Origin of the sequence: Methylomarinum vadi, from assembly GCF_000733935.1 — a bacterium.
Classification (GTDB): domain Bacteria; phylum Pseudomonadota; class Gammaproteobacteria; order Methylococcales; family Methylomonadaceae; genus Methylomarinum; species Methylomarinum vadi.
Genome location: NZ_JPON01000001.1, coordinates 1,839,630 through 1,897,300, shown reverse-complemented (window position 1 = coordinate 1,897,300; position 57,671 = coordinate 1,839,630). Strand labels below are relative to the sequence as shown.

General features: G+C 51.7%; 46 protein-coding genes, 1 pseudogene and 1 CRISPR repeat array (2 of these 48 cut by a window edge). Of the genes and pseudogenes, 35 read left to right on the top strand and 12 right to left on the bottom strand.

The genetic code is table 11. From position 1 onward, the window contains the following. The 5 genes from EP25_RS0109585 to EP25_RS0109565 form a co-directional block, all read left to right on the top strand. On the top strand, positions 1-350 hold the 3' portion of the coding sequence (locus tag EP25_RS0109585) for a TIGR00341 family protein (RefSeq protein ID WP_160172717.1). The gene continues 1,591 nt to the left of window position 1, outside the view; the window shows 350 of its 1,941 coding nt (coding positions 1,592-1,941); the start codon falls outside the window, past its left edge; it ends in the stop codon at positions 348-350. A gap of 204 nt (positions 351-554) precedes the next feature. Continuing rightward, positions 555-1,397: a PhnD/SsuA/transferrin family substrate-binding protein gene (locus EP25_RS21900; protein WP_036300417.1), complete on the top strand. Its 843-nt coding sequence runs from the start codon at positions 555-557 to the stop codon at positions 1,395-1,397. Beyond that, the gene (locus tag EP25_RS0109575) at positions 1,394-2,359 is read left to right on the top strand and encodes an ABC transporter substrate-binding protein (protein WP_051906518.1); all 966 of its coding nucleotides are present in this window, start codon (positions 1,394-1,396) and stop codon (positions 2,357-2,359) included. The genes EP25_RS21900 and EP25_RS0109575 overlap by 4 nt, the downstream gene beginning before the upstream one ends. Before the next feature lie 5 nt (positions 2,360-2,364). Beyond that, entirely contained in the window at positions 2,365-6,237 is a 3,873-nt protein-coding gene (locus EP25_RS22450) for a response regulator (protein ID WP_051906515.1), read from the top strand. 114 nt (positions 6,238-6,351) lie between these two features. After that, positions 6,352-8,301, top strand: a complete 1,950-nt coding sequence (locus tag EP25_RS0109565) for a TonB-dependent receptor plug domain-containing protein (protein ID WP_031433660.1) — start codon at positions 6,352-6,354, stop codon at positions 8,299-8,301. A gap of 40 nt (positions 8,302-8,341) precedes the next feature. Here EP25_RS0109565 and EP25_RS0109560 read toward each other — a convergent pair whose 3' ends face one another. The 3 genes from EP25_RS0109560 to EP25_RS0109550 form a co-directional block, all read right to left on the bottom strand. After that, complete coding sequence (locus EP25_RS0109560) at positions 8,342-9,001, bottom strand: DUF6989 domain-containing protein (RefSeq protein ID WP_031433659.1); 660 nt, start codon at positions 8,999-9,001, stop codon at positions 8,342-8,344. Positions 9,002-9,025: 24 nt separating this feature from the next. Beyond that, the gene (locus tag EP25_RS0109555; protein ID WP_051906513.1) at positions 9,026-9,991 is read right to left on the bottom strand and encodes a hypothetical protein; all 966 of its coding nucleotides are present in this window, start codon (positions 9,989-9,991) and stop codon (positions 9,026-9,028) included. Positions 9,992-10,406: 415 nt separating this feature from the next. Then, positions 10,407-10,841, bottom strand: a complete 435-nt coding sequence (locus tag EP25_RS0109550) for a hypothetical protein (RefSeq protein ID WP_051906511.1) — start codon at positions 10,839-10,841, stop codon at positions 10,407-10,409. 308 nt (positions 10,842-11,149) lie between these two features. Here EP25_RS0109550 and EP25_RS0109545 point away from each other — a divergent pair, with 308 nt between their 5' ends. Continuing rightward, on the top strand, positions 11,150-12,088 hold the full coding sequence (locus EP25_RS0109545; RefSeq protein ID WP_036300414.1) for a MerR family transcriptional regulator: 939 nt from the start codon (positions 11,150-11,152) through the stop codon (positions 12,086-12,088). 56 nt (positions 12,089-12,144) lie between these two features. Here EP25_RS0109545 and EP25_RS0109540 read toward each other — a convergent pair whose 3' ends face one another. Then, positions 12,145-13,434, bottom strand: coding sequence for a hypothetical protein (locus EP25_RS0109540; RefSeq protein WP_031433655.1), 1,290 nt, complete (start codon positions 13,432-13,434; stop codon positions 12,145-12,147). Between the two features lie 255 nt (positions 13,435-13,689). After that, on the bottom strand, positions 13,690-14,094 hold the full coding sequence (locus tag EP25_RS0109535) for a DUF2513 domain-containing protein (RefSeq protein WP_031433654.1): 405 nt from the start codon (positions 14,092-14,094) through the stop codon (positions 13,690-13,692). A 285-nt stretch (positions 14,095-14,379) separates the two neighbouring features. Between EP25_RS0109535 and EP25_RS0109530 the strand changes: the two genes are divergently transcribed. From EP25_RS0109530 to EP25_RS0109520, 3 genes are all read left to right on the top strand, one after another. Further along, positions 14,380-16,314 (top strand): Clp1/GlmU family protein, encoded by a 1,935-nt coding sequence (locus EP25_RS0109530; protein ID WP_031433653.1) that lies wholly within the window; start codon positions 14,380-14,382, stop codon positions 16,312-16,314. A gap of 395 nt (positions 16,315-16,709) precedes the next feature. Then, positions 16,710-17,429, top strand: a complete 720-nt coding sequence (locus tag EP25_RS0109525) for a carbonic anhydrase (protein ID WP_051906998.1) — start codon at positions 16,710-16,712, stop codon at positions 17,427-17,429. Further along, entirely contained in the window at positions 17,426-18,973 is a 1,548-nt protein-coding gene (locus EP25_RS0109520; protein WP_084191001.1) for a SulP family inorganic anion transporter, read from the top strand. Before EP25_RS0109525 ends, EP25_RS0109520 begins: the two co-directional genes overlap by 4 nt. A 275-nt stretch (positions 18,974-19,248) precedes the next feature. Here EP25_RS0109520 and EP25_RS0109510 read toward each other — a convergent pair whose 3' ends face one another. Further along, positions 19,249-19,530, bottom strand: coding sequence for a hypothetical protein (locus tag EP25_RS0109510; RefSeq protein WP_031433649.1), 282 nt, complete (start codon positions 19,528-19,530; stop codon positions 19,249-19,251). A gap of 341 nt (positions 19,531-19,871) precedes the next feature. Here EP25_RS0109510 and cas6 point away from each other — a divergent pair, with 341 nt between their 5' ends. The 22 genes and pseudogenes from cas6 to cas2 (EP25_RS0109395) all read left to right on the top strand — a co-directional run bounded on the left by cas6 (position 19,872) and on the right by cas2 (EP25_RS0109395) (position 46,116). Next, positions 19,872-20,840: a CRISPR system precrRNA processing endoribonuclease RAMP protein Cas6 gene (cas6, locus tag EP25_RS0109505; protein WP_031433648.1), complete on the top strand. Its 969-nt coding sequence runs from the start codon at positions 19,872-19,874 to the stop codon at positions 20,838-20,840. 14 nt (positions 20,841-20,854) lie between these two features. Then, positions 20,855-21,955 carry a CRISPR-associated ring nuclease Csm6 gene (gene csm6 / locus EP25_RS0109500; RefSeq protein ID WP_031433647.1) on the top strand — a complete coding sequence of 367 codons (1,101 nt, stop codon included), beginning with the start codon at positions 20,855-20,857 and terminating at the stop codon, positions 21,953-21,955. A 105-nt stretch (positions 21,956-22,060) separates the two neighbouring features. Next, positions 22,061-23,086 carry a hypothetical protein gene (locus EP25_RS0109495; protein ID WP_152555628.1) on the top strand — a complete coding sequence of 342 codons (1,026 nt, stop codon included), beginning with the start codon at positions 22,061-22,063 and terminating at the stop codon, positions 23,084-23,086. Between the two features lies 1 nt (position 23,087). Then, entirely contained in the window at positions 23,088-25,991 is a 2,904-nt protein-coding gene (gene cas10 / locus EP25_RS0109490; protein ID WP_031433645.1) for a type III-B CRISPR-associated protein Cas10/Cmr2, read from the top strand. Further along, positions 25,988-27,151 carry a type III-B CRISPR module-associated Cmr3 family protein gene (locus EP25_RS0109485; protein WP_031433644.1) on the top strand — a complete coding sequence of 388 codons (1,164 nt, stop codon included), beginning with the start codon at positions 25,988-25,990 and terminating at the stop codon, positions 27,149-27,151. Before cas10 ends, EP25_RS0109485 begins: the two co-directional genes overlap by 4 nt. Beyond that, on the top strand, positions 27,139-28,107 hold the full coding sequence (gene cmr4 / locus EP25_RS0109480; protein WP_327036924.1) for a type III-B CRISPR module RAMP protein Cmr4: 969 nt from the start codon (positions 27,139-27,141) through the stop codon (positions 28,105-28,107). Before EP25_RS0109485 ends, cmr4 begins: the two co-directional genes overlap by 13 nt. Then, positions 28,100-28,474, top strand: coding sequence for a type III-B CRISPR module-associated protein Cmr5 (gene cmr5, locus EP25_RS0109475; protein ID WP_036300411.1), 375 nt, complete (start codon positions 28,100-28,102; stop codon positions 28,472-28,474). Before cmr4 ends, cmr5 begins: the two co-directional genes overlap by 8 nt. A gap of 12 nt (positions 28,475-28,486) precedes the next feature. Continuing rightward, a complete protein-coding gene (gene cmr6, locus EP25_RS0109470) occupies positions 28,487-29,845 on the top strand; it encodes a type III-B CRISPR module RAMP protein Cmr6 (RefSeq protein WP_031433641.1) in 1,359 nt (452 codons plus the stop codon). A gap of 7 nt (positions 29,846-29,852) precedes the next feature. Continuing rightward, on the top strand, positions 29,853-30,149 hold the full coding sequence (gene csx16 / locus EP25_RS0109465; protein ID WP_031433640.1) for a CRISPR-associated protein Csx16: 297 nt from the start codon (positions 29,853-29,855) through the stop codon (positions 30,147-30,149). A gap of 189 nt (positions 30,150-30,338) precedes the next feature. Continuing rightward, positions 30,339-30,947: a PDDEXK family nuclease gene (locus EP25_RS0109460; protein ID WP_031433639.1), complete on the top strand. Its 609-nt coding sequence runs from the start codon at positions 30,339-30,341 to the stop codon at positions 30,945-30,947. An 88-nt stretch (positions 30,948-31,035) separates the two neighbouring features. Continuing rightward, a pseudogene (tnpA, locus tag EP25_RS0109455) lies at positions 31,036-31,467 on the top strand (IS200/IS605 family transposase). 206 nt (positions 31,468-31,673) lie between these two features. Further along, positions 31,674-34,902: direct repeats of the CRISPR family, unit length 37 nt; unit sequence ATTTGAATAACAGACCTTATTAAGAAGGGATTAAGAC. Positions 34,903-35,842: 940 nt separating this feature from the next. Beyond that, positions 35,843-36,094: a DUF1778 domain-containing protein gene (locus EP25_RS0109445; RefSeq protein ID WP_031433638.1), complete on the top strand. Its 252-nt coding sequence runs from the start codon at positions 35,843-35,845 to the stop codon at positions 36,092-36,094. A gap of 4 nt (positions 36,095-36,098) precedes the next feature. Continuing rightward, complete coding sequence (locus tag EP25_RS0109440) at positions 36,099-36,407, top strand: type II toxin-antitoxin system RelE/ParE family toxin (RefSeq protein ID WP_031433637.1); 309 nt, start codon at positions 36,099-36,101, stop codon at positions 36,405-36,407. A gap of 592 nt (positions 36,408-36,999) precedes the next feature. After that, on the top strand, positions 37,000-37,770 hold the full coding sequence (locus tag EP25_RS0109435; RefSeq protein WP_036300408.1) for a hypothetical protein: 771 nt from the start codon (positions 37,000-37,002) through the stop codon (positions 37,768-37,770). A gap of 184 nt (positions 37,771-37,954) precedes the next feature. Continuing rightward, positions 37,955-40,054 carry a CRISPR-associated ring nuclease gene (locus tag EP25_RS0109430; protein ID WP_031433635.1) on the top strand — a complete coding sequence of 700 codons (2,100 nt, stop codon included), beginning with the start codon at positions 37,955-37,957 and terminating at the stop codon, positions 40,052-40,054. A 180-nt stretch (positions 40,055-40,234) separates the two neighbouring features. After that, a complete protein-coding gene (locus EP25_RS0109425) occupies positions 40,235-41,386 on the top strand; it encodes a Card1-like endonuclease domain-containing protein (protein ID WP_031433634.1) in 1,152 nt (383 codons plus the stop codon). Positions 41,387-42,344: 958 nt separating this feature from the next. Next, positions 42,345-42,614, top strand: a complete 270-nt coding sequence (locus EP25_RS0109420; RefSeq protein WP_031433633.1) for a CopG family ribbon-helix-helix protein — start codon at positions 42,345-42,347, stop codon at positions 42,612-42,614. After that, a complete protein-coding gene (locus tag EP25_RS0109415; protein WP_031433632.1) occupies positions 42,614-42,889 on the top strand; it encodes a type II toxin-antitoxin system RelE/ParE family toxin in 276 nt (91 codons plus the stop codon). The genes EP25_RS0109420 and EP25_RS0109415 overlap by 1 nt, the downstream gene beginning before the upstream one ends. Before the next feature lie 916 nt (positions 42,890-43,805). Further along, positions 43,806-44,090 (top strand): CRISPR-associated endonuclease Cas2, encoded by a 285-nt coding sequence (gene cas2, locus EP25_RS0109410; RefSeq protein WP_031433631.1) that lies wholly within the window; start codon positions 43,806-43,808, stop codon positions 44,088-44,090. Positions 44,091-44,096: 6 nt separating this feature from the next. Continuing rightward, entirely contained in the window at positions 44,097-45,056 is a 960-nt protein-coding gene (cas1, locus tag EP25_RS0109405) for a CRISPR-associated endonuclease Cas1 (protein WP_031433630.1), read from the top strand. Next, positions 45,053-45,802, top strand: a complete 750-nt coding sequence (locus EP25_RS0109400) for a CRISPR-associated endonuclease Cas1 (protein WP_036300405.1) — start codon at positions 45,053-45,055, stop codon at positions 45,800-45,802. The genes cas1 and EP25_RS0109400 overlap by 4 nt, the downstream gene beginning before the upstream one ends. Further along, positions 45,802-46,116 carry a CRISPR-associated endonuclease Cas2 gene (gene cas2 / locus EP25_RS0109395; protein WP_031433628.1) on the top strand — a complete coding sequence of 105 codons (315 nt, stop codon included), beginning with the start codon at positions 45,802-45,804 and terminating at the stop codon, positions 46,114-46,116. Before EP25_RS0109400 ends, cas2 (EP25_RS0109395) begins: the two co-directional genes overlap by 1 nt. Positions 46,117-46,332: 216 nt before the next feature. Here the strand turns inward: cas2 (EP25_RS0109395) and EP25_RS0109390 are convergent, their stop codons facing one another. From EP25_RS0109390 to EP25_RS0109365, 6 genes are all read right to left on the bottom strand, one after another. Further along, positions 46,333-46,842 carry a DUF2380 domain-containing protein gene (locus EP25_RS0109390; RefSeq protein ID WP_031433627.1) on the bottom strand — a complete coding sequence of 170 codons (510 nt, stop codon included), beginning with the start codon at positions 46,840-46,842 and terminating at the stop codon, positions 46,333-46,335. Positions 46,843-47,220: 378 nt separating this feature from the next. Then, complete coding sequence (locus EP25_RS0109385; RefSeq protein WP_051906509.1) at positions 47,221-47,808, bottom strand: hypothetical protein; 588 nt, start codon at positions 47,806-47,808, stop codon at positions 47,221-47,223. A gap of 168 nt (positions 47,809-47,976) precedes the next feature. After that, a complete protein-coding gene (ntrC, locus tag EP25_RS0109380; RefSeq protein WP_031433625.1) occupies positions 47,977-49,395 on the bottom strand; it encodes a nitrogen regulation protein NR(I) in 1,419 nt (472 codons plus the stop codon). Next, positions 49,382-50,470 carry a nitrogen regulation protein NR(II) gene (glnL, locus tag EP25_RS0109375; protein ID WP_031433624.1) on the bottom strand — a complete coding sequence of 363 codons (1,089 nt, stop codon included), beginning with the start codon at positions 50,468-50,470 and terminating at the stop codon, positions 49,382-49,384. The genes ntrC and glnL overlap by 14 nt, the downstream gene beginning before the upstream one ends. Positions 50,471-50,667: 197 nt before the next feature. Beyond that, complete coding sequence (glnA, locus tag EP25_RS0109370) at positions 50,668-52,077, bottom strand: glutamate--ammonia ligase (RefSeq protein WP_031433623.1); 1,410 nt, start codon at positions 52,075-52,077, stop codon at positions 50,668-50,670. 182 nt (positions 52,078-52,259) lie between these two features. Then, positions 52,260-53,444 carry a porin gene (locus tag EP25_RS0109365; protein WP_031433622.1) on the bottom strand — a complete coding sequence of 395 codons (1,185 nt, stop codon included), beginning with the start codon at positions 53,442-53,444 and terminating at the stop codon, positions 52,260-52,262. Positions 53,445-54,509: 1,065 nt separating this feature from the next. Between EP25_RS0109365 and glnK the strand changes: the two genes are divergently transcribed. The 4 genes from glnK to EP25_RS0109345 form a co-directional block, all read left to right on the top strand. After that, positions 54,510-54,848, top strand: a complete 339-nt coding sequence (gene glnK, locus EP25_RS0109360) for a P-II family nitrogen regulator (RefSeq protein WP_031433621.1) — start codon at positions 54,510-54,512, stop codon at positions 54,846-54,848. Positions 54,849-54,877: 29 nt separating this feature from the next. Next, complete coding sequence (locus EP25_RS0109355; RefSeq protein ID WP_031433620.1) at positions 54,878-56,140, top strand: ammonium transporter; 1,263 nt, start codon at positions 54,878-54,880, stop codon at positions 56,138-56,140. Between the two features lie 323 nt (positions 56,141-56,463). Further along, positions 56,464-56,802, top strand: a complete 339-nt coding sequence (locus tag EP25_RS0109350; RefSeq protein WP_031433619.1) for a P-II family nitrogen regulator — start codon at positions 56,464-56,466, stop codon at positions 56,800-56,802. Between the two features lie 256 nt (positions 56,803-57,058). After that, positions 57,059-57,671, top strand: partial view of an ammonium transporter gene (locus tag EP25_RS0109345; RefSeq protein ID WP_031433618.1) — the 5' end (the start) only. It continues 677 nt past the right edge of the window; the window shows 613 of its 1,290 coding nt (coding positions 1-613); the start codon lies at positions 57,059-57,061; its stop codon lies beyond the right edge, outside the window.

Below are 57,671 nucleotides of genomic sequence, written 5' to 3'. Positions count from 1 at the left end.
CGCGGGCGAAAAAAGGGATTATGCTCGCGCTAGTGCTGGTTGCCGCCGTTTCGGTGCCGCTGTCCTTGTCCTTCGTCAATATGCAAAAGGTTGCTAGAATCAGGCAGCAACTGGTCAGTCATGAATACCAGTTGGGCGGGCAGCGGCAACGATTGCGAAACATCAAGGTCAGGTTGGGCGAGCCTTTCAAGATCAGCGCCGATCTGGTCACGGCGCAAATACCCGGTCCTGCTATGTTGACGTTGTTCGAGCAGCATTTGGCCGAGCAATTGGGACATGCGGTGTCGGTGGATTTTTCCGTCAGGTTGGTGAGCGAAGATTATTTCTTGCCTGATCGGTCCGAGCATTAGCGGTATGGATAAACGCTAGGCATAAAAACCGGTGATGACAGTTTTTATGCGGTCATACTTAATTAACCACGGTCGATAGCGAAAAAAGGCGGGGGGATGTTGCGCGTTATTTTCTACAAGATTGCTAATCTTTCACTGACTGAGAGTGGAAAAACTGGTCTATACTGGTTTATTTAAACGCATTAGGAATTAGTAGCGAACAATATGAAAGTTAAGGTAAGTCGGGCTCTCTTGCTTTTCGTATTGTCTTTGTTTCCGTCTTTGTTGCTTGGCGTCGAAGCGGAAGGTACGGCGAATTATCAAACGATTTATTTCTATAATCCCGAAACGAATATTAATAATTTCGCCTCATTAAAGATTTCATTCGATACTTATCTTGCTAAATTCGGTCATTACCGGTTTCAACCCTTCAATGAAAAAGAGCTGTTTGAAACGTCCTTGTTGGAAGGCAAACAGAATGTTTATCTGCTTTCCAGTTGGCATTATCAACTGCTGAGCGGCCGACTGGCGTTGCAACCCTTGATGGTAGGTGTTTATAAAGGGCGATCGATGCAAAAGAAAATTCTGGCTGTCAGGCACGATATTAGCGATGTTTCTCAGTTATCCGGTAAAACCGTCGCCTGTTCCGGAAGTAAACAATATACGGAAAATCTGCTCGCTGAAATGTTCGGAACAAAGGGCGAAGAAATTCTGAAAACCATTAAGCTGATTTTGGTGCCAAAAGATATCGATGCATTAATGGCGGTTAGCTTTGGCATGGCAACGGCCGCGTTGTCCGCCGAAAGAAGTTTCGAAAATTTAGAGAAAATCAATCAAAAACAATTCCAATTGCTAAAACCCCTGTTAACGAGCCAGCAGCATTTTCTCACGCTAGTGGCTTTGCCGGCAGGGTCGAGGGCTGATACCCAATTATTGGATGTATTGGCGAAAATGGGTATCAATCCGGAAGGCGAAACGCGTTTACGAATGCTGGGGTTGGACGGGTGGCGTAAATTATCGGAGCAAGAAAAACTGTTGTTACAGCAACAAGGGTATAAAGGAAGATGAACGATTGTAGCCGAGTGATGTTCGCCCCATGTTTGCGCTGGATCAGCAAAATCGTTTATCGGTTCGCGGGCCCGCTTGTCGTTTTATTATGGTGTTTTTCTGAAACGCCGCATGCCGGGGACAACGATAAGCTGTTGATCGTGAATTCCGATTTGTCGGTGCAAAAATACGCGTTAATGCAAGAGGTGTTTCAAGCGCATAACCATTATTCCGCAACCGTCATCAATCTTGCCGACGACTCTCCCGATAAAGCTTCCGCGCTGATCCAGGACCGTCGCTATCAGATCATCTATACGATCGGCACAAAAGCCTATTTACTAGCGCGCGAGGCCGCAGCCGATAAGAACATCGTGTTTTCTTCGGTAATGAATTGGCGGCGTCTGCCTTTGACCGAGAAGAGCTACGGTATTGCGCAAGAATTGCCCGCCATGATGCAGTTGATGATGTTTCGCTATCTGTTTCCCGATTTGAGCAAAATCGGTGTGCTCTATAGTAAACAGTTCAACGAGGAATGGATGTCCCATGCCGAAAACGAGGGCCGGGAGATGGGCGTCGAAGTGATCGGAAAAGATATCGCGAGCAGCGATGAGTTGATTCCGAGATTAAACGAATTGTTGGGCGAAGTGGAAGCTTTGTGGTTGATAGCCGACCCCATGGTATTGGCGAATAAGGACAGTGTGGCGCAAATATTCTCGTCGTCGGAAAGTCAAAAGAAACCCGTTTTCGCGTATAGCGAGATTTTTATCGATTTTGGCGCCGTCCTGGTGATCTCCGCCGACATTCCGACGATGAGCAGGCAAGCATCCGTTTTGGTCGATTCCTTAGTCCACGATTCGCCGCCTCCTAGAAAGGTCGATTACCCGGCCGGCTCCCATGTCATATTGAACCTTAAAAAGCAAAAACGCTATCCGCTAAGATTGAACAAGGAAGCTTTGGGTTCTGTAAACCAAATAATTGAGTGAAGCCGATGAAAAAGCCTACCGTGAGCTTTAGCCTGCGTTGGAAGCTGATTGCAGTCATAACCTTGCTGGTTGTTGCTTTGACGACCGGCCTCACTTATTTTTACATTAACAGCCAGCAAAAAATACTCGATAGCGAATTACAACTGCGCATCAATTTAAACGAAGAAAAATTAATTTCGCGCGGCAGGGCGATTGCCAATAATTTATCCAACCAGGTTCAAAACGGCCTGGCTACCGTCAATCTGTCGCATATCTCCGAAATTCTGGCCGAATCGGTGCGCAAAGACCCGGAGCTTTATTACGCTATTTTGGCGGACAGTTCCGGCAGGGCCTATATCCATACCTTGAAGCCGGAATTGGAACTCGACATTTTACAACAGCCGGAAGACCAATTCGCGCTAGAGAAAAATCAGCCTTTTTCTTATCAGCATGACCAGTTTGGCGCGACGGTAATCGAGTTTATCGCGCCGATACGCATTAGCGCGGAACCCTGGGGTGTCTTGCGGCTCGGTTTTTCCAAAGACGGGCTAAACCGGGAAATTACCGAATTTCAGAAAGATCACGATCTGCGATTGCAAACCCTGATCAAGCGTTCGATCTATATTGCATGCGCATTTCTATCGATTTCCACCGCGATACTGCTGATTATGGCGGACCGGTTATCGCGTCCGATCAGAAAGCTGACCCTGACGGTCGATAACATCGCGGCCGGTGATTTCAATGCGGCAGAAAACCTGAAAATCAAATCCCGCGATGAAATCGGTGTGTTGGCTTCGGCTTTCGTGCATATGTCCAGGCAATTGCAACTCTCTTATAAAAGGTTGCAAAACCACAACCAAATTCTGGAGGAGAAAGTTAACGAACGAACCCTCGAACTGGCTGCGGCCCGAGACGAGGCCATCAAGGCCAATCACAGCAAATCGGACTTTTTATCCATGATCAGCCATGAAATTCGTACCCCGATGAATGCGATCATGGGATTGACCGAGCTTGTCCTTAAAACGGAGCTGAATACCAAGCAACGGGATTTCCTGTCCAAAGTGAAGTTTTCCGCCGATGCCTTGTTGGTCATCATCAATGACCTTTTGGATATGTCCAAAATCGAAGCCGGCCAGCTGAACATCGAAAACGTCGATTTCGACCTGGAAGAGGTGCTCAGCTATCTAAACACCATGGTGGGAATCAAGGCCGAGGAAAAGAACCTCGAATTGCATTTTTTGTTGGCGAACGAGGTGCCTATTCAGTTACGAGGCGATCCGTTGCGATTAGGGCAGGTATTATTGAACTTGGTCGGTAATGCGGTGAAATTTACCGAAGCGGGCGATATCGTCGTGAAAGTGGCGTTAGCCGAAGGGCAAGCCGCCGACCCATCCGATCTGATGCTTAGGTTTTCGGTAAAAGACACCGGTATCGGCATGTCCAGGGAGCAGATCAAACACCTGTTCAAACCGTTTACGCAAGTAGACAGTTCGATCACCCGCTTGTACGGCGGAACGGGCCTGGGATTATCGATTTGCAAGCAGTTGGTCGAGTTGATGGGCGGATCGATTCATGTCGAGAGCGAACCGGGGGCGGGCGCCGAATTTATTTTTACTGTGCGGGTAAAACGAGCGGGTGAGGAAACGGCCGCCCGGCCTATGAATCCCGTATTGAATACGAAGGGCTTGAAGGTGTTGGTCGTCGACGATAATGCCGCGGCTCGCGACATATTGGCGACCTATTTGACATCGTTCAACGTCGAGCTGTGCATGGCCGGTTCCGGCGAGGAAGCCGTCCGGATATTGGAACGCAACGAAGGGCAACCAATCTCTCTGGTGCTGATGGATTGGAAAATGCCTTACATGACCGGTATAGAGGCGGCCCGCCAAATCAAGGAGAGTAAAAAAATCAAGAGGGTTCCGACCATTCTGATGGTCACGGCGCATGCCAAGGAAGAAATCATGTCCGAGGTGCAACAGCTCGGTCTGGACGATGTGCTGGTCAAACCGGTCAATCCATCGTGTTTGTATAACGCCGTTATCGGCACATTGCAAAAAAATCCACCCATCGCCGCGGAAAACGGCAATAAAGAGCAAGCGCCAGGCAATTCCCCCCGGGATGAAGATGCGAGACCAAAGATACTCGTCGTCGATGATTTTGAGATCAATCGGCAGGTTGCCAAAGCCATGTTGGAAGGAGGCGGCTACCAGGTGTCGTTGGCCGATAATGGCGAGCAGGCGGTGCAAATGGTCAAAACGAACCGTTTCGATGCCGTGTTGATGGATTTACAAATGCCGGTGATGGACGGTTACGAAGCGACCCGGCAGATACGTTCCGAGCAAAGTTTTACCGCTCTACCGATCATCGCGCTGACGGCCCATGCGACCGAAGAGGAAAAAAATAAATGTCTGGAACGGGGCATGCAAGACTGCATCGGCAAACCGATCGATTTAAAGCAACTATTAACCAGCTTGAGACAAGCCGTCGAACCGGAAATGCTGCAACCTTCCGTTGCGGGTGAGTCGGCCAAGGAGTTAGCGGATTCAAGGCGGTCCGGCCACTCCGCTCTCGACGTGAACGCCGGTATCGGCAATGTTTCCGGGAAACGTCGGCTATATTTAAAGTTGTTAAAAAATTTCCAACATCAGTTTAACGATTTTGCTCGGCAAATCCGCGCCAGTTTGCGGGCGAATGATCGCGATGGCTCGCAACAACTGATCCATGGGTTAAAAGGCGTCGCCGGCAATATTGCTGCGTTCGATTTAAGCGATAAAACAGCGCTTTTGGAACGGGCGATCGCCGAAGGTCAAGACCTGGAAATGCCTTTGCTGGATTTGGAACGCGCATTGCAAGCGGTATTTGCGGATATAGACGCGTTAACCCGCTCGGAACAGTTCCGGGATGGAGATAGTGCCGCCGGCCAGGACGAGATTAAGGTTCACGAAGTCGATCGCCGTGCATCGTCGATGCCCAGCCAATGTAGGGATGACCGGCCAAGAATATTGATTGTCGATGATATACCTATCAATACCGAAATATTGGAAGGGGCGTTGACCGACCAATACACGGTTCTTATCGCCAACAATGGCGACGACGCCATGTTAAAAGCCATCTCCGTGCCGCCGCCGGACCTGATTTTGCTGGATATCAATATGCCCGGTATGAACGGTTATGACATTTTAAGAAAATTACAAGGCAATGAATTGACGCAAAAAATTCCGGTGATTTTTATTACCGCCAGAACCGATACGGAAGACGAGGAAATCGGCTTCAAGCTGGGGGCCGTCGATTACATTGCCAAGCCGTTTAAGATCCCCGTGATTCAAGCCCGTGTCAACAACCAGATCAAGATAAAACAGCAAAGCGAAAGGCTGGAACAGTTGGCTAATTTGGACGGCTTAACGGGGATACCCAACCGCCGTCAGTTCGAAAAGGTGTTGCAAAAGGAATGGCACAGAGCGCGGCGATCGCAAAAACCGCTTTCCGTAATATTTATCGATATCGATTTTTTCAAGAAATTCAACGATACCTATGGCCATGCCGTGGGGGACGAGTGCCTCATCGCGGTGGCCAAGACGTTAAAAAAAGAGCTTAAACGATGCGCCGACTTTATTGCCCGTTATGGCGGCGAAGAGTTTGTCGCGATTCTGCCGGAAACCGATGGAAAGGCGGCCTTTGCGCTTGCCGAGGCCATGCGGATCAGCGCGGCAAAAATCCAGTTGTCCGATCTCGTCTTGCCGCAGCCATCGATTACGTTGAGTCTCGGCGTATCAACGGCCATTCCCGGAAACGGAATGAAGCCCGAAGACCTTATTAATGCCGCCGACCGGGCGCTTTACCAGGCCAAACACAATGGCCGAAACCAAGTGAAAGAAAAGTCGGTCACCGTTGCGGTATAGGTCGTATAATAGCGCTATTTGTACTACATTACTTACTTTGAAGAACCTTTATTGTTGAGACCATAGCCACCCCGGATGAATAATAGGATTCCACTTACACTTTCGGCGGCAGTCATGTTGCCATTGCCCGCATTCTCTTCCGCCTTGGAGGAAGAGTTAAGCTGGGTGCAAGCGGAATCCATCGTTTTTTCCGCATCCCGGCGCGAGCAGCGTGTGTCGGATACCGCGGCGGCGGTGTATGTTCTGGGCAATGAGGAAATCAAACGTTCCGGTGCGACATCGGTTCCCGAAGCCTTAAGACTGGTGCCGGGGCTGCAAGTGGCAAGGTTGAACTCGAATACCTGGGCCATCAGCTCACGAGGGTTTAACCGGACGGATTCCAACAAGCTATTGGTCATGATCGATGGGAGAACGGTTTATCATCCGGTCTTTTCGGGCACGCTTTGGCGAACCAAAGACGTGATGTTGGAAGATGTCGATCGTATCGAAGTGATCCGTGGACCGGGTGCGACGATGTGGGGTTCCAATGCCGTTAACGGCGTCATCAATGTGATTACCAAACAGGCCAAGGATACCCAAGGACTGTTGGTCACCGCCGGCGGCGGCAGCGAAGAGCGTGGGTTCGGCTCGATGCGCTACGGCGGGAAAATCGATGAGCATATCGATTACCGGACCTATGTTAAATATATTCAACGCGATAAATTCAGGTCGGTCTCCGGTAAGGATACCAATGACGAATGGGAGAATGTCCAGGGCGGTTTTAGGGTCGATGCGCGATTGACCGAGCAGGATGCGGTGACATTGCAGGGCGATATCTATCACGGCAAGGCAGGCAGTTTCCGCAGTATCGTTTCCCCGACGCTGACGGCCCCGGTGATGGCGAACATCGGCGAGGATTATTCGGGCGGCAACGTACTGGGGAAATGGACCCATACGTTATCGCCGACGGCGGGGTTCAGGTTGCAAATGTATTATGACCGGACCGAAAACAAAACGTCCTTTTCAGCGATCGACGATGCCATCAATACCTTGGTCGATACCTACGACTTGGATTTTCAAAATCATTTCGAGCTATCTTCCTGGCAGCACGTTAACTGGGGCATCGGCTGGCGTTATGTCAGGGCGGAAGACCACAACGCGGTGAATTTTTCGTTTACGCCGCCGAATCGGGAATTCGTTTTGTATAACGGGTTTATCCAGGACGAACTGACATTGTTGCCGGATCGGCTGAAGTTTATTATCGGCTCGAAATTCGAGCACAACGATTTCAGCGGTTTCGAATTCCAGCCCAATGCCAGGTTGATCGTGACGCCGGACAACAAGCAGACGCTGTGGGCCTCGGTGTCGCGGGCGGTCAGGATTCCTAACCGGATAGACCATGACCTGGAGGCGATTTATTTGGGGCAAACCGGTCCTGCCTATATCGTTGGTCGGGGCAACAGCAATTTCGATTCGGAACAGTTGATCGCTTACGAAATCGGTTACCGCTTACAACCGAACGACAATGTTTCGTTCGATATCGCCGCGTTTTATAACGATTACGACAAGCTGACCAGCACCGAAGTCGGCGCGGCGTATTTGAGCACCACGCCCACGCCGCACTTGGTTGTTCCTTTCTATCCCGGCAATAACGTCAGCGGCGAAACCTATGGCGTGGAACTGGTGGCGCAATGGCAGGCGCTGGAGTGGTGGCGCCTGCAAGGCACTTACTCTTTTCTGCAAATGCAACTGCATACCCGGGACATCAGCACCGATCCAAATCCGGACGCCGCCGAAGGCGACTCGCCGCATCATCAATTCGTCCTGCGGTCTTCGATGGATCTGCCGGAGAATCTGAAATTGGATACGACCGTGCGTTATGTCGATAATTTACCGAACCAAAATATTCCCGGCTATACCGAATTGGATCTGCGTTTGGCCTGGGAACCCAGCAAAAACTTCGAGTTTTCGGTGGTCGGACAGAATCTGTTGGATAGCCACCACCCAGAATTCGGTAATGCGGCCGTTGCCGGCGCCGCGGAAGTTCAGCGCGGCGTTTACGGCAAGATCGCATTCAGTTATTAGCTCCGAGAGTCGCCTAGCCCATATATGAGTCAAGGCTGGGCTAGGCGAAAAAATGATAGGCGACTACGGTGGAAAGATAGATCAAGAGCGATTGCACCCCGCTCCAGGCGACGATCGCGATTACGCGCGATCGCTCCACTTGGCGAACGATATAGGGAATGCTCAGCGTTAGCAAAAACTCGCCGACGATGACATAAACAGGCGTCGAATCGAAGAACACCATAGTGGCGTTCCGGTAATACCAGAAGCCGGCCCCTTTGGCCAAAAACTCGTAGGCGGGTAAATTAACCGCGCCTAGTATTCCCGTTAAAACGGTCGCGACGGCCAATCCCCATCGCTGCGTCATCCACCAGGCCAGGTAACCGAATTGCGTCATCACGATCGTCCAGGAAAAAGGCATATAAGCGGGCGAGGACCAAATAAACGGCTCGTCGCTCGGATAAACCAGCGTTTTTTGTATCGCGACGGCCAGATGGTCGGTAGGTAATTCGCCAAAACCGACCAGCACGCCAAAGAAAAGTAATTTGGCCAACAGTGTGTCTTTTTGCCTGATAACATAAAACAAAAGCACCAGGTTGATCACCGCCGTGATCAATGCCGCCGCCGGCCAACCGGCTCGAAGCTTCCAGGCGACCAGGTCCGCCGCCAAGGCGAAGACCATGGTTCCCAGGATAAATTTAAAGCGGGAGTCGAATGTCATGTTTTATCCTAATGATTGAGCGAGTTATTGTTTGCCGAACAGCGCGTGTTTCAAAGCGGTGTCCTTATGCAGGATAATTTTGATCGTTTCATAGCCGATCACGGTAGTAAAGGTAACGGCCATCCAGACTAAAACCGCTTCAACCGGCAGCCCGACCCATGCGTCGACGGTAATGCCGATCATTTGCCGGTCGTTGTAGCCCCACCATTGATAAGGCGCGGCCAGCGTCGCCTCCCAGATCAAGCTGATCAACAATACGAAGAAGAAAGTGCTGCTGAACGCCCGCCAATTGATAAAGCGCTGTGTGCTTCTGAAAAATGCGGCGGAAGGAATGAAGCTGGCGGCGACCAAAAATGCGAAATACCCGGGAAAACCGCCTTGATCCGGACCCGGAACCAGGTTTTTATAGAGCGTGGCCGCAATGACCAATAAAATGCCGATGACGATCGATTGCGGATGAAATAACACCAGCTTATCGACCGATTTGCTTTCCTGGTAATAATCGGGAATATTGTAGGCGGCCAGCCAATATTCATCGCACCACAGATAGATCGACAACACTGCAATAAATCCGGTGACATAGAAGACGAATTCCTCTATCGGCAGTTCCGGCAGCCACTTCCACTGGGCGATATCCAAACCCGGTAAATAAATTCCCAACACGGCGCCCTGATTCTTGAACGTAAAGAAACTCAAGCCGAAAAACAGGTCCAGAATAAAGCCCAACGGAATCAAAAACAGCAATGAAATCCAAAAAGCTTTTTGAATGATGATCTTTTTATGCCGTAAATGAAGCCAGGCAACGATGGCCAGTATCGGTACGATAAACAAGGAAAGGCTCCAGGTGTAGCCCAATGGGGAGGAGTTTTCGACCGGAACGATCTTGTTTTGGCTCACATCGATAGTCGACAAGGTGATCAAGGCAGGAACCGCCAGGACCGCGATAAAAACAAAGAATATTTTAAAATCGATACTCGAGTTCGGTTTCATTGATAGCCCTTTTTTGTTTATTGTTATTGTCCAGGTCGTCAATTGTTGGCCACCCATTCTCGAACAGTTTAGACAAAGGATTGAATTTTTTGAAATTTTAAACTTGGATCAGTCGCGGCGCTTTATTGTGCTTGAGACAATAGAAATCCTTGATTCATCGGCAAGTCAAGCAAGCGGTCCGCAAGTTCGTCGTCAAGCGGATTAAGTTGCTGGGACGATGCGAGAAGGTAGCGATATTGTGGGAAGGATAGGCGGATTGTTCTATGTCCGGATGGATGCAAGTCGCCGCCAAACTGATCGGTCGGAATTAGTCCGGCCGCTCCGATTGGCTTGCAAATCGGTCAGCCGGGCCATTCTCGTAAGCCCGGAAATTTTCAGCATTCCGGATGTCCTCGATGAAGGTAAGGCGGATAGGTCAAAAACGGAGTTCATGACGGCCGAGCAGGCCGCTTTTCAGCATGTATAGAAAGCCCAGTAAGATATGGGAAACGCCTTCATAAAGGAAAAACAGATCATAGGAAGGATCCACGGGAATTTGATTGATGTTGCTGTAGAACTCCAAACCGCCGATGGTCAAGATATGAAAGAAGCCAACCCAGACCATTAGGGACTGTTTTTCCCGATACCAGCAATACAGCACGATGTTTATTTCCGCCAGGGCCAAATAAATCAGCATGAAAAGCAAATTATTCGCCAATGGTCCGTATAGTTCGTTGTTGTCTTCGAACAAGGAATAGTCACCGAATATCGTCATCGCCGGTACGCCGATTATCAAAACAATTGCAACGGCAAAATTAGTCTTAATGATGACCTCGATGGCTTGAGAAAAGTAAGCTTTCAATCGCAACATAACAAACCGACCTTAAAAAGACCCTCCTAAGAGAGGAGGGAAAAATAGAAGAGGATATTCGCCCTAAGGCAATGATCAATTTATCGTGAAAAGCGCTTCTGTCAATAAAAACTTAAACAGAATTTGGACAATTGCTTGCTTGCAGGTATATTAAATCCAATAATGTCAGGAAATGTAATGCTAATGTCGAATAATTTTGTCAAGATCTTGTTAAGAGACAATGCCAAGCAAATAATTTCCCATCGATGATCGACGGATCTGCCCGAAGGCATGTTCAACTTTCAATGATGATTTTTCGAGAATGTTTTATGTCCGACCCTCAGCCGCAATATTTAATTGGTACCGTTTCCAAACGTTCCGGCGTCAAACCCGACTTGATCAGGGCTTGGGAACGCCGCTACAAAGCGATCGAACCTAGCCGAAGCGACGGCAAGCAACGACTTTATTCGGACGACGATATCGTCAAACTCAAACTGCTGCACCTTGCTACCCAGCATGGCCACAGCATCGGTCAAATAGCCGGCTTGTCGATCGAACAATTACGGCATTTAATAACGCCCGACATTAGCGACACTAACGCCACCCCGATACACAAAGACCAGCGGCATTTATGCGAAGACTATTTACGGAAATGCTTGGCGGCTATCGACAGTTTCGATTCGCGCAGCTTGGAAAAGCAGTTTGAAAACGCCTTGCTGGAACTGGGAACACTGGTCTTCATCGAAGCGCTGTTGACGCCGTTGCTACAGCAAATCGGAGAGCACTGGCAAATGGGCAAGCTGCGGCCGGCGCAGGAACACATGGCTTCCGCGATCATTCGCTCGATGGCTTACATTCTGCGCAGTAACGAGCCGCGCGATGCCGATGCGCCGCAACTGGTGCTGGCCACGCCGATCGGCAATCAACACGAACTGGGCGCCTTGTTGGCCTCCATTGTCGCGGAATTCAAAGGCTGGCAAGTGACCTATCTGGGGCCGGATTTGCCGGCCGAAGAAGTCGCGGTTGCGGTGAAATATCAAAATGCTCAAGCCGTCGCGTTAAGCATCAGCTTCGATAGCGACAGTCTGAATACCAGCCGCGAACTACGAAAGTTGAAAAAACTGATCCCGGAACGGACCGCCTTCATCATTGGCGGTCGCTTGGCCTATAAATATCAGGCTCTGGCCGCCGAATTGAATGCCCATGTGGTCAAGGATGGAATCGAGCAATTCAAAAATCTGTTGGATGAGCTGAAATTATCCAGTTAGTTCGTGCCTGGCTAGCGGAAGTCGGGATGGCGCGGTTCCGAGGCCCTGCTACGAGACTAAACATAAGGGATTGGTACAGATTGAAATACTTCAATATCTCCCTTTATCCCGTTTAACGAATGTCGTGTTTTCGAGGGCCGCACGCCCGCGCCGCTGCGCAGCAGGACGTCGCCCTCCGCCCGTAAGCCATCGACATTGAAAGAGATGCCGTCGATGATCGTGTGCCCAGGTTCGATCTCCATGCCGGCCGAAGGAATGAGCAATATTTGCAGGTTACCTGCCGCGCTGAGTTTATGTTCGGCATGATCCAGGCAAATTTCCATGCCGAAGGTGATGCCGTCGATATTAAAGACGCCGCCTCCCATGCGTTCGTCGGTAAACTTGGAGGTGATTCCGCTGCCGCGAGCGCCTTCCGTGCTCAACGGTGGCATATCTTGCCGGACCCCCGCATTGTTCATTGACACGAAAGGCCCTTTGCCGTCTTTTATGTCTCTAAAATCGATGCCAGAGATGAATTCCTTGGCCACCAAGTGGTCCTCGGAACCTTTCTGAATCAGCGCCACATTATCGATGATTGCACCATAAATACCCTCCCGAACATCGTGTGCCGCTCCCTTGGAACATTTTGCAATCGTTCGGCTGGGATTTGTCGGGTCGCGTTGAAAAACGATGTGCTGTCCGGAGTGGCAGGTAAAACAATATTGCCGAGCGTCGATGGCCGCGGAAATCGCCGTACCGAATATAAACAACCAATCCTTGAATAGCGGTTTGCCGGTCCCATTGTCGCCGCTCCGTAACAGTGGCAAAATTTGCGACACAAGTTCCGGCGGATAGGCGCCATAGCGGCCACGGAAGAAAAACTCGGGCGCCATGAATATCTTCAGGGTCTTGTCATCGTTTCGCGAGGCCGGCGGAACAAAATTGTAAGCCTGATTGACCGCGGCTTTCATTTGTTGCACCCGTTCCCGCATATCTTGTTCATCGTCCAGCTGGCCTTGATACTTGACGATGTTAGTATTGCCTTCAAACGCGCCGGTTGTTACGCTGTAACTGATGCACACCGCGTTATCGTAGGTATGAGCGACCGAACCGGAATACGCCAGCTTTCTTCTGACCACCTCCAGCAACGCATCCATCGCGACATTCTTGGGCTTCGGCGGTTTCCATGCCAAACAGCTCCGTTCCAGGTCGGCCAACAGGTTTCGCTTGGCCATCGGCGAAAATGCCTGTTGGTATTTCACCAACATGTCGTCGATATCCCTGACTATCGGGTCCAAGGGAAGTTTGTGAATAACAAATGCATCGGCTTTCCAGTTATTCAAGTTCGGAATATCGTCGTATCTCATGGCACCGTCTCCCGCTGCAATCGGATTATGGTTCGATTGTAGTCGGTCGCGCCCATTTCCGCAGCAAAAAGTGATACGCAAGCAAAATCCGGGTTTCGAGTGAGCCGTTAGCCCGGGCAGTATGAGAAAAGCAATAAAAAACCGAAGGCCGCATCACGACCGAAGAGCGGGGCCTGGACGCTAAATACTCCCGATTATCCGGGTAGATCGGCCGCTTGATCGAGGGGCTGGCTTTAGGCCATTTAGCGGCACGTTTTAGAACTGAAGGTATTTGTCGATTTGCTTTTTAGCAAAGGCCTTGAGCAGAGTGGCTGCCGCAGATTTCAGCGTGGATAATGATGAATCCTTGAACTCTTCTTTCATTATTTCCCAAATTTCCGATTTATTGACGGCTTCTGCAAACTCATGCCCCGAAGCGGTCAGCCTTAATGGCCGGCTATTCCACCTATATTGACCACCCAGCAAAATTTCGTAACCCAAGTCGCTTTTTTTGTCCAAGGGCTCAACGAATCCTTGGTCCTCCAAAATTTGGATATGGAAAAGAAACTTGTCGTCCATCTCAATCCCTCTATCCACGAGATCCGAGACCCAGATAAACGAATGAGGCGAGTCAATAAATGTGTTTAGCATTAGTTTTAAATATTCTTGATCTATTTTCATAATGCTTTTTTACTAGTTTGGGTTGAACGCCAAGTTAACCGGCGAGTGTCCGGTTCGTAGGGATGGCGTGGTATCAAGGGTCTGCATTCCGCGATGCTTCATGCCGGCTGCGAGACTGCTAGCCGGTCAGAGCGAAAATCTGCCTTGCCGCCTACACTTGTTCGGCAAGCAACGGATCGTCAAGGCAATTGACGCTCAACCGCTCACTGAATAGCGACATTTAATTCTTTCATGGCTAATTTTACGCAATAATGAAAATTAGTTTGACAAAAATCTTTAAAGACAATGGAACGATCGGTTTCACAGATTTTGCCCTATGATTCCTCGGCCCTTGCCGAAAAACTGCTGGCGGCGGGGCAACGCATTCTGCTTGTCGGCGAGGCCGGCATCGGCAAATCCACGTTGATGCGCGAATTAGCGCGGACGCTCTCGGCCAAAGGCCGGCAGTGCCGTGGCATCAGTGCCGATCCTGGTTCGCCAGCTTTCGGTCTGCCCGGGACCGTGTCGTTGGGTTTGTGGCGGGAAGACGGCTGGCAAGTGTTAGCGTACGAGGCGCTTTGCTCCCTGGACGCCGGCCGTTTTCGTCTGCCGCTAGTGAGCGCCGTCAAAAAATTGGGCGAAAAGCCGGCGCGGGGCTTGATGCTGGTCGATGCGCCGGGCATGGTTCGCGGTGTCGCCGGCGCGGAATGCCTGATGGGCCTGGTCGAGTCGCTGGCCATCGATACCGTGCTGGTATTGGCGAGGCGGTCGAAGCCGTTGCCGTTGCTGCCGGAACTGCAAGCGTCGAACGTCCGCATTTTAGCGATGGAGGCTCATCCCCAGGCAAGGCGGCCCGGTAAGAAGGCCCGCGACTACAAGCGTACCCGACTCTGGCGAGCCCACTTCGGCGACGCCAAGGAAATGAATCTGGACATATCGGAACTGAATTTGCTCGGCACGCCGCCGCCTCGGGATGTGGCGTACGCCTGGGCGGGGCGGCAATGCGCCTTTTTGCAAGCCGGCAAAACCATCGGTATCGGCGAAATTATCGCCTTGCAGGCCGACAGCCTTCGCGTCAGGCTTCCGCGGTTGGCGATGGCATCGAAAACGTTATTGCTGCGCGACGCCTGCATCGAAAACGGCTTATTGGTCAGCGCCAAGCCGTTCGCGGCCGCCAATCTCCAGTTCCTGCCGCCGCCCGAGGCGTTGCCTTACCCGACCAAGGATTACGGTGGCGGACCCAGACCGGCGGTTAAATTACGCGGCGTTTACGCGACCTTGATCAATGGCGTCTTCGGCGATCCTTTGCTGCATCTGAGGCTGCAACAGCAGCAACGCAGTCTGTTGTTCGATTTGGGCGATTCGGGCAGGTTGCCGACCCGCATCGCCCATCAAGTCAGCGATGTCTTCATTAGTCACGCCCATATCGATCATATCGGCGGATTTCTGTGGCTGTTGCGTTCCCGGCTCGGCGATTTTCCTTGCTGCCGTTTGTTCGGTCCGCCGGGATTGCTTGACCATATCAACGGTTTGATCGCCGGTATCCTCTGGGACCGCGTAGGCGATACCGGGCCGCGTTTCGAAATCGCCGAGATTCATGGCGCTTGTTTGCGGCGGACTCAAGTCCAAGCCGGTTACCGAGAATCCCGCGACTTGCCCGACCTGCGCATAATCGATGGGAAGATTGTCGATGAGCCGTCCTTCACCGTTCGCACCGTCACGCTGGACCACGGCACGCCGGTGCAGGCCTATGCTTTTGAAAGCAAAGCGAAACTCGGCGTTGACAAGAGCGCGCTTAAAACTTTGAATCTGCCGGCCGGTCCTTGGCTCAAGCGGTTAAAGTCATTGGCCGACAAAGGCGAACGCAAGGCCCTGATACCGTTGCCCGGCTACGGCGAGCGGCAAGTCGGCGAACTCGCCGAGGCGCTGTTGACCGAGACGCCCGGCGAAAAATTAGTCTACGCCACCGATTTCGCCGCCAGCGATGCCAACCGCGCGGCTTTGGCCGGCTTGGCCCATAAAGCCGATGTCATGTTTTGCGAAGCGTCCTTCCTCGAAGCAGACAGCGAGCAGGCCCGCAGGACCGGACATCTGACCACCCAGGCGTGCGGCAATATCGCAACCCTTGCCGACGTCACCCAGTTGGTGCCGTTTCATTTTTCCAAACGCTACGAAAAATGCCCGGAAACCGTCTACCGGGAAATCAGCGACGTGTGTTCCCGCGTCGTTTCGCCTAAATAAAAATCTTGCAGCATTCGGGGAGGCTTCGGCTCACTGGGGGCTAGCGGTTCTCTGTCATTCCTTCCCCGCGATAACCTGAAACCGCTCGGCTTGCTTTTCCTGGACAAAAGCGCCATTCCGGTCAACCCAAAATTATTGACGAACGTTCTGGCAGGGATGAAAGGTTCTTGTAAGGTAGTATCGATACAATACTATCAAAACTGTCCGCTTCGTTTGCGCGGGTAAATCGCCGAAGGTAGGCAAGACTGAAATCTGTTCGTCGACCGGCTAGGTCTCGAAATATTTTCGGGGATGCTTAGGCATTTCGGTTTTCCGAGAAAACGTTGATTAAGGCGATCATTAGACAGACCGCTCAGTTTGAAAAACAAATGATCCATCAAGACCAAGGACCAATCATGCAATCCTATGAAAAATTATTACAACAAAACCAGCAATGGTCTTCGGCAAAGAGGCAGAACGATCCTAAATTTTTCGACAAGTTGGCGGAAACCCAAACGCCCGAGTTTTTATGGATCGGTTGTTCCGATAGCCGGGTCCCGGCCGAGATCATCGTCGATGCCCAACCTGGCGAAATATTCATCCATCGCAATATTGCCAATCAGGTCATACATACCGATTTTAATTGTCTCAGCGTATTGCAATATGCGGTCGAAATCCTGCAAGTCAAACATATTATCGTCTGCGGCCATTACAACTGCGGCGGCATTCAGGCGGCATTGAACAAGCAGTCGGCAAATTCGATCATCACCAACAAATGGCTGATGCATATAAAAAATACCTATCGCCTGCACCAACATGAGCTCGATGGCATCAGAAGCCTCAAGCAACGGGGCAATAGGCTGGTCGAACTGAATGTCATCGAACAGGTGAATTCCTTGTCCCATACCTCAATCATTCAAAAGGCCTGGAGTGAAGAGCGGCGTCCGGTGATTCACGGTTGGGTTTACGGACTCCACGACGGAATGCTTTCGCCATTGCTGACCTTGTACCCGGACAAATCCACTATCCACCCGATTTTTCAGTATGAGGACGTCGACGACGTCCAACCGGCTACCGAGGCCGAATATAAGCATATCGATAATTTTGGCGTTCGTTATCAAGGCAGGTTGTTATGATCCAAAAACATCTTGAGTATTATTTAGCGAATCTGAAACACGATGTTCCCGCCGGCTTGGTGGTTTTCCTGGTGGCCTTACCTTTGTGTCTGGGTATCGCGCTCGCTTCCGGCGCACCGTTATTCGCGGGTTTGATCGCCGGCTTGGTGGGCGGTATCGTCGTGTCCTGGGCCAGCGGTTCCCAACTCAGCGTTTCCGGCCCGGCGGCCGGCTTGACGGTGATCGTTTTCAACGCCATCGACCAATTGGGCAGCTATAAGGCCTTTTTGGTCAGTGTCGTCTTGGCCGGCGTCATCCAGTTGGCGCTCGGTTTTTTGCGCGCCGGCATCATCGGTGCCTTTTTTCCATCCGCCGTGATTAAAGGCATGCTGGTAGCGATCGGTTTGATCCTGATTATCAAGCAATTGCCCCATGCCGTGGGGTACCACAAGGGCTTCGAGGGCGACGAAAGCTACATGAACGAAACCGCCGCCAGCAGTTTCCAGGAATTATTGGATTCAATAGGCTCCATCTCGTACGGCAGCACCATTATCACAGCGGGTTCCCTGCTGATTTTGCTGCTCTGGGAGTCGCCGCTGTTAAAACGCATGCCCCTGGCCAAATTGATTCCGGGGCCGTTAGTGGTGGTCGGCTGGGGCGTTTTGCATAATGCGATAGCCATGAAGTGGTTTCCCGCCATGGTGGTGAACGACGGCGATCTGGTCCAATTGCCGGTCACGGACAGCATGGCGGAATTCTTTAGCCTGTTTACCTTGCCCGACTTCAGCTACTTGAGCAACCCTTACATCTATAGCACCGCCATTACCCTGGCCGTGATCGCCAGCCTGGAAACCCTGCTCAGCCTTGAAGCGGTCGACAAACTGGACCCATTGAAACGGACCGCTCCCACCAACCGGGAGTTGAAGGCCCAGGGATTCGGCAATATGCTCAGCGGGCTGATCGGCGGTTTGCCGATCACCGCCGTCATCGTGCGTAGCTCGGCCAATATCAACGCCGGGGGCCATACCCGCGTCTCTAGTTTTGTTCACGGTATTTTCTTGTTGTTGAGTATTTTGTTCCTGACTCAATTCATGAACCTGATTCCGTTGGCGTGTCTGGCGGCGATTTTATTGCAAACCGGCTACAAGCTGGCCAAACCGCAACAATTTGCGGCGTTGTACCGGCAAGGCTGGAACCAGTTCCTGCCGTTCCTGACCACCGTGTTGTTCATCCTGATCACCGACTTACTGCAAGGCATCGTCATCGGCATATGCATCGGACTTTATTTCGTCATTGTTTCCAATTACCGCGAGTCGATCGTGTTGCATTACGAGGAAGGTCATTACACTCTGATCCTCAACAAGGACGTTTCTTTTTTAAACAAGGCCTTACTACGCCGCTTGCTCAACGAAATAGAGGAAAACAGTACCGTGGTGGTCGATACCTCGAAAGCCAAATTCATCGATTTCGATATCAGGGAGGCGTTGCAAAACTTTTTGAAAACGGCGCCGGACGACAACATCGAGGTCGTGGTTCATGGGCCATTGGCGGCACAACTGGCGTAAATGGCGGGTCCCTTGGTAACCGGGTTTAGGGCTTTATTAGGGGGATCGTGTTTTTAGTTTGGGTCTTCAACATCAATAATCTAAACAAGGCCGGCGCGTTGAGCCGGCCTTGACTCTGACCGATCTTTGCAATTCTGAACGATACGTTGTGATAGCCATTGCACTTCAAAATTCGGCACATTGATAACTTCTCCCACCGGGAGAAGGTTGGATGAAGGTTCATAAAAACCGAATTTTAAAGTGCGAACGGTATCGTATCCATTAAACGCCTTCATTCACACCCGCTCATAAAGTAAATCCTCCAGCATCATACACGTTTCCTGCAATTTCCCTTGGGCCATGGCGCTAGCCAGGCCAATGCGAGGCCCATTCGTCGGTGCATGGCCATTTTCCGTTGCTTCAGACACAAGCGCGGCGAGAGAAGAGCCGTCGTTTTGACTCATTTCCATGGTTAACTTACCCCAGCTGCATTCGATTTTTACGTGGGTGATGGCAGCCTGGTCGGCCTGAACGATCGATGACGACAGCATGAAAAGAAAAGCAGATAGGAATTTCATATCAATGCCCCCCGGTTTTTTGAGATTGTTATTAATTGAGTTGTTGTATTCTTGTCGATGTCTCGATTTTTAAGGAAGCGCTGAATCAATCCGTCCCCGAATTCTCGGCGCTCTGTTAAGGAAAATACGATTTCCCTTAACCGCAAATACTGTATTAACCGGCAATTCCTTAATTTTCAGAAAAGCAATCAACGCGAACGATGCTACAGGAAGGGGCGTGGACTGTATATTGTACGTAAGTCTGTAAGCTATGGACTACATAAAAGCGCCTGCGGCAAGCTTGTCAAACATCACCCTGATTGTTAGTATCCGATACATTCGTTAAACAAGGAGGTTCAGCAATGTCGCCACATATTCCCGCTTTACCCGTTTATCACTACCAGTTCGAGTTTGCCGTTGCCGGTCCGGTCAGGCTGCCGCGCTACCCAGGCTCCGCCTGGCGCGGCGCGTTCGGCCACGCCCTGAAAAGAACGGTCTGCATCGTCCGCGATACGGCTTGCGCGGACTGCATGCTGCAAAGTTCCTGCGCCTATTCCTATATCTTCGAGACGCCTCCGCCGGCAAATGCCGGAAAGATGCGTAAATACACGGCTTCCCCGCATCCCTTCGTATTGCGCTTTCCGCAGCAGAATGCGGAGGAAGCCGGTAAATATCGACTCGAGCTCATAGTGATCGGGCAGGGGCAAAAGTTTTTTCCCTATATCGTGCATGCCTTGCAGAAAGCCGGGCAGGACGGCATTGGCAGCGGGCGACAGCCGTTTATCCTGGAAAACATACGGCAACGCCTTAACAACGACACGATGGCAACCGTATACCAGGCGGGCCAGTTGACGCTTCCAGGAGCCGATAGCCTGGCCGAACCGCCTCCCATGCCGGATCGCATCGAACTTGTCCTGCACACCCCATTGCGTATCAAACAAAACGGCCGCAATCTGACCCCGCAATCGTTCAATTTCGGTGCCTTCTTCGGCAACCTGCTGCGGCGTATATCGATGCTGACTTATTTCCACGGCGAAACCCCATTGGAAACCGATTTCGCCGAACTGACGCGGCAAGCCAGGCAAATCCAATTCAGCGATAAGCAATTGCAATGGTTCGACTGGAAACGCTACTCTTCGCGGCAGGACGCGGAAATGAACATGGGCGGCGTCGTCGGAACATTAAGCCTGGCCATGCCGGGCCTGGAACCGTTCTGGCCCTATCTGTGGCTGGGGCAATGGATCCACGCCGGCAAGGGCACCAGCATGGGATTGGGGTATTACAGCATCGAAACGGCAAGCTTGCCAAGCGACGATAATCGAATGAAATAGGCAATCATCGAGTCATGGAACAAAGACAAAAAAACCTATTATTATGCGTCACCGGCCTTAGTCCGCAAGTGGTGACCGAAACCCTGTATGCCTTGCACCGAAACGGCGAGCAGATGCCGGACGGCATTCACATCCTCACCACGGACGAAGGCGCCGAGCGCGCCCGGTTGACGTTGATCAACGACCGCTGGCTGAATCGTTTTTACGCGGATTATGGCTTGAGGCCGCCGAGATTCGACTCAGCCCATATCCATATCCTATGCGATGCAAGCGGCCGGCCTTTGCACGACATCCGCAGCCAACAGGACAACCGGGCCATGGCCGACGGCATTACCGAAACGATACGCCAGTTTACCGCCGATCCGGAAAACAGGCTGCATGTCAGTATCGCCGGCGGGCGGAAAACGATGGGGTTTTATGCCGGCTACGCCCTGTCCCTGTACGGACGCGACCAGGACCGGCTAAGCCACGTCCTGGTTTCGGCCCATTACGAATCGCATCCGCAATTCTTCTATCCGACGCCGTATTCGCAAACTATTTATACCAACGACCGCAGCAACAAACCGCTGGATACCAAGCAGGCCGAAGTCGTGCTGGCCGACATCGCCTTCGTGCGCCTGCGCCACGGCCTCGACGACGATTTGCTGACGGGACGCAGCAGTTTCAGCAAGTCCGTGCAGAGGGCCCAGCAAAAGCTGGGCCCGGAAAAGCTGACCATCGACCAAAAGCTAAGAGTCATCACCGCGCAAGGCATCGGTATTCGCCTCAAACCGGCCGACTTGGCGTTTTATGATTGGCTGATTCAAAACCAGTTGCAACAGCGAGCGCCTATTTCTTGCCCGAGCGAAGGGGTTTCCGATCCGGACTACGCGCAAGCGTATCTGAAACATTACCGAGAAATCATCGGCGAAATGGGCGCGGGCGAAAGGACCGAAGCAGCCTTGCAACACGGCATGAGCAAAAGCTTCTTCGAACAGCGCAAATCGCGCGTCAACGGCGCCATCAAGAAAGCCCTTCAGGGCAGGGCCGGGCCTTATTTGATCGCCGCGCACGGGAAAAGGCCGCGGACTTATTACCGGATTGAATTGAAAGACGAACAGATTGAATATTTATGAGGAGGAAGGATGCAGAAAAATGAATATACGGTGGCGTTCAATGTCCCCGGATTTTTAGGCGATGCCGAACAAAAATCCGCTTGGCGAACATCGCCGTTCAAGGCATTGATTCAGCAATGGTGGCGGATCGCCGTTGCAAGTGAAGAAGGCCATGTCTGGCAAAGAATTCGTGAAAGGGAAGGACGTTTATTCGGCCATGCCTGGTTGAAAGACGGCAAGGGCAAGGAATGGGCGATGCGCAGTCGAGTGAGAATGAAACTGGCGCAGTGTCAACCCGGAAGCTTGATGGCCTGGAATAACAAAGACCCGAAAATAAAGCATCCGGAAGTTAAATTTCCGGTCGGTTCGCAGTTGTATTTGGGCTATGGGCCGTTGGACTATAAAAAAGGACTCAAATATTCACCGGCAATCGATGCGATGGAAAATAACCGACTCATTTTAATGCATCCTAAGTCTGAACAGGCTGTTTTCAACCAAACCATGCAACTGGTTAACTGGTTCGGAACCTTGGGCGGGCGATCGCGCAACGGTTGGGGGTCGATCGCTCTGGCTAACCCCGATCTGGCCGATTACTCGACACTTCTGGATGGCCGGGCGGAACTCGGCAACGTGCAGCGGCCGTTGGAAATATGCTTGCAGGATGAATGGCCGCAAGCCATCGGTACGGATGGCAAAGGCGTATTGATCTGGAAAACCGAAGCGTTCAATAGTTGGCGAGAAGTAATCAAACGACTGGCGGAAATCAAAATTGGTTTCCGAGTGGAAAATTTTCCTTTCAAGATAAATCAAGATGCTGCGAAACCGGCATTGGATAATCGTCACATTCTTTCATATCCCGTTACACATCATGGTGTGGACGGCTGGATAGAAACTTATAGAGATGGACAGCCTAAAAAAGATAAACGAGGGTATTTAATCCAAAAGGGGCGTATAGCCAACCAAATGCGGTTTAAGGTAATTGTTCAAGATCAAAAATTTTATGGTTTGGTTTTTCATATACCTTGTTCTGTACCTGAAGATATGGCGGATGCTTTGAAAAACAGGAAACAGATACTTAATAATCAGATTGAGATTTGGCAAAAAGTCCACGCCTACCTGGACGGACAATTAGACAGAACCGGGAGCCAATAACATGGAAAACAACACACTCTGGCAAATCAAATTGGCGGCGCGCGTGCATGACCCGGCTGAAAAAGCCTTGGTTCTGATGCGCGACCCGGCCGGCCATGAAGGCGGAACGACGCGAACATTGCTGAAAAGCTTTTTCCCCGATGGCGTGGATGAGAAAACCAAAAAACGGATCAAGCAGGCCGATCATTGGGCATCCGCCGCCGACCGGCCGCAATTTCCACAGGATGCGAATAATCGTTTCGCGAAGTGGACACAGGTTCGGTTTCACGAGAAGCCCGAAATCAAACATCCGCTGACTGGCAAAAGCGCCGATTTGGGGTCGTTGAGCATCGAGCCAGAACATATCAAGGCATTCAGCACCGACAGTTTCAAAGCGTTGATCGAAAATAACCCGGACGGTTCGATAGACTGGCGTAAAACCCTGCTCGGTTTCTGGCGTTTCGGTCCGGAACTCAATCCCGAAGGCTTGGGACATTTATGGCGCTTGCTGCCGGCCGATACCCGAATACCCGACCATACCATCTGGGCGCACCTGGATTTGACCTCGGCTTTTTGCGGCGCCTTCGCCGCCGATGACAACGATCGACCGGCATTGCTGAATATCAGCTTCGGCCCGGTGCAGTCGTTCATCGCTGCGGGTCGTTCGACCTCGGACTTATGGGCCGGTTCGCATTTATTGTCGCGCATCGTCTGGGAAGGAATGAAAGTCATTTGCGAAAGCCTGGGTCCGGATGCGATTATTTTTCCGCAATTGCGCGGCGTGCCGATGGTTGACTTGTGGCTGCAAAAAGAGATGGGCCTGGCGAAGGAACGATTTCAAGATTGTGAATGGCGCAAGGCAAAAACCGACGGCAACCCGCTATTCTCGGCTGCTTTGCCGAACAAATTCGTCGCGCTGGTTCCGGCTTCGCTGGCAAAAGAACTCGCCCAACAAGTGACAGAGCGAGTGCGCGCTTGGGTATCCAGCGAAGCGGAAGCCATGCTGAAACAGTGTCTAAATGAGGCACGCATCGATGACGACACCGGTTTGTATTGTTACCAGCAGCTCAAGGAACAATTGCACGGTTTCCCCGAAGTTTATTGGGCAGCGGTGCCGTGGTTATGCCAACAGCAAAAGGGTTCGGTCGATACCGAAGGACTGGCTGACGCGATGCGGCCGTTTTACCCCGAGTCCAATATGCCCGGTTTTTTGGACAGCGAATTGTGGAAATTATTGAATAAAGCCATAGAACCCGAACAGAATTGGAAATTCTATAACCCCAATCCCGGCGTGTTGTATCCGGCCGTATTCGATTTGCTGGACCGGGTCGCGGCGGCGGCCAAATCGACCCGGACATTCAAGCAAATGCCGCAACAGGGTTACCGAAACACGCTGAGCGGCGAATACGAATGGCTGACGACCGACCCGGAACAACTGCAACTGCCGCCTGGTAAACGAAAAGATACCTTATGGCTGAAAGTCGCCGAAAGAAAACCTTCCTGGGTTAAAAAAGGCGAACATCTGAGTGCCCTGGATATGCTGAAAAGGCTGTGGCCGACACATTTTATCGATGAAATCAAAAATGCGGTGGACGGTTTGGAGGGACTGTCGCGCTATGTCGTATCCACCCATGATATGGCGTTTGCCACCGGCTTCGAACAATGGCTGAACAATGCGCAAGACAATGATTTGCCGACGGCGTTGCGCGCCCAGCTTGAAAACTGGGATACGCAATCGGCCTTGCCGAAAAAATTGCTGAAACAGGCGAGGGATAATCAAGCCATACGCACATTGGCTAAAAAACTGCCGTCGTTTTACGAAGCCACTATCAAAGACGGCAAGGAAGGCCAAATAACGCCTGAAATCGCCAATACCCTGAGCCGGTTTTTCCAGGAAAGCTACTACGGCCTGATTTTGCTGGACGGCGATCACATGGGCGCCTGGCTTGCCGGTAGCGAGGATACATATCGCATGCCTTACCGGGACAGTTGGCACAGCCAGGTGCAAGCCGGCATCGACCGACGTCATGCCGACCAATTACGGCCTTATCTCGACAGTTTACGTCATGCCTCGCCCGCCCGCCATATGGCGATATCCGAAGCACTCAACGGCTTTTCTCTTGATTTGGTTCGCACTGTCGTCGAGGATCTGTATAAAGGCAAGGTGATTTATGCCGGCGGGGACGATGTGATGGCGATGGTGGCGGTCGATGATCTGTTACCGGTGATGATGTTGTTGCGGCTGGTTTACAGCGGTCAGTTTCCGGTCAATGGCGAGCCGGATAAAGTCTGGGAGCTGTTCAAGCAGGCGGGCAGGCCACTGGACATCGGCAACGGCTACGTGCGCAAACAAAACACGCTGTACCGGGTCATGGGCGAGAGGGCCACGGCATCCTGCGGTGCGGTGATCGCCCATCATACCGCTCCGCTGGGGCAAGTATTGAAATCGGTGCGGGCCGCCGAACAGCGCGCCAAAAAAATGGGCGGCCGTAACGCTTTCGCGATCGATGCACTGAAGCGTTCCGGCGGCGATATCAAACTGACCTGTCCCTGGTTCAATCATCCGGATCAACCGGAAAGTCTGCTGGACAGTCCGATGGGGCAGTTAATGCGGCTTAGGGATGCATTGGCCGAACCAAATATGTCGAGGCGGGCGGCCTATATAGCCCAAGACTGGTTGAGGCAATTGCCGCCGCAAGCACTGTTTGAAAATAACCAGGCACTTTATCGTGCTCTTTTGGAAAAATCGCTGGCCTTTCCGTTAGTCAGACAAAATCAAGGTATCGAAAAATATCACGATTTGGCTCACAGTCTGGTCGAGATGGGTATGTCGATCAGGGGGCAAACACCAACCGATTTCATCACACAATTCATCGGCGTCGCCGAATTCTTGGCGCGCGATAGCCGTTCGGGAGGATCACGATGACGGAATTTCATTTCTTGCAGCCTTTGGACGTGCTGTATCTGCGCGGTAATCGCTTATTCGCCGACGCATCGACGCCGGGAGAGGCGGTGATGCCGCCCTGGCCGTCGCTGTCCGCCGGCGCGTTACGCGCGCAGATATTGGCTGAACAGGGCATCGATGGCGGTCGATTCGCGGTGGGGGATGCACGCCTGCCTGAAGCGATGGCGCAATGCCTGGGGTCGCCGACTGAACCCGGCGATTTCCGCATCAGTCATTTGTTGTTGGCTAAGACGGATGCTGGACAGATAATTGACATTTATATGCCGTTGCCATCGGATATGATCGTTTCCGGTTTCGCATCGGATAAACCAACGCAAATACAGTATTTACAGCCACAAAAATTGGCGCCACAGATACTTTGTAATGCGCGGTGCGGGCAGATTCCGGTTTTCCGCACCGCGACTCAGGCCAAACCCGACAGCGGCTTGTGGTTGAACCGGCAAGGCATCGCAGCCTGGCTGAATGCCCGACCCATTCGACCGGAACACCTGCTTGAATCCAAACGGCTCTGGCAAACCGATCCTCGCCTGGGTATTGCTTTGGATGAATCGGCGCGAACGACTCTTGAAGGGCAGCTTTATATCGTTGATACCGTAGCCATGGCGGAAGATGTCGGATTTCTGGCCGGTGTCAGCGGCGCTAAGGGACTACTGCCCGAGACCGGCGTTATACGCTTGGGCGGCGACGGACGCGGCGCAAGGCATGGCAAAATCGCCTGGGCTATGCCGGAGCCGGATTGGTCTGTGATCGAGCAAAGCAAGCGATTCCGGGTGCTCTTGACGACGCCGGGCCTGTTTGAGTCCGGTTGGTTGTTGCCGGGGATGATTGAAAAAAATGGCGAAATTATTTGGCAAACTGACGAATTTGCCGCGCATCTGGTTTCGGCGTCTATCACGCGGTCGGAAACCGTCAGCGGTTGGGACTTGGCCGAAAACAAACCTAAGCCCGCGCTGAAAGCGGTCAATACCGGCAGCGTTTACTGGTTGGATCAATTCGAGGGCTCTATCGATTCCCTCCACAAGCTTGTCGAACAAGGACTGTCGCGGATTGCCGTTTATCCTGATAAACGGCGCTCTGCGGAAGGTTTCAACAATATCATGATTGCGGCATGGCCGCGCTAAGTTCAGGAGAGACTATGTTTCAGGAAAACCGAATCGTTTTTTTATATTGCATTAGCCCTGTGCATATGGGAGCGGGCACTGCGGTCGGCGGCTTGATCGACAATCCCATTCAACGCGAAAAACATACCGATTACCCGGTCATGGCTGGCTCCGGCATCAAGGGTGCTATTCGCCATGATTATTGGGCGCAGGGCGGCAGCGATAATCAATTGCTGAAGCGGATTTTCGGCCCTGAAAAGGATGCGGCCGAACATGCTGGGGCGGTCAGTTTTGGTGACGGACAATTACTGGCGTTTCCGGTGCGTTGTGCCAAAGCGGGCTATGTCTACGCAACCTCGCCCTTGTTATTGGCGCGTTTGCAGCGGCACATGACGCTGGCTGGCATTCAAGCCGACTGGAATATTCCTGACATATCCAGCGGCCATTGCCGGCTGCGCAATCCCGATTTGTTGAGCGATGATCACATTGCGCTAGAAGCTTACGAACTCGTTGCCCAATTGGATGCGGATAATGCATTGGGACAAATTGCCGACTGGATGGCTGAAAACGGTTTGCCGGAAGGGGAGAACTACAGCTTCTTCCGCGACAAGCTGAAGAAGGATCTGGTCCTGCTTTCCAATGAAGAAATGCATTATTTCGCCGTCAATTCCACCGTGGTCGAGCCGCATGTGCGCATCGACGATGTCAGCGGCACCGCCGATGGCGGCGCCTTGTTCTACAGCGAAAACCTGCCGCCGGAAAGCCTGCTTTATACGACCCTGATGGCTAGTCGGGAGCGCTATAAAAAAGGCGACGGAGGCGATAATCGCATGGAAGCCACACAGATAGTCGATACGCTGGTTAATGGCAATGACCACTGGCAGGGCTTGCATGGCCGCATGGTGCAATTCGGCGGCGATGCCACCACCGGACGCGGACAAATCGTCTGTTCGGTCAAAGGAGATAAGCATGATTAAACAGGCGCAACCGAGTTTGGATCAACGGCGAGCAGCCTATGCTTGGGAAAAGGTGCAAGGCTGCGGCGGCGAATATATGAAATTGGCCAAGGGCGCACCGGCCCTGATTATGAATAACGGCTTGATGCAGACCTTGGCGTTTTATGAAGACAAAGGCGAAAAGCATAACCATCATCGGGATTTAAACCGGCATATTATCGATTGGCTGGCGACTTATTTAACGGGTAAGCCGGTCGCCAATGTGCCGTTTGCAACCATGATGGATGCGTTATTGCAAGCCGATAGCGCTAAATATCGCCGGGCGACCCAGGAAACCCTGGCTTTGCTGCGCTGGATACGCCAATTTGCGGCCATCGATTATCGATAAGGAGGCGACGATATGACAAAAGCCGCATTACCAAATTACATGGACAAACACCTCAAGCATCAGGATATCCCGCCGGGCCATATATTCGGGATGTATTTTCCGGTGTGGCAAAATGACTGGAAAAAAGTCGATCAACAAAAAACCGATGCGCTGAAAAAAGCGCTTTCCATTGCGCCGGGCATCCAAAAAATGCAAGAAGCACTTGTTCAACGGCAGCGCAGCGCCGCCTTAAATCACCAAGCCATCGCCTATTTCTCCGCCGACAGTATCGCACCGTTCGTAACCGGTTTGGGCAACGAACACCCTTTGGAAAACGGCTTTGCTTTTTTGAATCCTTACGGCTTGCCTTACTTTCCCGGTTCCAGCGTCAAAGGCGTGTTGCGAATGGCTGCGGAAGAGTTGGCGCTGGGTTTGTACGGCGAAACCCAGAGCTGGGACATGCTAACGGTTTGGCTGTTGTTCGGCTTCGAAGGCAGCGCCAGTTATTTGTCGGATAAGGTCTATCATATCGATATTCTGGATCAGGAAGCGGAAAAACGGCGCGAGGCCTATCGGCAATGGCTTGAACAAGGCGATTATGACCAGGATGCTTTAAAGATATTTATCCGGTCGGTGTTAAATGAACACGAACAAAAACAGTATCTAGAAGACCCGCGGCAATTTTTGAAGGATTTGCCTGGCAAGGACATCAGTCTTCAGGGCGCATTGAGCTTTTGGGATGTCTATCCGCAAAGTAAAAATCTGGCGATGGATATACTGACGCCGCATCATGGCGAGTATTTTCAGGGCAAACATGGTCCTCACGACTCCGAACAACCCAACCCCAATGTTTTCCTGACGATACCGCCCGGCAGTCGTTTCGATTTTTACTGCACGGCGGAAGCCGCGCGGTTGCCGGAAAATTTACAGCAACATTGGCAAACCTTATTACAACAGGCGTTTCACTATGCCTTCGATTGGTTGGGCTTCGGCGCGAAAACGGCGGTCGGTTACGGACAAATGACTGAAAGGCCGAATGCGATGGAGGACTTGCGCGGTGAAAAGGCAAAGCAAGAACAACGACAAAAAGAAAATGCTGAAAAACTTGCCGAACAACAGCGCTTGGCTAACTTGCCGCCGATAGAAAGGGAAATGGCCGAACTGATACAGAGCAATAACGATCCGCAGAAAAAAGATTATCTGGTGCTGTTGGATGCGGTGAAAAATCATGCCGATTGGCAAAGTGAGGACAAGGAAATCGTACTCACCCGTGTCAAGGTCATGATGCAGGAATGCGGCGATTGGAAAGAGACGTCCAAAAAGAAAAAACCGCAACAAGACAAACCGCACCAACGCACACTCGAAGTGATACGATTGTTGAAAGATTTTTGACAACCTAATGACCACCTACTTCATCTCCCGCCATCCCGGCGCGCAGCAATGGGCGCGGGAGCACGGTATTTGTGTCGATATACAACTGGCGCATTTGGATATTTCGGACGTTCAAGCCGGTGACGTCGTGATCGGCAGTCTGCCGGTCAATCTGGTGGCCGAGTTGATCCGGAAACAGGCGCGTTATCTGCATCTGGTCCTCGATCTACCGCACGCTTGGCGAGGAAAGGAACTGTCCGCCGCACAGATGAAGGAATGCAATGCGCGGCTGGAAGAATACCAGGCGAACAAGGTTGAGCCATGACGGGGCAGTTGTTCGGCTGTATCGCATCGTTCCCACGCTCCAGTGTGGGAATGCATCCGGGGGCGATCCGCGCCCCTTACCGCAGAGCGGTATACGCCTACTCCCATTTATGCCTAGCGGGTGCGTTGGAACGTAGGAGCGGTAACGATTGGTCTTGCTGGCGCGTGGCAACATTAACAGAAACGAGTCATGAACGAACAGTTATTCGGCTGGAACGAACAAACCTGGCTGTATCTCGACCAACTCGGCATTCTGGCCGGCAACGTCATGTTGCTGTTTTCGCTGTGCGCCGTAGTGTTCGGCTGGTTGCGGCGCGACAATATCCGCCGTTGGTTCAGCAGGAACCGTTTTCCGCATATCGGCGGCAAGCCGGAAGGAAAGGATTGGCAGGGGCTGGTTTTTACCGTCAGCCGGGACGAATTGCCTTGTTGGGTCATCGGGCAACTGCGTCCTAAAAGGATCGGCTTGCTGGTCACCGACCACAGCGAGGCGGCCGGCAAGCGCATTCAGGCCTATGCCGAGCAACAAGGGATTGCAGTACACCGCCGAATGATTGAAAATGCCGACGACCCTAACGAAGTTTATCTACGCACACGGGAATTGTTGCAGCTATTGCGTGGCGAGGAAAGCGGCCGTCTTGCCATCGATATTACCGGAGGCAAAGTGCCGATGAGTTTAGGCGCCTTCATGGCAGCTGAAGAAGCCGGCGTCGATTCGCTGTATGTGTCCACTCGTTTTGAACAGGGGCGGCCGGATATGCGTTCGGCGAGCATTACTTCGGTATCGCGCACCCAATGAGCGACATATTAATTATCCATCATAAGGTTTAAACCACCGGCTTTAGCCGGTCAGCTTTAGCTGCGATAATTTGCCCAAGGAGGTGGCGATGGACTATAGATACGGCAGCCATACGGTTTACCAAATTGAGTATCATTTTGTTTGGGTTACGAAGTATCGTTATAAAGTGCTGAAGGATGAAATAGCCGAACGAGTGAGAGACTTGGTGCGGCAGACATGCGAAGCCTTTGAGATACGGATTATCAAAGGTGTCGTGAGCAAAGATCATGTGCACATTTTGGTGAGTGCGCCGCCGACTATGGCCCCAAGCGAAATCATGAGGCGAATCAAGGGACGAACTTCGAGCTATCTGTTCGAAGAGTTCCCGCACTTGAAAAAGCGATATTGGGGTCGACATTTTTGAGCCCGCGGTTATTTTTGCGCCACAGTGGGGCAAATGACTGATGAGATGATAAAGCAATATTTGGAGCATCACTTTGAACCTAATCCAAACGATAATTTCAAGATGGAGCCCGACTAAGACGCGTCGTTTAGTCGACGCGTATCCGGACTTTCAGTCCGTTATTGGAACCCACCCGCTTGAGCGGGTGGTTGTTTAGTTTAAGCAAATCCATTAGGAGCAACGGTATGATTGGACCGAAAAAAATCGTTAACTTTTCAAAACCGAAAATTCTTGTCAACCCCTTTTGTAACCTACTGAAAATAAAAGGATAACAGCGCCGGACTATTTGAATAACAGACCTTATTAAGAAGGGATTAAGACCATTCATTTTTTATGTAAGTAATCATTTTCGGCCATTTGAATAACAGACCTTATTAAGAAGGGATTAAGACACCAATTCTTCAACTTAGATGATTCGTCAGAGAATTTGAATAACAGACCTTATTAAGAAGGGATTAAGACTTGTCGAAAGTAGTCATAGTATAATCTCTCCGTTAATTTGAATAACAGACCTTATTAAGAAGGGATTAAGACCACCTACAGTTACGATACTTCTTGATGTATTTAAATTTGAATAACAGACCTTATTAAGAAGGGATTAAGACATGTACGTTCTATACATAAAGGCGTTAGACGTTTCATTTGAATAACAGACCTTATTAAGAAGGGATTAAGACGCTTGTTTTCGCAGCCAATCTAAAATATATGGCATTTGAATAACAGACCTTATTAAGAAGGGATTAAGACGTTCCATACTTCTTCTTTTGCATAGTTCCTAAATTTGAATAACAGACCTTATTAAGAAGGGATTAAGACAACAACCCGGCTTGGCGTTATAACTGCCGTTATCCATTTGAATAACAGACCTTATTAAGAAGGGATTAAGACCTGATGACTGGTTCCACCAATATCACCATCGATATTTGAATAACAGACCTTATTAAGAAGGGATTAAGACGTAAAGGCTAGGATGAACCGGGAGTTAAAGAATCATTTGAATAACAGACCTTATTAAGAAGGGATTAAGACGTGCGGATGATGACTTTTTTACCGATCATGTCAATTTGAATAACAGACCTTATTAAGAAGGGATTAAGACATCCACATCGTGTCAAACTTTTCCCTCAATTTTATTTGAATAACAGACCTTATTAAGAAGGGATTAAGACATAAATATTCTTTAACTTTGCCGCCAATTTTAATTTGAATAACAGACCTTATTAAGAAGGGATTAAGACGTAATGACTGTTTGCATTTCGCCAAGAAAATTATATTTGAATAACAGACCTTATTAAGAAGGGATTAAGACCCAAATTAGACTCGTATGTGCGCTCAATGCAAAGATTTGAATAACAGACCTTATTAAGAAGGGATTAAGACCATTCGTTTTGGGTATTGTTTCCATGTGTTGCGCCATTTGAATAACAGACCTTATTAAGAAGGGATTAAGACACAGAATCTTGCTAATCGTTTATGGGGCGGAAAAAATATTTGAATAACAGACCTTATTAAGAAGGGATTAAGACGCATTTAAAATCATTGAGTTAAGAAATCGATTAAATTTGAATAACAGACCTTATTAAGAAGGGATTAAGACTCTTAAGCTCGTCACGTAGTTCTTTCATCTCAAGATTTGAATAACAGACCTTATTAAGAAGGGATTAAGACATACTTTAATAAAGATAATTTCGCCATCTCACACCCCATTTGAATAACAGACCTTATTAAGAAGGGATTAAGACCCTTGATCCAGATGCAGATATCATCTTCATTTAGTATTTGAATAACAGACCTTATTAAGAAGGGATTAAGACAGTTCCTCGCTTGTGCCTTTTTGGTATGAACTACCATTTGAATAACAGACCTTATTAAGAAGGGATTAAGACAAACCACGGTAAGTAAAGGTTACAACTGAGCCTCATTTGAATAACAGACCTTATTAAGAAGGGATTAAGACCATGGCAAACTCCATGTACTAATTGTGAATGTTTATTTGAATAACAGACCTTATTAAGAAGGGATTAAGACCAATGAACGACGTTTCATCCCATCCATGCTGCAAATTTGAATAACAGACCTTATTAAGAAGGGATTAAGACATCCAGCGTCGTTATACTAGTCGCGGCACGCTATTTGAATAACAGACCTTATTAAGAAGGGATTAAGACCTATCGATTCTTGGATACTTAGCGTGGTGTCTGGATTTGAATAACAGACCTTATTAAGAAGGGATTAAGACGGATTGGCACCAAGACAAGTGCTTCACTTCTTTGGTATTTGAATAACAGACCTTATTAAGAAGGGATTAAGACAAGAACAAGAAGGACAGTTAGTATCCAAATCTAATTTGAATAACAGACCTTATTAAGAAGGGATTAAGACGTTTTGCTCTTTGCATAACTGTTCTAACATGATGATTTGAATAACAGACCTTATTAAGAAGGGATTAAGACAACATCCAAGAAGGACAGTTAGTATCCAAATCATTTGAATAACAGACCTTATTAAGAAGGGATTAAGACACCAGCGGATATACCTTCATCGGCAATGGCAGCATTTGAATAACAGACCTTATTAAGAAGGGATTAAGACCCCAGCTTTACTGACAAAAATGTTACCATCGCAATATTTGAATAACAGACCTTATTAAGAAGGGATTAAGACCTTATGACGTTTCTTTTTGATGTCCAGCCGAGTATTTGAATAACAGACCTTATTAAGAAGGGATTAAGACAGAATCTTACTACCAATTTGGTCAACGTATGTGATTTGAATAACAGACCTTATTAAGAAGGGATTAAGACCCCTCAGGGACGATAAAACGCTTTGGTCGATGAAATTTGAATAACAGACCTTATTAAGAAGGGATTAAGACGACAAAATGATCAAAAAATGAATTATCCGGTCGCATTTGAATAACAGACCTTATTAAGAAGGGATTAAGACTAAAATTTCGCGAATAGCATCTTGTTGCGTGTATTTGAATAACAGACCTTATTAAGAAGGGATTAAGACACAGGTGTAAATTTTGCCCAACAAATGGCTTATATTTGAATAACAGACCTTATTAAGAAGGGATTAAGACCCACCATGATTGATCTTTAAATCTATTCACCCAACATTTGAATAACAGACCTTATTAAGAAGGGATTAAGACAATGCGTTTTTTGCAATCTCTTTATTAGCCATCACATTTGAATAACAGACCTTATTAAGAAGGGATTAAGACTCCCGGTTAACGTTTTCCTCGCTTGATTTAATGCATTTGAATAACAGACCTTATTAAGAAGGGATTAAGACTGTTGTAAGGTCTAAGACCACGTTTTAATGTTTCATTTGAATAACAGACCTTATTAAGAAGGGATTAAGACCAAATACCGTGTTCCCTTTTCTGTAGTAAACCCATTTGAATAACAGACCTTATTAAGAAGGGATTAAGACCCATCTGTCTTTGGTTAGCAGGCATGATAAGTAAAATTTGAATAACAGACCTTATTAAGAAGGGATTAAGACTTTTACCAGCTGCGCCAATTGCCTCGTTCCCACGGTCTTCGTGGGAACGTATCCAAGGGACGCTCTGCGTCCCGCGCCGCAGGAGCGGCGCCGACTGCATTCCCACGCTGGAGAGCGGGAACGAGAGCGGTCAACGTTTCCTGCGACGGGCAATCGATCGAAGGTTACGGGCCGAGTTGTAAACTCCGTCCGGCTTCGGGGAGACCGAGGGAACGATTAAAAAGAAGGGATTAAGACTTGGTTTATCTCGTTCCCCCGCGCCGGCGAGGGAACACAGTCGGGAACGCGCTGCGTTCCGCACCGCAGGTGCGGTGCGCTATGCATTCCCACGGGGCCCGTGGGAACGAGCGTAGCCTGGATGCAGTGTAGCGGAATCCGGGAATGGCGCGGTTTCGAGGCCCCGCATTCCCACGCTGTAGCGCGGGAATGAGAGCGGTCAACGTTTCCTGCGACGGGCAATCGATCGAAGGTTACGGGCCGAGTTGTAAACTCCGTCCGGCTTCGGGGAGACCGAGGGAACGATTAAAAAGAAGGGATTAAGACTTGGTTTATCTCGTTCCCCTCGCGCCGGCGAGGGAGCACAGTCGGGAACGCGCTGCGTTCCGCACCGCAGGAGCGGTGCGCTATGCATTCCCACGGGGCCCGTGGGAACGAGCGTAGCCTGGATGCAGTGTAGCGGAATCCGGGAATGGCGCGGTTTCGAGGCCCCGCATTCCCGTGCTGGAGCGCGGGAACGAGAACGGTCAACGTTTGCCTGAGCGGGACGAGGGTTGTAACGCCGTCCAGAACCTTTCAATCATGTGTCACGTTAAACCAAAACGTTCGGAGCAGGTTGAATAAGCCGCCCCGCCGAGATCCTCTCACAAGCAACAAATGAACATTTGTTAAAATGTTGTTCCTATGCTATGTTGGAATCTGTTAGCAAGTGAATGGGGGGCTTATGCGCTTATCAATCGAAGTTACAGCGGAACAACACCAAAAACTCAAGGCGATTGCGGCTTTATCCGGAAAAAGCATCAAGGATTATGTTCTGGAGAGGGTCTTTTCTGAAGAGAACGCTGAAAATGACGAAGAAGCGTTACGCCAGTTAGAGGCCTTTTTGGAACCGCGAATCAAAATGGCGCAAGAAGAGCCATTGAGCAGCAAATCGATTAAGCAAATCTTCGAAGAAACTCAGCAAGAAAGCCGTTAGCCGCATGTTGACGTATGAATTGACTGCAGCGGCTGAAGAAGACCTCAGGACTATTGCGCGGTACACCTTGAAAGAGTGGGGTGAAACGCAACTTTGGCGTTATGCGGATCTTTTGGAAAAACGCATGGAAGCGATTGCGGAGGGGGCAGCGCATTCTCGGACATTCTCCAAACGATTTCCCGAAGTTTGGGTGACTCGCTGCGAACACCATTATATTTTTTATCTTCACCCTCAAGGCAGAGTGCCTCAGATCATAGCGGTGCTGCATGAGAAAATGGATTTAGTGCAACGGCTGAAGCATCGTTTAGAGTAAAAAAGCAAATAGTGTATATATGGTATGAATCGTTTATATGATTTATACGAAAAATCGATTTTCAGGTGCATTGAGCAAAGATTACGGAAATTGCTCCAGATGATATCCAGGCAGTTCGATGAGCTATAGTCTTCCTGAAGGGGGCGAAACACTCAACATATCCTTCAGTGTCGCCAAGGCTTCGAAAGAAGCCTTGGCCAAATACCTCAATCGGCGCGTTCTTTAGGCGTTTCTGTCTTCTAAAAGGCATGCCTCGTTCCCACGGTCTCCGTAGGAACGCATCCAAGGGACGCTCTGCGTCCCGCGCCGCAGGAGCGGCGCCGACTGCATTCCCATTTATGCCCATTGGGTGCGCTGGAGCGCGGGAACGAGAGCGGTCAACGTTTGTCTGAGCGGGACGGCGTTTGTAACTTTGTCCAGAACTCTTTAATCATGTGGCAAGCTAAACCAAAACGTTCGGGACGGGTTGATTAACCCACCTGCCGAGAGGGAGCGGTCCGACTAAGACCTTATCAAGACGGGATAATGTGGTAGACGTTGCCTACTTTATATAAGATCGAAATAAAAACTAATTATTGATGGAATGGATTAAATGGAAAAATATCAATTCGAGGATTTTAGAGAAGTAATAAACGCGGCGGCGGGTTTTTCGCTTGCCAGCAAATTGCCCGAATCGCTACTGCTCACCCGCGAAGAACGGTTCAGCATCTATTACGCGCCGTTTGAATATATCAATGCCGATGCGAGGCTGGTCATCGTCGGCATTACGCCGGGGTTGCAGCAGGCCGTCAATGCGTTGAACAAGGCCAAAAGCGGCCTTGCGCGCGGAATGGAAACGGCGGAGATATTGCGATCGGTGAAAAATTTCGCCAGTTTCAGCGGGCCTATGCGCAAAAACTTGACCGAGATGCTCGATTACATCGGCGTGCCGGCGAAATTGGGAATACGCCAATCAAGCGAATTGTTCGAGGCGAAGTCGCATTACGCTCAATTTATGTCGGTGTTGAGAAATCCGGTCTTCGTCGACGGCAGAAATTATAGCGGATCTCCGTCCATGCTGAATACGCCGTTGCTGCGAGATTGCCTCGAGGATTATTTCGTCCAGGATGTGCGGAAATTGGCGCATGCCTGGTTCGTGCCGCTGGGCCCGAAAGTGACGGAAGCGCTGGAGTGGCTGGCCCGGCGTGGCGTCTTGGACGAAGCGCAAATATTGAAAGGCATTCCGCATCCCTCAGGCGCCAATGCGGAAAGAATCGCCTATTTTCTGGACAAAAAACCGAGAGAGGCCCTATCGAGCAAGACCAATCCGGCCGCGATCGATAGCCAAAAAAAGCGCTTGCTGGCACAATTGCAGGCCTTTTAGGATATGGCTAACCTCCGGCATCCGAACTATCGTTTCCGCGCTCTGCGTGGGAATGAAGACTGAACCGCTCTGCGGTTCAAAACGCTGGAGCGTCCCTGGATGCGTTCCCACGTTGGAACGTGGGACGATTAAGCGCACCGCCAATACCGCGCGGCTTAGAGACGATTTTTTAACGACACGATACATGACTAATATTTTACTCTGTACCCTCGGCGCCAGTTGGGCGGTGGTGCCGGAAGTTTACGGCTTCATCAGCCCGGACCGGCTGCCGCTGTACCGCAATCATCCCAACCGGTCGCAGTTGGCAGCGTTGTTGGACGAGTACCGGCTGCAGACGGCCGACGAAATCTGGATCTGCACGACGCAAGGCGAGGCGACGCAACGAAGTCTGGCGCGGCTGCGCCGCTGGATAACATTACTGCTGGATGCGCCGACGCTGCGAATATGGCAGGCAGGGGGCACGGACGAATTGGCGACCCAGGAGGAATGCCGCCATGTGCAGGAATTGATCGTAAGGGCGACGCTGGCCGCGCACGAACACGCCCGGGGCGGCCAGGTGGCGTTGTCGCTGGCCGGCGGGCGCAAGACGATGAGCGCGGACATGCAATGGGCGGCCACCGTGTTCGGCTGCCAGGCCCTGTTGCATGTGATCGGGGCCGAATTCACGCAAATGCCGGAGTCGCTGAGGCGGGCCGAACCCGAGCTGTTCACCCGGGCGCTCGACGCCGAAGATGCCGCCGCGATCATGCCGCTGGTCGCCGGGCAAACCCAGCGCAGCGATTTGTTGGACATCCGCATGGACGAGTGCCCGGCGGTGACGGCCAAGCTGTTTCCGCTGCCGTTGCCGGAGCCGGGCGGAACCATCGTCTGGCCGGCGCCCGAGCAATGGCTGGAGCGGGAACTGAAGCGGCGGGAAAAAACCGGCAGCCGCTTGCTGGGCAATTACTTTTTAGAATTGAGCCGCCAGGAAAAACACGAAAACTGGCGCGGCTTGTATCGCCTGTCGCCGCGCCTGATCAACCACCTCAGGGAAACGCCGTTGAGCGTGAACCAGCGCGCCTGGCTGGAGCGTCTGCCCAAGGCCGATCTGCACCGCCATTTGGGCGGCTGTTTGGATTTGTCGGCGCAACGCCGCGTAGGCCGGGCGCTGTGGACCTCCCTGGCGCGGCGGGAACGGGACGGGGCCCTGGCGGCGGTCGGTCCGTTGCTGCGCGAACGCGATAATCCCTGGCCGGAAAATTGGACGGCCAGGCTCAAAAAAAGCCCGAATCGTTCCCATTTGGCGGCGGCCTTGCTGGCCGAGGCCGGCGACGAGCAATTACTGCATAATCTGTGGGGCGTCACCGAACCGCGCGTGGCCCTTAAACACCGGCGGACATTTTCCGCCTATGAACAGCCGGGCGATTTGACCGGTTCGACGCTGCTATCGGCCAGGGCCGCCATTCCCGCCTATGCCGACGGCATCGTGCGGCAGTGCGCGGACGAAGGCCTGGCGTATGTCGAACTGCGCGGCAGCCCGCAAAAATACGGCGATGGGCTGGCCTTTCTCGATGACTTTTACCGCGCCCTGAGGCTGGCCCTGGCAAGCTTGCCAGGGCCAACGAAACCGGAATTCCGCTTTATCATCATCGCCGACCGGCGCGATCCGGCGGCCCTGCAACAAACGATTGCGTTGGCCGTGGCCGCGAAACAACGCTGGCCGGATTTCGTCGTCGGCCTGGACATGGCCGGGGACGAAGCGATACCGCTGACGGAAAATATCGGAAAGTGGTTTTTGCCGGCCTTCGAAGTTTGCCTGCCGATCACGATACACGCCGGCGAAGGCGAGTCGGCTTCGTCGATCTGGCAGGCCGCGTATCATTTGCATGCCGACCGCATCGGCCCCGGCCTGAGTTTGAACGATAATCCGGGGCTGGCCGAGCGCTTCCGCAACCGCGATATCTGTCTGGAGCTGTGCCCGACCTCCAATGTCGAAGTGGTCGGCTTCAAGGTGCCGGGCAATCCGCCTACCGAGGGTTATCCGGATTATCCGTTGATGTCGCTGTGGGACAAAGGTTTGCCGTTGACGCTGTGCACCGACAATCCCGGCATCAGCCGCACCAGCCTGAGCAACGAATACCTGCTCGCCGCGCGAATGAGCGAGGGTCGATTGAGCCTATGGGACACCCTGGCGATGATCAAGCAGGGATTCGTGCATGCTTTCCTGCCGGAACAGGAAAAAGAGGCATTGTTGAAACGCTGCGATGCCGATATTTACCGCGATTTGACCGAAAATCCGTTGTAGGTTTATTGTCTCCATTTCATCGTTCCCATGCGCGGCGCACCTTCATAAAAGGAAATGCGGCCAGGGACGCTCTGCGACCGGCGCCGCAAGAGCGACGCGCAATGCGTTCCCATTTATGCCCATGGGTACGGCGGCCCGTGGGAACGAGAAACGAGAAGGCTATTATTACGGAAGAGAAACATGAACAGCATCCATCTGGTACTCATCTCCGCGCAGGCGGTGCCCAATATCACGCCGATCCTGGACGAGCGCTTTCGCCCGGACCGGGTCATCATGCTGGTGTCCCGGGATATGGAGGCGCGCGCCGCCAGCCTGGAGCAAATCTATCGCCCTCGCGGCGTCAAGGTCGGCCGCTGGCCGATCGACGACGCCTGGGATGTCGAGCATATCCGCAACCGGGTCGTGGAGTTGCTAAGCGAATTCGAGCAGGAGGACATCACCTTGAACGCCACCGGCGGCACCAAGCCGATGAGTATCGCCGCCTACGAGGTTTTCCGCGCCTTCGACAAACCTATTTTCTATGTCCATCCGGAGCGGGACCGGCTGATTTGGATGCATCCGGGCGACCGGGACAGCGTCGATTTGGCCGACCGCATCAAATTGAAGGAATATTTGCAGGCTTACGGTGCCGACGAGGTCAACGAAACCTACAAGTTCGGCGTGCCGCCATCCTTGCGCGATTTGACCAGCGAGCTGATCGAGCATATCGGGGCCTATGCCCCGGCCCTGGGCAGCCTGAATTATTTCGCCGCGTTCGCCCGCAACGCCCAGTTGCGCAGTCCGGAGGTCGACGCGGATTTCAACGGCAATCATGCCTTTTGGGAACTGCTGGACTTGTTCCAGCAAGCCGGTTTGTTGCGCCGCGATGGCAAATGTCTGGTATTCGCCGATGATAATGCCCGCTTTATTGCCAACGGCGGCTGGCTGGAATTGTATGCCTACGCCTGTTGTTTGAACGTGAAAAAGTCGCTGGCGTTGCAGGATGTCGGCCACAGCATCGAGGTCTCGCGCCGGCACGGCAAAAACAGCGTGTTGAACGAAATGGACGTGGCTTTTTTGAAGGACAATCGCCTGTATCTGCTGGAATGCAAGACCAAGCGCTTGAAAGGCGGCGACCGCAGGCACGACGAAGGCGCCGAGGTGCTGTATAAATTGGATAGCCTGAGGGATTTGCTGGGCGGCCTGCAGGCCAAGGCGATGCTGGTCAGCTTCAACCCGTTGAAACCGCACAATCGCAACCGCGCCCGGGAATTGAACATTGAATATTGCTGCCATCAGGACTTAAAATTCCTGGAGCAGAAAATCGCCCAATGGCTGGAAAATGGACGTTAAATTTGAATACCAGGCCTTATTAAGAAGGGATTAAGATCCATTAACACACGTTAATGAATAGGTCTCTTTGCCTCGTTCCCACGGTCTCCGTGGGAACGCATCCAAGGGACGCTCTGCGTCCCGCGCCGCAGGAGCGGCGCCGACTGCATTTCCACGCTGGAGCGCGGGAACGAGAGCGGTCACCGTTTCCTGCGACGGGCAATCGATCGAAGGTTACGGGCGGAGATGCAAGCTCCGTCCGGCTTCGGGGAGACCGTGGGAACGATTAAAAAGAAGGGATTAAGGCTTTTCTCGTTCCCCCCCCCGCGCCGGCGAGGGAACGCGGGCGGGAACGCGCTGCGTTCCACACCGCAGGAGCGGTGCGCTATGCATTCCCACGGGGCCCGTGGGAACGAGCGTAGCCTGGATGCAGTGTAGCAGAATCCGGGAATGGTGTGGTTTCGAGGCCACGCATTCCGCGAGCTGCTTCATGCGGGCGACAATGCCGTTCATTCGAATAACAATCTTGTAGGTCGGGCATGCTTTTTATGCCCGACAATGACGATATTTGAATCGGGCAATTGTTTCGGAGCTTTCGATAATTCCGCAATTATGCCTGGTTCCCACGGTCTCCGTGGGAACGCATCCAAGGGACGCTCTGCGTCCCGCGCCGCAGGCGCGGCGCCGACTGCATTCCCACGCTGGAGCGCGGGAACGAGAGCGGTCACCGTTTCCTGCGACGGGCAATCGATCGAAGGTTACGGGCGGAGATGCAAGCTCCGTCCGGCTTCGGGGAGACCGTGGGAACGATTAAAACCAAACCGTTCGGAGCGGGTTGAATAATCCTTCCCGCCGCAGAATTAATGTAGGAATTTGGAGAAAACCTACGATTAACCTTGCTTTTTTCTAATGGTTGATTTATTTAATTTTAATCAATATGATTAAATCTGAATCACTACTCCACAATTGGAGGTTTAATATGGCCCAATCTAAAAACAAAGTGTTAACAGCGCATGTGCCGCTTCCACTGGCCGAAAAAGTCGATCAGATGGCGGAGCGATTGGAGCGATCGCGCGGATGGATCGTGAAGCAAGCGTTATCGGCCTGGCTCAGTCAAGAGGAAGAGCGCGAACGATTGACACGCGAAGCCTTTGCCGACGTGGATGCCGGAAATGTTATAGACCATCAGGCAGTACAGGCCTGGGCTGATAGTTTGGATACCGACAAAACTTTGCCGCCGCCTCGTTGATGGAACTGAAGTGGACCAGTAAAGCGCTTTCCGACTTAGTGCGTCTTTACGAGTTTCTGGGGCCTGTGAACAAATCGGCCGCGGCGCGGATTGTTCAGACATTAACTAATGCTCCGACAACCTTGCTAATCAATCCGCGTATCGGCGAACAACTTTTCGAGTTTGAGCCGCGCGAGGTCAGACGGTTGCTTGTTGGGTATTACGAGATACGCTACGAGATTCAGGAATCGGCTATCTACGTGTTGCGCTTATGGCATACCCGAGAGGATCGCTGATGAGATTGTTCAAATAATAGAGCTTGAATAACGGACCATCAAGAAGGGATTAAGACTTGGTTTTTCTCGTTCCCTCGCGCCGGCGAGGGAATCACGATATTTAAATCGGGCAATGGTCTCGGAACTTCCGACCATGCCGCAATTATTGTCGCGACTACGTCGGGCAACGAAAAGCGGTTGCCCGACCTACTTGGCTTCTTGGCTTGTGATCTGTGCGCATTTGAATGACAGACCTTCAAGAAGGGATTAAGACCGCATAGCTAGGCGGAAGAAGTTTGATTAGGTTCCCCCTAGGGGATTTGAATACCAGACCTTATTTTCTCGTTCCCCCGCGCCGGCGAGGGAACGCAGTCGGGAACGCGGCGCGTTCCGCACCGCAGGAGCGGTGCGGCATGCATTCCCACGGAGCCCGTGGGAACGAGGTGGAATCACGATATTTAAATCGGGCGATGGTCTCGGAACTTCCGATCATGCCGCAATTATTGTCGCGAATACGTCGGGCAACGAAAAGCGGTTGCCCGACCTACTTAGCTTGAATACCAGGCCTTCAAGAAGGGATTAAGACGGTTGATCGGTCAATTTCTCGTTCCCCCGCGCCGGCGAGGGAACGCAGTCGGGAACGCGGCGCGTTCCGCACCGCAGGAGCGGTGCGGCATGCATTCCCACGGAGCCCGTGGGAAAGAGGTGGAATCACGATATTTAAATCGGGCGATGGTCTCGGAACTTCCGATCATGCCGCAATTATTGTCGCGAATACGTCGGGCAACGAAAAGCGGTTGCCCGACCTACTTGGCTGGAACGCGTTGCGGCATGCATTCCTAAGAGGGCTGCGGGAAAGAGGGTAACTTGGCCGCTTCCGCGGCGCGACAAGCTTGCCAACTCTAAACTTCGGTTATGTGCGCCGTAACATGGCGGCATGAGTAATCGCACATTATTTATCGCTGCTTACGATATCCGCGACAGCAAGCGTTTGCGCAAGGCCTTGAAGGTGGTGCGCGGCTACGCCTCGGGCGGACAGAAATCGGTTTTCGAATGTTTCCTGACCGGCGCCGAGCGGCGCGAGTTGCTGGCCGAAATCGAAAGCGTGATCGATTGCGAGAAAGACAGTTTTTTCCTGCTCCGGCTCGACGGCCGAGGGCTCGTGATTACTCTGGGTAAGGCGGTTCCGCCTCAGGATGGCAGTTTTTATTACGTGGGGTAATGTTGGATGAGTACGTTGTATTTGGACCGGAAGAATCTGGCACTGAAACTGGACGGGCAGGCGCTGGCGTTGTACGAGGACGGCGGCAAGCGGGGCACGGTGCCGTTGCGGATGCTGGAAAGAGTCGTGGTACGAGGCAATGTCGAGCTGGAAAGCAGGCTGTTGGGGGCGTTTGCCGAGCATCGCGTGGATGTGTTGTTTTTGTCGGGGCGCGGCAGTCGGCTTAGGGCGAAGGCGTTTTCCCACAGCCATAACGATGCCAGACGGCGTTTGGCGCAGTACCGGGTGTTTTTCGAGAAGGACAGGCAAGTCGAGCTGGCCCGCCTTCTGGTGCGGGGCAAGCTGGAAAAACAACGGCAGTTGCTGGAATTGGCCGCGTTGAAAAGGCCCGATTTAAGGAAGGCGCTGGCCGGTTCGCTCGGGTCGCTGCGCGATATCGGCGCCACGCTTGGGCAGTCGCAAACGGTTTCGCTGGGGCAGTTGCGGGGTTTCGAGGGCGGCGCGGCGGCGTCTTATTTTGCCGCGTTCAAACAACTGTTCGCGCCGGCGCTGGGCTTCGAGCAGCGTAGGAAAAGGCCGCCCACCGATCCGGTCAATGCCTGCCTGTCGTTGGGCTACACCTTATTGCATTTCGAGGCGGTTGCGGTTTGCCACATGGTGGGCTTGGAACCGATGATCGGCTTTTACCACGAGCCGGCGTTCGGCCGGGAATCGCTGGCCTGCGATTTGATCGAGCCGTTGCGCCCGCGCCTGGACGGTTTGGTCTGGTCCTTGTTCCGCGATCGCCGGCTTAGAACGGAACATTTTTCCAGCGACGGCAATGGCTGTCTGATGAACAAGGCCGGGCGCAAATGTTTTTACGCCCACTACGAAACGTTCGCGCAACCGGTCAGGCGCCTGTTGCGCTTGCAGGCCCATAAATTGGCGCGCTGGTATTTGCAGAGCGAAAACGGTGTGTTGCCATGAGGCGGGCTTTGTATCTGCAGGGCAGGACAGGCATGACCGTGGAATACGACGAGCCGGCGCTGGTCGTGACCGAGCCGGACAAAAGCCGTTTGCTGTTTCCGCTGGTTCGCGTGTCGAGGGTCGTGGTGTGCGGCGAAGTCGAGTGGAATATGGCGGCTTTGTTCGCCTGCGCGGATGCCGGCATCGCGGTTGTCTTCATGAGTGCCAGTGGGGAGTTGCGCGGCCGCTGGCTGGGGAGCCTGGCCGAAAGGCCTCGGTTGTTGCAGCAATTCACCGAGTTGCTGCGCGGTCCGGATGCTTCGCTACATTATCAAGACTGGTTCGCCGCCATGAGGCGCATGGCGGTCAGGAGTGCCGCCAGGCGCTTGCGTTTCGCGGATTGGCAAACGGCGGACGCCGACAGTCTGCGCCATTGGTTGCAACGCGAACTGCCGGATGATTGGTGGTTGGCGGGGGATATATTGCGAGGCTATTTGCTGAGTTTTGCGATCCAGTATCTGGGCGATTTCGGCCTGGATGGCGGAGATACAGGCATCGATTCTGCCGGCGTGCGATTGGCGGACGATTTGGCCGGGTTGCTGCTATGGGATTTTTATCCGGTGTTGGTTTCGCGCCATACATCTTTTGCCGAGGGACCGGATAAGCGGTATTTAGCAGGGCTGGTGGACAAGCGCGGACGGCGGGTCGAGCAGTTGTTGCGGGGATTGTTGAACCGTTTGCATCGGTGTTTGAGCGAGGCGCCCTAATGACGGCGAACCAAGTCAGGCAGTATTTGCTGAGCTATGATATCGCCGATCCCAAACGGTTGCAGAAAGTGCACCGTTTGTTGAAAAAAGAGGGGTTGCCGGTTCAATATTCGGTTTTTTCGGTGGTGTCGACCAAGTCCCGGCTCGACGGCTTGCTGGACAGGATAGAGCAAATTATCGATGACAGGGAGGACGATCTGCGCTGTTACGGCCTGCCGGGCAAGATCGAGTGCCGGACCTTGGGCCGGCAATATTTTCCGGATGACATTCTGCTGTTCAGCAAGGGCGTCAATCGGTTGGTGATCAATGGATAAAGGGGCGTATGGTTTGCTTGTTTCCATGCGCCGGCGCATCCGAGGGCATTACAGTAAGGAACGCGTTGCGTTCCGCACCGCAGGAGCGGTGCGATATGCATTCCCATTTATGCCCATGGGTACGGGGCCCGTGGGAACGAGGGGTAAAGAAACGCATGGTTTGCTCGTTTCCATACGTTGCGCGGGAACGACTTCGACGCGCGGCATGCCGAGGCGCTAACGTGGCGTTCGATCATGTTTTTCCAGCATGGCGGTTATGTCCGCGGCCAGAGACTCGACCGCCTTACGGGTCAGTTTTGGTTCGCCGCCCTTGCTTTCGGTGATGAAGTTGCCGATTAGTTGGCCGTCTTTGACGCGCACCAGATGGACCATCAGGTAGGCGAACAGAAAACTGGGTTTATGCAGCCTGCCGACCACCACATAATCGGCTTCGTGGCGTTCACCTAACTGCGCGGCGACATCGTGGTGTTCGAACAGATAGCCGAAACCGCTGTCGGCTCGCCGTTGTTCTTTGGGGTCGATATCGACGATGGCATAACCGGCGTTGGCCAGCTCTTGTTGCAATAGCGGTTTGAGACTGCCGGTGCGTTTGCGCTCGGCGGCGGTACTGGGCATCAGCGTCAGGTCTTTTAGCTCAAAGTCGAGGACGGCGATACGCGTTTCGGCTTGGAGCAGCGAACTGAAACAAAGCAATAACAGTAATAGCCAGGAAGATTTTTGTGTCATCAGGTTTTAAGCCGTCGAGAAAAGTGGGTTTGTCGAGTCTGGCAGTAATAGATACCGCGTTTTTTCAAAGTCGGAACCGCAGCGTGGCTCAAGATGTGTTCCCACGTGAAGCGCTCATCCTTATACACATCTTTATGTTAACCGTGTCATTCCGGCAGGGATTCACGCTGGGCTATCCTGCCCAACGCCCTTCGGGTTAATGCAAATCTGTTCCCTAAAGATTTGTGCCGGAATCCAGACTACATGGATGTATTCGGCTTGTCATCCTTGACTCTGGATACCCGCTCCCGGCGGGTATGACGAGACTTAAGTTTAACGATGAGCGTGGAAACTTGGGAATGCAAGTTTTTTCTTGTTTCGTAAAAGAGTCGATAGCTCTTAATCGCTGGCTTCGGGTTCGTCTTTCGAGCGCCGCAACATGAAAAACAGCATGATGGCGATGAAGACGATCGGGATGACGATTTTCAGCACGCCGGTGTTGGAGGATTCGGGTTCCACGCCGACGGAGAAGGGCAGGTGGGTGTCCTGTTTTTCGCCTTCATGCATGATCGTGACATGGACCAGATAGTCGCCGGCGCCGTGTTGGCTAAAATCGACCGTGGCGTTGACGGTGCCGGTTTTTATTTTTTTCGGTCCCTGATGGAAAATTTGCGTGCCCTCTGGCTCTTTGGTAATCTCGAACTCAACGGTGACATCGCGCAGTTTATGACCTTCGTAATCGAAAACCAGATTGGTGGGGCCGACAAACGGAATCGCCTGGCAATAACCGGTTCCCTGGCTGAAGGTCGGTGTATAGGCGGTAAAGTGGATGACCTCGGGTCCGACGCGAATGCGGCAGGTGTCGACTTCATCCGCCGGGCCGCGGTGGGCGAGGGCGCTTGTTGCCGCAGTCAGCAACAACAGAGCAATCAGAGTGCGGGGAAAAGCCGCAAGGCAGGCGGGTAATCGATGATATTGTTTGTTCATTGCTTAACCTCTTTTTGATTATAGCTATCGGGTGTTGGCAGAAAGGGAGCGGACTATTGTCTTGCGCCGCTTCAAGGCGCCGCGTTCTTGCCGCGTCGGCTCAAACAGGATTAAGGTTATCGGTTACTCGGGAGATAGTCAAATAGGTATCGTAGCGAAACTAGTATGTCACTCCTGGATGTTCAGTTCCTTGATCTTACGGGTCAGAGTATTACGGCCATAGCCCAATAAGGTGGCCGCCTCGTGGCGCTTGCCATGGGTGAATTTCAGGGCCGAGCTGATAAGAATGGATTCGACCACCGGAATCGAGGATTTGGCGATATCGTGTTGCCCGGACAAGAGCTGTTGGTTGACCCAGTGTTCGTAAGCGGATTCCCAGTTTTCGTGTTTGCCGGCGGATTGCGTTTTTTGCTTGGGCGTGGTCAGTTCCACCGGCAAATCCTCCATGTGGATTTCGCGACCGGAGGCCATGACGGTCAGCCAGCGGCAGGTGTTTTCCAGTTGGCGGACATTGCCGGGCCAGTCCAGCGAGCTTAGAAACGCTTCCGTCTCTGGCCTCAGCGTCTTGATCTCGGTATTGAGTTCCTTGGCGCTTTGCTTGAGGAAATGGCGCATCAGCAAACCGATGTCTTCCCGACGCTCCCGCAACGGTGGAATATGGATGCGTATGACGTTGAGGCGGTGGAACAAATCCTCGCGGAAACGGCCTTGCGCCACCAATTCTTCCAAGTCCTGATGGGTGGCGGCGATGATGCGCACGTCGACCTTGATCGAGGAATGGCCGCCGACCGGATAAAATTCGTTGTCGGCCAGAACCCTTAAAAGGCGGGTTTGCAGCTCGGCCGGCATATCGCCGATTTCATCCAGGAACAAAGTACCGTTGTTGGCTTGCAGGAAGCGGCCGGCCCGCCGGGCTTGGGCGCCGGTAAAGGCGCCTTTTTCATGGCCGAACAGTTCCGATTCCATCAAATCCTTGGGGATGGCCGCCATGTTGAGGGCGATGAAGGGTTGGTCGGCACGCGGACTATGCCGATGCAGGGCTTTCGCCACCAGTTCCTTGCCGGTGCCCGACTCGCCATTGATCAGCACGGTGATGTGGGAGCGGGCCAGACGCCCGATGGCGCGGAATACTTCCTGCATGGCGGGCGATTCACCGATGATTTCCGGCGTTTCCTCGATGTGGTCGGCGGATTGCTGCGCCGCGTCATTGGTTTGTTTGCTGTGGGCGCAGGCCCGTTGCACGATTTCGACGACTTCGTTGATATCGAACGGTTTGGGCAAATATTCGAAGGCGCCGCCATGAAAAGCCGATACCGCGCTATCCAAGTCGGAATGGGCGGTCATGACGATGACCGGCAAACTCGGGTAGCGGTTTTGGATGTTCTGCAAGAGTTCAAGACCGTCCATGCCCGGCATGCGTATATCGGTGATCAGGACGTCCGGCAACCCCTTTTCCAGCTCGGCGAGCAGGTTGGAGGCATTGGCAAAACTTTGGGTTTCGATGGCCGCTTTTTGCAGAGCTTTTTCCAGCACCCAACGAATCGACTTGTCGTCATCGACGATCCAGACCTTGTCAGGTATTTGCATGATCATTCTCCAGCGGTAGATAAATTGAGAAAACAGTGTGCCCGGGTTCGCTGTTGCATTCGATCAAACCGTTGTGCTGGTTGATCAGCGATTGCGCAATGGACAATCCGAGTCCGGTGCCTTCGGCTCGACTGGTAATCATCGGATAGAATATTTCTCCCATTAATTCCGGCTTGATACCGGGGCCGTTATCGATAATATCGATTTTGGCGGATAATTTGTAAAGTTTGCGGCCGATCGTCATGTGCCGTTGAATGCGGGTTTTCAAGGTGATTTGCCCTTGGCCCTGAATGCCTTGTATGGCTTGTACCGCGTTTCTGACGATGTTCAAGATGGCTTGGATCAATTGGTTTTTGTCGGCGAATATCTCCGGAATGCTCGGGTCGTAGTCGACGATAATCTTGATGTTTTTGATGTTTTCCGCGCTGACCAGCTGCCTGACCCGTTCCAGGGCTTCGTGGATGTTGAGCCAGCTTTTGTGGGCCGGATTGTTCGGTCCCAGCATTTTATCCATCAGGCCTTGCAGGCGGTCCGATTCGGCAATGATGATTTGCGTGTATTCCTTCAGTTCGGGATCGTCCAGTTCCTGATCCAGCAATTGCGCGGCGCCGCGCAGGCCGCCTAACGGATTCTTGATCTCATGCGCCAATCCCCGCACCAGCATACGGCTGGTGTTTTGTTGCGCCAGCAATTGTTCTTCCTTGGTAATACGCAGGTGCCGGTCAACCTGTTGTAATTCGACGACGATGCCGTTCAGGTCTCCCTGTTCGATTATCGGAGTGGCACTAAAGTTCACGGTCAGGGTTTGATTGATTCGGTTTAGCGGCAGTTCTCTGTCGACAAGCGGTTCCTGTAAATTAAGACAATGTCTGATATTGTTGAACAGACTGGAATTGGATGACCGAAACAATTTCTTGGCGGAGTAACCTTTTAAATGCTTGGCGCTGTCGGCAAACAAGATTTCTCCCGCCGAATTGATATAGGTCAGTATCAATTCGTTGTTGAACAATAGGATCGCCTCGTTCAGGTTATCCAGAATTTTTTTGTGTTCGATGTCAGTTGTGGGATGTGCCATGTATGCCTTCCAGCAAGTTATGTACCAATTGATTTTTGGTGTATTTACGGCTTAAAAACGGTTATTTTTTCAGAATATTTCTGGCGCTGGAACGATATTAATGTATTTCGGCTGCACTAGGGTAGCGCTGCAAACGAAAAACGCCCCAAAATGGGGCGTTTTTGCATGTTACATGCGGCCGAAAACGACCGGTTAGCTTACAAGCTGTAGTACATATCGAATTCTACAGGATGTGTGCTCATGCGCAGGCGTTGCACTTCTTCCATTTTCAGGGCGATGTAACCGTCGATCGCGTCGTCGGTGAATACGCCGCCGCGGGTCAGGAATTCGCGGTCTTCATCCAGGGCTTTCAGCGCTTGGTCGAAAGCATGGCAAACTTGCGGAATGTTTTTCTCTTCTTCCGGCGGCAGATCGTACAAATCCTTATCCATCGCATCGCCCGGATGGATTTTGTTTTGAATGCCGTCCAGGCCGGCCATCAGCATGGCTGAGAACGCCAGGTAGGGGTTCGCCGTGGAATCGGGGAAACGCACCTCGATACGACGCGCTTTCGGGTTGTTGACGAAAGGAACGCGGATGGAAGCGGAACGGTTGCGCGCCGAGTAGGCCAGCATGACTGGCGCTTCGAAGCCTGGAACCAAGCGTTTGTAGCTGTTGGTAGACGCGTTGGCGAAGGCGTTGATGGCGCGGGCGTGCTTGATGATGCCGCCGATGTAGTACAGCGCGGTTTCGGACAGGCCGCCATAGAGGTCGCCGGAGAACAGGTTGACGCCGTCTTTGGCCAAAGATTGGTGGACGTGCATGCCGTTGCCGTTGTCGCCGACCAATGGTTTAGGCATGAAGGTCGCGGTTTTGCCGTAAGCGTGGGCGATGTTGGAAACGACATATTTCAGTTCCAACACTTCGTCGGCTTTGTTGACCAGGGTGTTGAATCTAGAGCCGATTTCGCATTGGCCTGCGGTTGCCACTTCGTGGTGGTGTACTTCGGTGGTTTGTCCCATTTCTTCCAGTACCAGGCACATCGCGGAACGCATGTCTTGCAGGGAATCGACCGGCGGCACTGGGAAGTAGCCTCCTTTCACGCTGGGACGGTGACCGATGTTGCCGTCTTCGTAAACTTTTTCCGAGTTCCAGCCGGCTTCCTCGGAATCGACTTGGTAGGAGCATTTACCCATTTGGGTGGTCCAGCGTACATCGTCGAAAACGAAGAATTCGTTTTCCGGCCCGAACAGGGCAATGTCGGCGATACCGGTCGATTGCATGTAGGCTTCGGCGCGTTTGGCGATGGAACGAGGATCGCGCTCGTAGCCTTGCATGTCTTTCGGTTCGATGATATCGCAACGCAAAATCAGAGTGTTGTCATCGAAGAATGGGTCGATTTTCGCGCTGGATGGGTCCGGCATCAAAATCATGTCCGATTCGTTGATGCCTTTCCAGCCGGCAACTGACGAACCGTCGAACATTTTGCCTTCTTCGAAAGTGTCTTCGTCGATAGTGTGAGCGGGGTAGGTGACGTGTTGCTCTTTACCGCGGGTATCGCAAAAACGAAAATCAACAAATTTGACATCGTTTTCTTGGATCATTTTTAGAACGTTGTCTACGGACATTAGTCGAGGTCTCCTAAAAAATTATTGTTATGGTTCATCGAATATTAAGCGCGTATAACGATAACACCAATTAATATAAATCGCTATAAAAACACAAGCTTCCGGTCATTCGAGGGGAAATAACCGGAAGCCGTGCATCAAACATTCAATGTTGGCTATTGCCAACTGTAAAAGCGGGTCGCTTAGAACGTGATAATCATGTCCATGGCGACCTGGACTTGCTCGTTTTTATTACCGCCGTACACGGTGCCGGCGCCATTGGTGTCGGCCCAGTCATAGCGGACTTCCGGACGGAATTTCAACCAGGACAGTGGAGAATAGTTGAGACCGGCGGTTGCAGCGTAGTAGCTGGTGCCGAAATCATTGATACGGCCTCCTCTATCACTAAACCATTCGGCGCGCAAACCGGCCGACAATTGCTCGTTGATGTCGTAGGTCAGGTATTGGTTGATGCCGTACCAATCCGCGTCATCGCCAGGCCCGTTGCCGTCTTCTACGACGCCGAAATCGTGTTGAAAAATGTAATGCAGGTTGTCGGTAAAATCGTGGCCGAACACGACGCTGTACATGGTGGTGTTTTGACCGACCGAGTCGTCGCCGTTTTCACCGCTGATGACGGATAAAGCTAACCAGGATTTTTCGTTGTCGCTGGTCCAGTTAACGCCACCCAGGAAGCTCCAGTCGCCGCCGTTGTGGCGGAAGTTATCCCAACCGTCCACGGCGCCGCCGGTGATCGACCAGTTGTCGTTGATCTGGTAGGTTGCCAATGCGCCGGTATGGGTGAACGGTTCGCCATAGTTCATGGTGAAGGCGTGCGAATAAAAGAAGTTGTCCGGCGAGGTGACAACTTCGTAGCCGATGATGGTGTAGAAGTGCCCGGCCTTGATCGTCAAGCCGTTGCCGATGGGGGCGAAGATTTCCGCGTAAGCTTGCGGGAAGGCAATATCGTATTGATTGAAATACTTGTTATTCTCAGAACCTAGAATTTCGTCATCCCAGCCGCCGGCTTGGGTTGAATTGGCATCGGTACCGAACAGAAAGTCGACCCGGCCGCCGAAATCCCAATCGTTTCCTGAGGTGTTCACGGCTTTTTCCAAGTATAAATACGCCTGGTTCAATTGAAATTCGTTGACCCGGTCGGTGCCGAAAGGAATGGCGCCGTTGTTGCCGCTGTCGTTGCTGTGGGAGGCATAGGTGATACCGGCATCGGCCCAACCGCCAACTTCAATGCCTAAGTTTTTTAACGCTTGTGTTTCATTAACGTTGGTCCCAGTCAACGATTCCACAAGTCCTTCGGCGTGCAGGTTAACGCTGGCTGATAGTAACGCGCTGCCGACCAAGGGAGTAGCGATAAGTTTTTTTCTCATTAAATATCTCCGCAATTATAGTTCGCTTTTAGCAAAAGCAATATGCGTGCCACTATATAAGCGATTGAAAATAATAGGCTTTTACTTGTTTCCATTTTGCAACTTTTGTTGTGTTTGCGAGACGCTGGTGCATGGGTGCACTATCTTGGTGCGCTATGTGGGTGATAAAGTGCCAAGTTATGTTTTTGCACCGTAATGAGGCGTTTATGAATGCAGTTTTGCGGGAAGGACGTGTTTGCGCTGTCGTTAAGCCGGAAAGTGGTGGAATTCCCTCCGTTAAATTAATGGTTATCTGTGAACAGGCTTTCTGCAATACGAAATCAATGTTGTTCTAATCGCCTGCGCAAAAAAGATTGACATATATGATCCTTTTCGTGTTCTACGGTTGAGTCGATGCTATTTCTGGCTTCCATGCACCCAAATGCGTATCCAGGCAGGAGCATGGTTACGATGACATTGGGTGATCCGGGAATTCTTACCAAACCCTCGTGAACACATCTTCTAAGCGTAAATGCATGCGTCCGTCGTTGGGGGGGCTGAGGGAGGTGTACGTAATCTAGAGGCAGTTGCTCGTTTATCGAAAAACGGTGATGCATTTAAAGGTGTCATAGGTCTGTAACGCTCTCTTCGCATCGCAGCAGACATGGAGGAGGGAGTACAGAAGGTTGCAAAATTTACCAGTATTTATACTGCTTACGTCTTCCTATTCCGTCCCGCAAACAATGTATCCGCGTATTGCTTTTTTATCTGTCATCGCGGCGCTCTCCGACAAAAGGCTATACCTTTTTTTCGTCTGCTCTCCTGATAAAAATTAAATCCGCATTTCGTTGCCAGTGCTATCCCGGCAGATCGAGAGGCGATTTCATTCATTTGTTTAATAGGGTGCGAGGCAACATGGTGCGGGTCTTTTGATATTGCACCACCTTAGTGCAGCATGATCGTACATCGATAACGAATATAGGTTATCACCCTTAAAAAACAAGTGATTATAAGCTTGGCATGCATCCTGCTTAAAGCCTTGGCGAGTGAAAACTTTTCCTGTGAACCAGATATAGGTGTTGATCTATGAAACTAATTACCGCAGTTGTCAAACCCTTCAAACTGGATGATGTGCGCGAAGCGCTTTCAGATATTGGGGTATCCGGTGTAACTGTCACCGAAGTCAAGGGGTTCGGCCGGCAAAAAGGGCATACCGAACTTTATCGTGGCGCCGAATACGTGGTCGACTTTTTGCCGAAGGCGAAGATTGAGGTAGCGATTGCCGACGCTCAGGTCGAGCAGGCTGTCGAGGCGATTATTAGCGCGGCCAATACCGGTAAGATCGGCGACGGTAAGATTTTTGTATCCAATCTGGAACAAGTCGTTCGGATCAGAACCGGTGAAACGGGTGAAGAAGCACTATAAAGCACTATAAATAAAAAGAGGGTAGATAAGTGGAAAACTTAAATAAGATTATCGAATTGAGCTATGCGTTAGATACATTTTATTTTCTAATGAGTGGCGCATTAGTCATGTGGATGGCAGCGGGGTTCGCGATGCTCGAGGCCGGGCTGGTCAGGGCAAAAAACACCACCGAGATTTTGACCAAGAATATCGCGTTGTTCGCTATTGCCTGCATCATGTATATGCTGTGCGGCTATAATATCATGTACCCCGGCGAGGCAGTCAACAGTGTCTGGCCCGGTATCAGTTTCTTGATCGAAGGCGATAATTCACAGGAAGAAGTGTTGTCCAGCAATGGGGAGACTTATTATTCCTCGATGTCGGATTTCTTCTTCCAGGTGGTGTTTGTCGCCACCGCCATGTCGATCGTTTCCGGTGCCGTCGCGGAAAGAATGAAGCTTTGGGCCTTCCTGGTATTCGCCGTGGTCATGACCGGTTTCATTTACCCCATCGAAGGTTTCTGGAAATGGGGCGGCGGTTTTCTCGACGGCTTGGGCTTCCTCGATTTTGCCGGCTCCGGCGTGGTGCATTTATGCGGCGCGACCGCGGCCTTTGCCGGGGTATTGCTGCTGGGCGCGCGCAAAGGAAAATATGGCCCGAATGGAGAAATCAACCCAATTCCCGGGTGTAACATGCCGTTGGCGACTTTAGGTACCTTTATTCTATGGTTGGGTTGGTTCGGTTTTAACGGCGGTTCCGAATTGAAAATATCCGACGTCGGTGAAGCGAATTCGGTGGCGCTGGTTTTCGTCAACACCAATGCCGCGGCCGCGGCCGGCGTCGTTGCCGCCTTAGTTTCCTCTCACTTTTTGTTCGGCAAGGCGGATTTGACGATGGTTTTGAACGGCGCCCTGGCCGGCCTGGTTGCCATCACTGCCGAGCCGTTGACCCCGACTCCCCTAGTGGCATCGATCATTGGTTTAATCGGTGGCGTGTTGGTGGTATTCGCCATCGTTGGTATCGACAAGTTACAAATCGATGATCCGGTCGGCGCCATTTCGGTACATGGCGTGGTTGGCATCTGGGGCTTGCTGGCTGTGTGTATTTCCAATCCGGAAGCGAAACTGTCGGCGCAGCTGATCGGTATCGTCTCTATTTTCGGGTTTGTTTTCGTCTCCAGTTTGTTGACTTGGTTCTTGATCAAGGCGGTCATGGGTCTTCGGGTCAGCGATGAGGACGAATACCATGGCGTCGACTTTTCCGAATGTGGTGTTGAAGCCTATCCGGAATTCACCGACACCAGTAAAGGCTAAGGACATGCTGATTAATTCGGTATTTCTTGGAGTGCAGGGATGCACGGCCAAAATCGATCGTAATAAGCAATTGATTTTTTTGGGGTTTAGGGACAACGCATTCTCCTTAACCGGGCGCTGAGAAATCCAGGACGGGTTTATTCAGCACTTCCTTAAGGGAAATTTGCCGAACGAAGCAACGGGCGCCTAGGTGCCCGTTCTCGCGTTTCGGCTTTTTGCTTTTTGGTTTGATTGGTCGCGAAGTCAATTGTATGTTTATCAGGAATTATTTATTATTGGCTCCAGGTTGGATTTTTTACATCGTTTAACTGGGGATAGGACACATGAAACTGATAACCGCGATAATCAAACCATTTAAACTGGATGATGTGAGAGAAGCATTGTCCGAAATTGGTGTGACGGGCGTAACGGCGACCGAAGTGAAAGGTTTCGGCCGGCAAAAAGGCCATACTGAGCTGTACCGAGGAGCTGAGTATGTGGTGGACTTTTTGCCGAAGGTCAAACTGGAAATTGCGTTGGCCGATAGCATTGTCGAACAGGCCGTCGAAACGATTGTTAAGGCGGCCAACACCGGAAAAATTGGTGATGGCAAAATTTTCGTGTCGGCCCTGGAGCAGGTCATTCGGATCAGAACCGGGGAAACCGGAGAGGATGCCATTTAACAGTCCGCTCGGCTAAAGATAAGGAATAGGTAGAATTAACCGCTCCAGTTAAGAGATTATCGCGGTTCATGGCAAGCTCTGGCGCTTGTCATGAACCGCGTGCCGTCTTCGAGCCTAAGGTTTAATTTCGACTGAATTCCAGTCATTTCATCAAATCGTCTCTATTCGCGCTTTGCTGCGGGTAGAGGCAATTTTTTATGTCTGGCTCATCTTTATTTAGAAAGCGGATAGATAAATAAAAAATGGTTAGATAATAATGACATCGATAAATAAGTTTTTCATATTGGCAGTTTTGTCAGGACTGCCCGAATTGGCATTCGCCGATCAATTAAATCAGGCCAACACCGCTTGGGTGCTGACTTCTACGGCCCTGGTACTGTTTATGACTATCCCCGGCTTATCGTTATTCTATGGCGGCCTGGTCCGAAGCAAGAATGTCTTGTCGGTATTGATGCAGTGTTTCGCGATTACCTGTCTGGTATCCATTTTGTGGTTGATAGGTGGTTACAGTTTTATCTTCGCCGATGGCGGCGAGTGGCAACCATTCATTGGCGGCGGCGGGAAAGCGTTCATGAGGGCTTTGCGCACGGAAACGCTCAGCGGTAACTTGCCCGAAACGGTCTTTTTCATGTTTCAGATGACCTTTGCCATTATCACCCCGGCGCTGATTGTCGGCGGTTTCGCCGAAAGAATGAAGTTTTCCGCGATGCTTTGGTTCAGCGCGCTATGGTTGATTTTGGTGTATATGCCGGTGTGCCATTGGATTTGGGGTGGCGGATGGCTGGCCGAGCTCGGGGCAAAGGATTTTGCCGGCGGTATCGTAATCCATGTCAATGCCGGCGTGGCGGCGCTGGTTGCGGCGTTGGTGA

What these genes read in the sequence shown, in the direction of transcription:
- EP25_RS0109575 (WP_051906518.1), top strand. Translation starts at nt 1,394, where the DNA reads ATGAACGATTGTAGCCGAGTGATGTTCGCCCCATGTTTGCGCTGGATC.
- EP25_RS0109460 (WP_031433639.1), top strand. Translation starts at nt 30,339, where the DNA reads ATGAACGAACAGTTATTCGGCTGGAACGAACAAACCTGGCTGTATCTC.
- EP25_RS0109520 (WP_084191001.1), top strand. Translation starts at nt 17,426, where the DNA reads ATGATCCAAAAACATCTTGAGTATTATTTAGCGAATCTGAAACACGAT.
- EP25_RS0109545 (WP_036300414.1), top strand. Translation starts at nt 11,150, where the DNA reads ATGTCCGACCCTCAGCCGCAATATTTAATTGGTACCGTTTCCAAACGT.
- EP25_RS0109535 (WP_031433654.1), bottom strand. Translation starts at nt 14,094, where the DNA reads ATGAAAATAGATCAAGAATATTTAAAACTAATGCTAAACACATTTATT.
- EP25_RS0109510 (WP_031433649.1), bottom strand. Translation starts at nt 19,530, where the DNA reads ATGAAATTCCTATCTGCTTTTCTTTTCATGCTGTCGTCATCGATCGTT.
- cas2 (WP_031433631.1), top strand. Translation starts at nt 43,806, where the DNA reads ATGAGTAATCGCACATTATTTATCGCTGCTTACGATATCCGCGACAGC.
- cas2 (WP_031433628.1), top strand. Translation starts at nt 45,802, where the DNA reads ATGACGGCGAACCAAGTCAGGCAGTATTTGCTGAGCTATGATATCGCC.
- ntrC (WP_031433625.1), bottom strand. Translation starts at nt 49,395, where the DNA reads ATGCAAATACCTGACAAGGTCTGGATCGTCGATGACGACAAGTCGATT.
- csx16 (WP_031433640.1), top strand. Translation starts at nt 29,853, where the DNA reads ATGACCACCTACTTCATCTCCCGCCATCCCGGCGCGCAGCAATGGGCG.
- cmr6 (WP_031433641.1), top strand. Translation starts at nt 28,487, where the DNA reads ATGACAAAAGCCGCATTACCAAATTACATGGACAAACACCTCAAGCAT.
- glnA (WP_031433623.1), bottom strand. Translation starts at nt 52,077, where the DNA reads ATGTCCGTAGACAACGTTCTAAAAATGATCCAAGAAAACGATGTCAAA.
- EP25_RS21900 (WP_036300417.1), top strand. Translation starts at nt 555, where the DNA reads ATGAAAGTTAAGGTAAGTCGGGCTCTCTTGCTTTTCGTATTGTCTTTG.
- EP25_RS0109415 (WP_031433632.1), top strand. Translation starts at nt 42,614, where the DNA reads ATGGAACTGAAGTGGACCAGTAAAGCGCTTTCCGACTTAGTGCGTCTT.
- EP25_RS0109560 (WP_031433659.1), bottom strand. Translation starts at nt 9,001, where the DNA reads ATGACATTCGACTCCCGCTTTAAATTTATCCTGGGAACCATGGTCTTC.
- EP25_RS0109445 (WP_031433638.1), top strand. Translation starts at nt 35,843, where the DNA reads ATGCGCTTATCAATCGAAGTTACAGCGGAACAACACCAAAAACTCAAG.
- EP25_RS0109390 (WP_031433627.1), bottom strand. Translation starts at nt 46,842, where the DNA reads ATGACACAAAAATCTTCCTGGCTATTACTGTTATTGCTTTGTTTCAGT.
- cas10 (WP_031433645.1), top strand. Translation starts at nt 23,088, where the DNA reads ATGGAAAACAACACACTCTGGCAAATCAAATTGGCGGCGCGCGTGCAT.
- cas1 (WP_031433630.1), top strand. Translation starts at nt 44,097, where the DNA reads ATGAGTACGTTGTATTTGGACCGGAAGAATCTGGCACTGAAACTGGAC.
- EP25_RS0109540 (WP_031433655.1), bottom strand. Translation starts at nt 13,434, where the DNA reads ATGAGATACGACGATATTCCGAACTTGAATAACTGGAAAGCCGATGCA.
- cmr5 (WP_036300411.1), top strand. Translation starts at nt 28,100, where the DNA reads ATGATTAAACAGGCGCAACCGAGTTTGGATCAACGGCGAGCAGCCTAT.
- EP25_RS0109435 (WP_036300408.1), top strand. Translation starts at nt 37,000, where the DNA reads ATGGAAAAATATCAATTCGAGGATTTTAGAGAAGTAATAAACGCGGCG.
- csm6 (WP_031433647.1), top strand. Translation starts at nt 20,855, where the DNA reads ATGGAACAAAGACAAAAAAACCTATTATTATGCGTCACCGGCCTTAGT.
- EP25_RS0109430 (WP_031433635.1), top strand. Translation starts at nt 37,955, where the DNA reads ATGACTAATATTTTACTCTGTACCCTCGGCGCCAGTTGGGCGGTGGTG.
- EP25_RS0109525 (WP_051906998.1), top strand. Translation starts at nt 16,710, where the DNA reads ATGCAATCCTATGAAAAATTATTACAACAAAACCAGCAATGGTCTTCG.
- cas6 (WP_031433648.1), top strand. Translation starts at nt 19,872, where the DNA reads ATGTCGCCACATATTCCCGCTTTACCCGTTTATCACTACCAGTTCGAG.
- EP25_RS22450 (WP_051906515.1), top strand. Translation starts at nt 2,365, where the DNA reads ATGAAAAAGCCTACCGTGAGCTTTAGCCTGCGTTGGAAGCTGATTGCA.
- EP25_RS0109420 (WP_031433633.1), top strand. Translation starts at nt 42,345, where the DNA reads ATGGCCCAATCTAAAAACAAAGTGTTAACAGCGCATGTGCCGCTTCCA.
- EP25_RS0109350 (WP_031433619.1), top strand. Translation starts at nt 56,464, where the DNA reads ATGAAACTGATAACCGCGATAATCAAACCATTTAAACTGGATGATGTG.
- glnL (WP_031433624.1), bottom strand. Translation starts at nt 50,470, where the DNA reads ATGGCACATCCCACAACTGACATCGAACACAAAAAAATTCTGGATAAC.
- EP25_RS0109365 (WP_031433622.1), bottom strand. Translation starts at nt 53,444, where the DNA reads ATGAGAAAAAAACTTATCGCTACTCCCTTGGTCGGCAGCGCGTTACTA.
- EP25_RS0109555 (WP_051906513.1), bottom strand. Translation starts at nt 9,991, where the DNA reads ATGAAACCGAACTCGAGTATCGATTTTAAAATATTCTTTGTTTTTATC.
- EP25_RS0109400 (WP_036300405.1), top strand. Translation starts at nt 45,053, where the DNA reads ATGAGGCGGGCTTTGTATCTGCAGGGCAGGACAGGCATGACCGTGGAA.
- EP25_RS0109485 (WP_031433644.1), top strand. Translation starts at nt 25,988, where the DNA reads ATGACGGAATTTCATTTCTTGCAGCCTTTGGACGTGCTGTATCTGCGC.
- EP25_RS0109440 (WP_031433637.1), top strand. Translation starts at nt 36,099, where the DNA reads ATGTTGACGTATGAATTGACTGCAGCGGCTGAAGAAGACCTCAGGACT.
- EP25_RS0109385 (WP_051906509.1), bottom strand. Translation starts at nt 47,808, where the DNA reads ATGAACAAACAATATCATCGATTACCCGCCTGCCTTGCGGCTTTTCCC.
- glnK (WP_031433621.1), top strand. Translation starts at nt 54,510, where the DNA reads ATGAAACTAATTACCGCAGTTGTCAAACCCTTCAAACTGGATGATGTG.
- EP25_RS0109550 (WP_051906511.1), bottom strand. Translation starts at nt 10,841, where the DNA reads ATGTTGCGATTGAAAGCTTACTTTTCTCAAGCCATCGAGGTCATCATT.
- EP25_RS0109530 (WP_031433653.1), top strand. Translation starts at nt 14,380, where the DNA reads ATGGAACGATCGGTTTCACAGATTTTGCCCTATGATTCCTCGGCCCTT.
- EP25_RS0109425 (WP_031433634.1), top strand. Translation starts at nt 40,235, where the DNA reads ATGAACAGCATCCATCTGGTACTCATCTCCGCGCAGGCGGTGCCCAAT.
- cmr4 (WP_327036924.1), top strand. Translation starts at nt 27,139, where the DNA reads ATGGCCGCGCTAAGTTCAGGAGAGACTATGTTTCAGGAAAACCGAATC.
- EP25_RS0109565 (WP_031433660.1), top strand. Translation starts at nt 6,352, where the DNA reads ATGTTGCCATTGCCCGCATTCTCTTCCGCCTTGGAGGAAGAGTTAAGC.